The following is a 55143-nucleotide window of genomic DNA, read 5'->3' on the forward strand; positions in this document are numbered from 1 at the left end:
TCGATGCACACCTTGCTGCGCAAGATCGAGCTGGCGGGCATGGACCGCAAGACGCAAAAGGGTGGCAAGCCGATTGCCGCCGCCCTGCCCGGCACCGCGCTGGGGATCGGCCTGGAAATCCCGCTGGCCTGTCACCGGATTTTCGCCGCCGACAACGCAAAGGCGCAGATCGGCCTGCCGGAAATCAAGGTCGGCATCTTCCCCGGCGCGGGTGGCACCACCCGTCTGTCGTGGAAGCTGGGCGCGATGGCGGCGGCTCCGCTGCTGTTGGAAGGCAAGATGCTGAACCCCGCCAAAGCCAAGGCGGCGGGCCTCATTGACGAGGTGGTGCCCGCGGCCGAGTTGCAGGCGGCGGCCAAGGCCTGGGTGCTGGGTGCCAAGGACTCGGATCTGGTCAAGCCCTGGGACCAAAAGGGTTACCGGGTTCCCGGTGGCACGCCCTATTCGGCGCCGGGTTTCCCGACTTTCGTCGGCGCATCGGCGATGATCCACGCCCAGACCTGGGGTGTTTACCCGGCGGCCAAGGCGCTGTTGTCTGCGGTTTATGAAGGGCTGCAAGTGCCGTTCGACACCGCGCTGAAGATCGAAGCGCGCTGGTTCACCAGCGTGCTGATGAACCCGTCCTCCAGCGCGATGATCCGCAGCCTGTTTGTCAACAAGGGCGCCTTGGAAAAGGGCGCGAACCGCCCCGATGTGCCCGATGAGACGGTCAAGAAGGTCGGCGTGTTGGGCGCGGGCATGATGGGCGCGGGCATCGCCTATGTCAGCGCGGTTGCGGGCATCGAGGTGGTGTTGCTGGACAGCAAGATCGAAGCGGCGGAAAAGGGGAAATCCTATTCAACCGGCATTCTCGACAAGGGCATGAAGCGCGGCAAGGTCACCGAGGAGAAGAAGGCGCAGGTTCTGGGCCGGATCAAGACCACGACGGATTACGCGGACCTTGAGGGCTGCGATCTGATCGTCGAGGCGGTGTTCGAGGATCCTGCCGTCAAGGCCGACGTGACCGCCAAGGCCGAAGCGGTGATCCCGAAAACGGCGATCTTTGCCTCGAACACATCGACGCTGCCAATCACCTCGCTGGCGCAGGCCTCGAAGCGGCCCGAACAGTTCATCGGCATCCACTTCTTCAGCCCGGTGGACAAGATGCTGCTGGTCGAGATCATCAAGGGCGCACAGACCGGTGAGCGCGCGGTGGCCAAGTCGCTGGACTTCGTGCGCCAGATCCGCAAGACGCCGATCGTGGTGAACGACGCGCGGTTCTTCTATGCCAACCGCTGCATCATCCCTTATATCAACGAGGGGATGCGCATGGTCGCCGAGGGCGTCGCACCGCCGCTGGTCGACAATGCCGCGCGGCTGCTGGGCTTCCCGGTGGGTCCGCTGCAACTGGTCGATGAAACCTCATTGGATCTGGGCGCGAAAATCGCCAAGGCCACCAAAGCGGCGATGGGCAATGATTACCCCGATGACGCGGTGGATGAGGTGGTGTTCTGGATGGTCGACAAGGGGCGTCTGGGCCGCAAATCGAACGCCGGGTTCTTTGACTATGACGACAAGGGCAAGCGGCAGGGCTATTGGCCCGGTCTGGCCGAGAAATTCCCGCGCAAGGCCGTGCAGCCAGAGTTGGACGAGGTGAAAAACCGTCTGATGATGGCGCAGGTGCTGGAGGCCGTGCGGGCGCTGGATGAGGGCGTCCTGGAAGACATCCGCGAAGGCGACGTCGGCGCGATCCTGGGCTGGGGCTTTGCGCCGTGGTCGGGCGGTCCGTTCAGCTGGCTGGATATCATCGGTGCCAAGCGCGCGGTGGAAATCTGCGACGGGCTGGAGGCAGAGTTCGGGCCCCGGTTCAAGGCAACGCAGTCGATGCGTGACATGGCCGCGAGCGGCGGTCGTTACTATGGCAAGGCGGCGAAATCCGCCTGAGCCAAGCCTCTGGCATGAAACGATTTCACCCGCCTCGGAGTTTCCGGGGCGGGTGTTTTTCAAGGGCAACGGTGGCGCGGCTCAGGCCTGCATCGAGGCGACCAACAAACGACCCTGTGCATACGTCAGGCGCTGATACGCCGTGTGCGAGCCAAGCGTCACGATGTTTTGCGCGCCTTGGACGTGCTGTTGCTGCGTGGCCGGACAATGCACCAAGGTCGTGCCGTTGGCATAAACGATTTCGTCGCGGGAAAATTCCAGCGTGACTATGGTCATTTCTCGGGCCGGAGGAACGCGGGTGATGCCGTTGAAACCCTCCAACACGCCGGCGGACACCATGAGGAAAGGATCACCGAACAGCGCCTCGGCCTGATCGCTTTCGATCAACACGGTTTGGTTGGGCAGCAAAGACATGACCTCACGATTGCCAAGCGCCTTTTTCGGAATGTGCACCGGCCAAACGCTGCGCGGTGCACTGGTTTGCGCGGTCCACAGGGTGCTGATCCCCACAGCGGTGAGTTTGCGCATCCCGTTGTCGAAGGTCACGACCCGATCCCCGGCGCGAAGATCCTGAACCGGCTGCCACCCCAATTCCGTGGCGACCAGGGTTCCGGCGATCAATCCCTCGGCGACACCGCCAAAATCACTGCGGCTCAAGGTTGCCTCGTTGCTGTCAGATACGCTTCCGGACCACAGATCACTGCGCTCGGAAAATGAATACGGGAGACTACGGCTCCGATTGTTCGTGCTACCAACCCAGCTCTGCAACATTGTTCGTTCCTTCCGTGGATACGGCCTTTGAATTTCGATAGGTCCATACAACCCCGGCGGTATGGCAAAGACTTGGAAGGTTTGCGGAAAATTGAGGGTATTAATTTCCATACCCCTCTTAATCTTGCCACAGTGGGGCGCAGAATCCGGTGATCTGGCCGGGTAATGAGGCGGTTTGGCCATGATTGTGCAGCAAGGCGAAACAATACCGTTTCAAACTGCATAGCGGCGCGCGGGCAGAGCCGTGTTGTTAACGCGCAGAATTCACGCGCTGCGCGCCGTGATCATCGCGCCGGCGGCGAAAATCATCAGCATTCCGACCCCTGCCATGAGGGTGATCGGCTCGCCCCAGAGCACAAAGCTCCAGGCGGCGGATATCGGCAGAATCACATATTCGACGATCGACACCCGGCTTGCCTCGGCCAATTGGTAACCCTTGACCATCAAGCCGATGGCAATCATCGACCCCAGCGCCTGAACGAAGGTCCAGAACAGAAGGCGTTGCGAGGGCCAGACCCAACCGCGCAGCAAGAACCCGTCCGACCCGGCAAGGGGTTCGGGCCCCCAGATCGCCAAGACGATCAGGCCAACCACCCCCGCCACCCCCAGCGCCACAAAGAACCCCAGCGTCATGGCTTCGGCGGTTTCGTTGGCGCACCATTCGCGCGTCGCGATATTGCCGAGCGCATAGAAGGCACCGGCGATCACCGGCACCAGACTGGCCCAGCCCAGCGGCGATTGCGACCCCGGTTGCAGCACCAACAGCACGCCGACAAAGCCCAGCACCACCGCAATCAGGCGCACCGGGCCCAACGGGTGCCCATAGACAAAGCGCGTGATCAGCAGCACGAAGATCGGCGCGGTAAACAGCCCCGCAGCGGCCTGCGCCACGGTCAGAAACGCCAGCGCGCCAAAGTAGATCAGGATCGCAACGCCATGCAGCGCCGACCGCCCGGCCAGGGCACGCAGGTTGACCGGCCGCAGCCGCAGGCGAAATGGCACCACGGCCAACGCCATCAAGACAAAGGCCATCGCGCTGCGCAGGGCTTGGAATTGCCACAACCCGGCCTCGGCGGCGATCACGCGGACGAAATTATCCGTGAAGCCAATCAGAAGCGCATAGCCCAAAATGGCCAGCGACGCAGCCGGCAGCCGGTTCGGTGGTGCGGTTCTCATGCGAAAGACCCTTTTCGGCGGCATCATTCACCGCCACTATGGGCAATCAGAACAAGGCGCAATTTTCAAGAGGTGCTTACGATGGGTTGGCTGGCTGACGAATCTGGACTGGAGAAGAACGCAGCGAATTATGTGCCGCTCACGCCCTTGTCGCACCTTCGCCGCGCTGCGGATATTTTTGCCACCCGTGAAGCCCTGGTCTATGGCGATCAACGCTGGACCTATGCCGAGTATCACGCGCGGGTGTCACGGCTGGCCTCGGGGTTGGCGGGGCTGGGGATCAAACCGGGCGACGTGGTGGCCTCGCTTTTGCCCAACGTTCCCAGCCATGCCGAGGCGCATTTCGGCGTGCCCGCCTGCGGCGCGGTGCTGAATGCGATCAACACGCGGCTGGATCTGGATACGGTCGCCTATATCTTCGAGCATGGCGGGGCCAAGGCGGCGCTGGTTGACAGCAGCCTGATCGACCTGGCCGAGCGCGCCTGTGTGGTCATCGGCGGCGGGCCGAAGCTGATCGAGGTGCCGGACCCGCAGGCCGGGGTGCCCGCCAGCGGGCGGCATCTGACCTATGAGGAACTGCTGGCGTCCGGCGATCCGGCCTTCGACTGGATCATGCCGCAGGATGAATGGGAATCGCTGGCGCTGAATTATACCAGCGGCACGACCGGGCGGCCCAAGGGCGTGGTCTATCACCATCGCGGCGCCTATCTGAGCACGCTGGGCACGCCGATCTCCTGGCGCATGACGCTGTATCCGCGCTATCTGACCATCGTGCCGATGTTCCATTGCAATGCGTGGTGTCACCCGTGGATGATCCCGGCACTGGGCGGCGCAATCATCTGTCTGCGCGAGATAACCGCAAAAGGCGTGTATCATGCGATTGCCGTGGACGGGGCCACGCATTTCGGCGGTGCGCCGATTGTCTTGCAGACGCTGATCAACGCCAAGGACGCCGACCGGCTGCCGTTCGATCATATCGTCGAAGTGTTCACCGCCGGCTCGCCGCCACCCGCCGCGACGCTGGCCGCGATCGAGCCACTGGGCTTCAATGTAACGCAAGTCTACGGGCTGACCGAGACCTATGGCCCGGCCACCGAATGCACCTGGAACGAGGATTTCGACGCCCTGCCGCAAGACGAGCGCGCCGCGGTCAAGGCGCGCACCGGGGTGTTGATGCCCTTCATGGAGCGGATCACCGTCATGGATGAGCAGATGCAGGATGTGCCGCGCGATGCTGTCGCCCTGGGCGAGATCATGCATCGCGGCAATGGCGTGATGAAGGGCTATTTCCGCAACCCCGAGGCCACGGCCGAGGCATTCAAGGGCGGGTATTTCCACTCGGGCGACATCGCGTATGTGCACGAGGACGGCTATATCAAACTGGCCGACCGCTCGAAGGATATCATCATCTCGGGCGGCGAGAATGTCAGTTCGGTCGAGGTCGAGGGCGCGTTGATGCATCACCCGGCGGTGGCGCTGGCGGCCGTGGTGGCCAAGCCCGATGACAAGTGGGGCGAGGTGCCTTGCGCGTTTGTCGAGTTGAAAGACGGGCATCAGGCCACCGCCGAGGAGCTGATCACCTTTTGCCGCGCGCGGCTGGCCGGGTTCAAGACGCCGAAGCTGGTGGTATTCCATGAGTTGCCCAAAACCTCGACCGGAAAGATCCAGAAGTTCGAATTGCGGGTGCTGGCCAAGTCCTTGTGATCCTGCACCCACTGGCGGCACGATGCAGGTTGGACTAGCATAGGAAAAATTGCCGAGGCAAATCCGAGCGGACCTTGAAGGCATGACAGCACTGGATAAATACGCGCGCCTTGAGGGGTCCGGCGTTTGGCGCGAAGGGCCGGACGCCCAGCGTCGTGATGTCGTGGTGTCCCTGGGCGATGCCAGCCTGATGATCGCGGACGAGCGGTCCGGCGTCATGCTGAGCCATTGGTCGCTGCCCGCGGTCCAACGCCTGAACCGCGGCAGCCGACCGGCCGTTTTCGCGCCCAGTTCAGACCGCGATGGCGAAACGCTGGAAATCGACGAGGCGCTGGTGATCGAGGCGCTCGATACCATCCGCGCGGCGCTCGACCCGAAGCAGCCGTTGCGGCGCTTGCGGCTGTCCTTGGCGGCGGGGGCGGCGGTGCTGACGCTTGCCGGGCTTTACTGGTTGCCGCAGATTCTGGTGGACCGCACCGCGGTTTCGGTGCCGCCCGCGATGCGCGCGCAGATTGGCAGAACCGCGCTGGACAGCCTGTTCCTGTCGGCGGCGGGGGAGCGCATTTGCGCGGATCCCGAGGGTCGGCAGGTGATGGCCACGCTGCGCAACCGGGTCTTGGGCAATGACTGGCGGGTTAGTGTCATCGCCGGGGTGCCGGGGTTTGAGACCGCGCATCTGCCGGGGCGGTTGATGGTCCTGGGCCAAGAGCTTGTCGAGCGGCTGGACTCGGCGGAATCGCTGGCGGGCTGGATGCTGGCCGAGGCTTTGGCGGCGGACGCCCACGACCCGTTGCTGGACGCGCTGCATTACGCGGGTATCCGCGCGACCTTTACGCTGATGACCACGGGCACGATGCTGGATGGCGCGCTGTCGGGCTATGCGGCGCAGAAATTCCGCGTGCCCAGCCCGATCCCGACCGCCCAGGATATTGGGGCGCGTTTCGACGAAATCGGCCAATCCCCGACCGCCTATGCGCTGTCCTTGCCGCCGCGCGCCGCGGGGTTGGCGGCGTCCCTGGCGGCGCACACCGTGCCCGCCGACCGCCAGTCGGAACAATTGCTCAGCGATGGCGAATGGCTGACCTTGCAGGAAATCTGTTCGAACTGAACGCCCGCAGGGTGGCCAAGGAAAAAGCCCCCGGTCGCAAAACCGGAGGCTTTTTTGTGTGTCTGGCGGTCGAGTTAGCGGATGAACGCGTCCGAATAGCCCATCGCCCGGGCGCGGCCCAATGCGGCATTCAGCTCAGCCTGCGAGTGGAACGGCCCGGCCAGCACAACTTGCAACGGACGCCCGCCATTCGAGGTGCTGCCGGTCGCAACGGGCATCCCCGAGGACTGCAAGCGGCTGATCGCGGTCTGCACATTGCTGCGCTCGCGATAGGTGCCGACCTGTACATATTGGCCGTTGCTCATGCGGCCCCCATTGGCGGCGACGCTTGGCTGATGCGCGGTGACGCCCGCCGTGGTGCCCATGGTCGACACCGTGGCGCGTGGCGCGCTTGGTGCGGGCGCCGCCGGGCGCTGATGCGACGCGCCGTTCAGATAGGGTTCGGGCCAGCGCGGTGCGTAGGCCGGGGGCAGCATGTAGACGTTGTTGTTGGGCGCCGGGTACGGATTGGCACCGTTCCAAGGCTCCCACACGCCACCACGCGGCGACTGCTCACGCAGCGCATCGGCGGGGTGAACCGCCTGCGGGCCACAGCGCAGCGGCAGGTCGGGGCTCGCGGGCGATGGGACCGCGTACATCTGGCTGTGTGGGCTGTAGTGCGTGCAGGGCGACGGGCCGGTGCGGTCCGCAAAGCTCCAACGGCGATCCAAGGCACCGGCTTGGGCCTGGTACACGCGGGCCGGCGCTTGGGCGCGTACGGTCGGGCGGCTGGTTTCTGGTGGCACGGAATAGGGCGAGCCTGACGACGCGGCGGCTTGCGTCGGCGCGACGACAACACGCGGCGCGGAGGCGACGGCGCGTGCCGCCGGGGCGCGCACGGTCACAGGCGCTGGCAGAACCGGCGCGGCCTGCGCAACGGCGGCAGCACCCGACGGCAGGCTGGCGGAGAAGCCACACATCGGGCGGCGATCATCGCCATAGCGCGGCACCCAGGTCGTATTTCCGTTGAAGCCGGCGCGCACGAAAACGCAGCCATTGCTGTCGACATATTGTGACGCGGTGTAGCTGGCTGGCGGGGTCTCGGCCGGGGTCCGGCCGGACTGCGCCTGTGCCGCCACAACCGATGCGGCCAATAGGACCGCGGCGGTCGAGAAGAGCTTGGCAACCATTATAATTCCCCCTGGTGACTCTTTTCAAGAATGCAACGCCAAGTCTGTCGAGTAAAGCCTTAACTTTCGGTTACTTGGTGCCAAACATCCGGTCGCCCGCATCGCCAAGACCCGGTACAATATACCCGTGGTCGTTCAGACACTCATCCAGCGAGGCGGTGACCACCCGCACATCCGGGTGCGCCTCTTGCATCCGGGCCACGCCTTCCGGGGCCGCCAACAGGCACAGGAAAATGATTTTCTTCGCACCCGCTGCCTTGAGCAGATCAATCGCCGCAACCGAGGAATTCCCCGTCGCCAGCATCGGATCGACGACAATCGTCCAGCGATCCTCCAGCTCGGCGGGCAATTTGCAATAATATTGCACGGGTTGCAGCGTCTCGGGATCGCGGTAGAGCCCGACGAAGCCGACGCGCGCCGCCGGAACCAGCTCCAGGATGCCATCCAGCAGACCGTTGCCCGCCCGCAGGATCGAGATCAGCGCCAGCTTGCGCCCCTCGAGCACCGGCGCGTCCCATTCGCACAGCGGCGTCTGAATGCGCTCGGTGGTCATCGGCAGGTCGCGCGTCACCTCATAGGCCAGCAGCATCGAAATCTCGCGCAGCAACTGGCGGAATTTCGAGGTCGAGGTGTCCACCCGCCGCATGATGCTGAGTTTATGGCTCACCAGCGGGTGATTGACGATGGTCAGGTGGTCGGTGGTGATGTTCTCTGTCATGCGCGGCCCTCGATGATCTTCAGTTTTTGCTGTCGTGTTGCGTCGTCGCAGAAGGCGGCACGCATTGCGTCGGCGTTGATGGCGCGGAAATCGTCCTCTGTCCAGCCAAAGGTCTGGGCGAGGTCCTCGTATTCCTTGACCAGCGTGGTGTGAAAGAACGGCGGATCGTCGGTGGAGATGGTGACGATCACCTCACGGTTGCGCAGCCGGTCGATCGGATGTTTGGCAAGGCTTGGGTAGACGCCCAGCGTGACGTTGGACCCGGGGCAGACCTCGAGCGTGATGCGGTTCTCGGCGAGGCGATCCACCAGCGCCGGGTCGTCGATGGATTGCACGCCGTGGCCGATCCGTTCGACCTTGAGGTGATCGAGCGCGTCGCTGACGCTTTGCGCCCCGCCCCATTCGCCGGCATGGGCGGTCAACCGGAGCCCCGCCTCGCGCGCGCAGTCAAAGGCCCAGGTGAAATCGCGCGGGTGATATTGGTTTTCATCGCCGGCAATGCCGAAACCGGTGATGAAGTCGCCGACGGTTTCCGCCGCACACAGGGCAATGGGGCGGGCCTTTTCGGGGCCGAAATGGCGGATCGGGGTGATGATGCCGCGCAGCGTGATGCCCATGGTGCGCTCGGCCTCTAGCGCGGCGTCGTGGATCGCGTGCAGGTATTCGCGCCACGCGACCAGATCGCCACCGCCGCAGAAATCAGGCGAGACAAAGGTTTCCGCGTAGATCACGCCGTCTCTGGCGCGGTCTTCCAGCACCGCTAGCGTCAGGCGGCGGAAATCCTCGGGCGTTTGCAAAGTGGTGCAGGCGGCTTCGTAGACGTCGAGGAAATGCACGAAATCGCGAAACTTGTAGCCGCCGTTCTCGTCAAAGATCTTGGCGATGTCGATATTCTTCTCTTTCGACAATCCCCGAATAAAGGCGGGTGGGGCCGCGCCCTCAAGGTGCAGGTGCAGTTCGGCCTTGGGCAGCGCGGGGTCGATGCGTTCGCTCATCGGGTGCTCCGTTACAGTAGATTTCGGCGGGGGCCGGATTGGCGCAGGCCCAGATGCGCGGCCACGGTGGCGGCGACATCGACAAAGGCACAGTGGCCGATTTCACCGGTTCCCGCGCCATGAACAAGCACCGGCACCCGCTCGCGGGTGTGGTCGGTGCCGGTCCAGGTGGGGTCGTTGCCGTGATCGGCGGTGAAGATCGCCAGATCGCCGGGGCGCAGGCGGGACAGGAAATCGGCGCAGTGCAGATCAAAGGTTTCCAGCGCGCGGGCGTAGCCGGAGATGTCGCGCGGGTGGCCATAGAGGCTGTCGAATTCCACGAGGTTGCAGAAGATCAGCGCGCCGTCCTCGGCAGTGTCGGCCAAGCGCAAGAGGTGCTGCACCAGATCGGCGTCGCTCTTGCCTTTGTGCAGATGGTCGATCCCTTGATGCGAGAAAATGTCGCCGATTTTGCCGATGGCGTGGACGGTGTGGCCGTCGGCCTGCGCCCAGTCCATCATCGTCGGGCTGGGCGGGGCGATGGCGAAATCGCGGCGGTTGCCGGTGCGTTTGAACGCGCCCGCCTCGCCGATAAAGGGCCGCGCGATGACCCGGCCCACCTTGCGGGCGTGCAGATAGGGCGCGAGGGTTTCGCACAGCGTGATCAGGCGGTCGAGGCCAAAGGTTTCCTCATGCGCGGCGATCTGGAATACGCTGTCGGCCGAGGTGTAGCAGATCGGCCAACCGGTGCGCAGGTGTTCCGCGCCCAGCCGCTCCATGATCTCGATCCCGGCGGCGTGGCAGTTGCCGAGGATGCCGTCGCTGCCCGCGAGGTCACAGACCTTGGCGACCAGGGCGTCGTCAAAGGCGGGCTCGGTCTTGGGGAAATAGGTCCAGTCCCACGGGACGGGGACGCCCGCCAGCTCCCAATGGCCGGACGGGGTGTCCTTGCCGTTCGAGGTTTCGGTGGCCGCCGCCCAGCGCCCGGTGGGGGTGGCGGTCAGGCCTGCGGGTTTTATGCCCGAGGCCAGCGTGATCGCCCGCCCCATGCCCAGCGCGTCGAGGGTGGGGATGTTCAAGGGGCCGGTGCGCGCCGTTTTCGGCGCGGCCCTCGGCGCAGGCTTTGGCGATATGCGCCACCGTATTGGCCCCGGTATCAGGCACGCCGTTGTTGAAGAACCGGGCGGCGTCAGGCGCGCCACCGATGCCCACCGAGTCGAGGACGATGACGAAGGCGCGGTTGGTGGTCATTGCGGGCCAATCCGATCCTGCACCAAGGGTTGCGGTTTGGGCGCATCGCCCAAGTGATAGGCGGCTTGCAGCGCGGCAATGGCGCGGTCGGCGGTGGCGTCGTCCTTTGCATGCACCATGGCCAGTGGTGCGCCGGGGCCGACCTGCGCGCCAGGTTCGGCAAGCGCCGAGAAACCGACGCGCGGATCCACCGGGTCGCCGCCTTTCAGCCGACCACCGCCCAGATGCACCACGGCGGTGCCAACGGCGCGGGTGTCGATGCGGGCGATGGTGCCGGGATGCGGCGCGGGAACCTCGCGGATCACCGGGGCTTTGGGCAGGTGATCGGCGTAGCGGGTGGCGAAATCGGCGGGGCCGCCCTGGGCCGCGACCATACGCTCGAACCGCGCGGCGGCGGCCCCTGAGGTCAGCGTTTCGCGGATGCGGTCGCTGCCCGTTTCGGCGTCCATGGCAAGGCCCGCCAGCGCCAGAACCTCGCCACACAAGGCGCAGGTCAGGTCGATCAGGCGCGGCGAGACGGCTTTGCCGGTCAGGGTGTCCATGACCTCCAGAACCTCCAGCGCGTTGCCGGCGGTCAGGGCCAGCGGGCGGTCCATGTCGGTGATCAGGGCCGAGGTCTTGCAGCCCGCGCCGTTGGCGGTCTTGACCAAGGACGCGGCCAGCGCCTGTGCCTGGTCAACGCTGGGCAGGAACGCGCCCGAGCCGACCTTGACGTCAAGCACCAAAGCCCCCAGCCCCGCCGCCAGTTTCTTGGACAGGATCGAGGCGGTGATCAGATCGACGCTTTCGACGGTGCCGGTAACGTCGCGGATCGCATAGAGACGTTTGTCGGCGGGCGCGATGCGACCCGAGGCGCTGACGATGGCGCAGCCGACCTCTCGCATCAGGGCGCGCAAACGGTCCTCGGAGGTCTCGGTGAGATAGCCGGGGATCGATTCCAGTTTGTCGAGCGTGCCGCCGGTGTGGCCCAGACCGCGCCCCGAGACCATCGGCACAAAGGCCCCGCATTCGGCCAGCGCGGGGGCCAGCAGCAGCGAGATGCTGTCGCCCACCCCGCCGGTCGAGTGTTTGTCCAACACCGGGCCGGGCAGATCCCAGGCCAGCACATCGCCCGAGTCGCGCATGGCCAGCGTCAGGGCGACGCGCGCCTCCTCGCCCAGACCCTTGAGCAGGGCGGCCATGGCAAAGGCCCCGGCTTGCGCATCGGTCACCGCGCCATCGGCAAGGCCGCGCGCGAACCACGCCATGCCCGCCGGCGTCGGCTGCCCGTCGCGCACGGATTCGATGACCGCGCGGGCGTCCATCAGGCTTTCGCCATGTGGCTGGCGTTGAACGCGCCGGGCAGCAGTTGATCCATGGTCATGGTCAGGGTCTTGCCGTCGGTGGTGGCCATGGTGACCGCCACATCGCCACCGGCGAATTCGCTGAGTTTCTGGCGGCAGCCGCCGCAGGGTGGCACCGGGGCCGGGCTGTCGGCGATGACGAAAACCTCGGCGATCTGCGTGTCGCCGCCCGCCACCATCGCCGCAATCGCGCCCGCCTCGGCGCAGGTGCTTTGCGGATAGGCGACGTTTTCCACGTTGCACCCGGCATAAACCTTGCCCGAGGTGGTGCGGATCGCCGCCCCCACCTTGAAGCGCGAATAGGGCACATGAGCGTTCTCGCGCACGGCGCGGGCGGTTTCCAGCAGGGACATCGGCGGCTCGCTTTCGAATTTGACCAATTGATCCAGCTTTGCGCAGAGCGCGGCTTGATGCAAGGGGCGGCGATGTCTCAGCCGGCCAGCAGGTATGTGATCCGGTGCTCGCGGATCACCCAGGCGCAGGGGTCGTAGGGGCCGAAGGTTTCCAGATTCAAGGGCGCGCAGCCTTGTCCGGATGGGGTCAGGGCAAAGCGCAGGATCTGCGCGCTTTCATTGCCCGACCACGCGATGTTCAACTGCACGCGGCAGACATGATCCCCGGCCACTGGTGCCGGGTCACAGGTGGCGGTGAGCGTATGGAGGTCCGGGCTTTCCGGCGCATTGATGCCCAGTTCAAACAGCATTTGCGTGATCAGCGCGGTTCCGGTGCCGTCGGGCATGGGGGTGCCGGTATCGTCCAGAACCTGCGCCGTCGGGGCGACGGCGACCAGTGCCGAGAGGATCTGCGGCGTGTTGGGCGCGGTTTGCGCGGCCAAGGGAGTGGCGGCCAGCAGGGTGAGGATGGCGAGGTCAAGCGGGCGCATCCAGACCCTCCGTGACGAAATCGCCGGGCAGCGAGACTTCGAGCAGCTCCAGATCAGGCGTCGGATCGGCGTAACGCGTCGCCATGCCGGGCGGGATGACAAAGGCATCACCCGCCGTCACGGCGTGGGGTTCCTTGCCCTCGCCGTGCAGGGTCAGGCCGCCGGACATGACGAAACTGAACAGGATGTCGCCCCGATGCCGGGTCCAGGCGGTCGGCGCAGCATCGGGCCGCAGCACCATCACCGAGGCGACGCCTTTGGTATTGGCATTGATCGTCGTGTCGCGAGCGTTGAAACCGGGCAGCCGCGCCGGGTGAAACACGCCCTGCGCGCCGATGTTATGGACAAACCGCTGCCCCTGCCATTCGCGATCCGGCCGCAGGTCAGCGGTCGGCAGGGTCATCTGGTGGTCGATCTCGGTGACATGCTCGGCGGGCACGCCGATTTCGATCACTTCGATGCCCTCCGAGGCCTCGACAACCCGGTGGCGGATTTCGGGCGGCTGGATGAAGCAATCCCCGGCGCGCAGGCGACGCAACCCGCCTTGATCCTCATAGAGCACGTCAACCCAACCCTTGACGCAAAAGATCAGTTGAAACCCGACGCGGTGAAAATGCACCATGTCGGGCACCGGGCCACCGTCTGGAATGCGGATATGGCTGGCGATCATCGCCCCGCCCAGCCGCGTCGGCACCAGATCGCGGTAGTGCATCCCGGCGCGGCCAATCACCCACGGGGCCTGATCGGCCAGGCGGCGCACGACAAAGGCATGCGCTGTCGGCGGCACGATCATCGCGGGGTTCAGGTCGTCGATCAACACCCGCGTGCCATTCGGCGCGGTCAGGGCGCGTTGCCCGGCGGCAAACCCGTCTGGATCATCGGTCAGAATGCGAATCGTGCCGGGGCTTTCCTTGGCACCTTTTTCAAGCCGCAGCCTGATCCCGTGGCCCGACAGCACCACGACCTGAGGATCATCGGCGGGAAAAATCCTGTCGAGGCGCAGTTTCAGGACCTGCGTGAAAAACGCCAGATCGTCGCGCAAATCCACGGTCGGCAAACGGATCTCGGCCCGAATATCGGTCATGACAAGCCCCTCTTTGCGCCGCATAGTGCAAACCGAACCGCGCATTTGCAAGACTCACTTGAAACTGTTGCGCGGCAACGGGGCTAGCGCCGAAACTAGAATAGTTTAGTGTTGAACTAAACCTTTGGAGGACTCCATGACCGACGGTCGGCAAGACGATGTGAAGCAAGCAACCCGGCAAGCGGCACTGGATTATCACGAATTCCCGACACCGGGAAAACTGGAGATCCGCGCCACGAAACCGATGGCCAACGGTCGCGACCTGAGCCGCGCCTATTCGCCCGGCGTCGCGGAAGCCTGCCTTGAGATCAAAGCCGACCCAACCACCGCCGCCCGCTATACCACGCGCGGCAATCTGGTCGGGGTTGTGACCAATGGCACGGCGGTTCTGGGGCTGGGCAACATCGGCGCGCTGGCCTCGAAACCGGTGATGGAGGGCAAGGCCGTCCTGTTCAAGAAATTCGCCAACATCGACTGTTTCGACATCGAGCTGAACGAATCCGACCCCGAGAAACTGGCCGCAATCGTCTGCGCGCTGGAGCCGACCTTTGGTGCAATCAATCTGGAGGACATCAAGGCCCCGGATTGCTTTGTCGTCGAGCGTATCTGCCGCGAGCGGATGGGCATTCCGGTGTTCCACGACGACCAGCATGGCACGGCGATTGTTGTGGGGGCGGCGGCGACCAACGGGCTGCACCTGACGGGCCGCAACTTTGCCGATATCAAGATCGTCTCGACCGGCGGCGGGGCGGCGGGGATTGCCTGTCTGAACATGCTGCTGAAGCTGGGCGCAAAGCGCGAGAACATCTGGCTGTGCGACCTTCACGGGCTGGTCTACAAAGGCCGCGAAGCCGATATGAACCCGGAAAAGGCGGCGTTTGCGCAAGACAGCGACCTGCGCTCGCTGGATGAGGTGATTGACGGGGCCGATCTGTTTCTGGGCCTGTCGGGTCCCGGCGTGTTGAACCCCGGGCATGTCGCGCGCATGGCAAGCGACCCGGTGATCTTTGCGCTGGCGAACCCGACGCCCGAGATCATGCCCGAGGACGTGCAAGCCGTCGCACCGGGCGCGATCATGGCCACGGGCCGCAGCGATTATCCCAATCAAGTCAACAACGTGCTGTGTTTCCCGTTCATCTTTCGCGGGGCGCTGGATGTAGGCGCAACGCAGATCAACGACGCCATGCAGATCGCCTGCGTTGAAGGCATCGCCAAGCTGGCGCGCGCAACCACCAGCGCCGAAGCCGCGGCGGCCTATCAGGGCGAAACGCTCAGCTTTGGCCGTGAGTATCTGATCCCGAAACCCTTTGACCCGCGTTTGATGGGGGTGGTTGCCGGGGCGGTGGCCAAGGCCGCGATGGAAACCGGTGTCGCAACCCGGCCACTGGAGGACTTGGTGGCCTACAAGAACAAGCTGGACGAGTCGATGTTCCGCTCGGCCCTGCTGATGCGCCCGGTGTTTGCCGCCGCCAAATCGTCCGCGCGCCGGATCGTGTTCGCCGAGGGCGAGGATGAGCGCGTGCTGCGTGCATCGCTGGCCGTCATGGAGGAAACCACCGAGGTTCCGATCCTGATCGGCCGCCCGGACGTGATCGCGAAACGCTGCGAGCGGTATGGCTTGCCCATCCGGCCGGGCACCGATTTCGACGTGGTAAACCCCGAGAACGACGCGCGCTATCGGGACTATTGGGAAACCTATCATGCCTTGATGGAACGGCGCGGCGTCACGCCCGACACCGCCAAGGCCACCCTGCGCACCAACACCACCGCAATCGCGGCCATCATGGTGCATCGCGGCGACGCCGACAGCATGATCTGCGGCACATTCGGGCAGCCCTTGTGGCATCTGAACTATGTGCGGCAAATTCTGGCGCGCGACAAACTGCACGCGGTCGGGGCACTGAGCCTGATCATTCAGAATGACGGCCCGCTGTTCATTGCCGATATCCAGGTCAATGCCGAGCCAACACCCGAGCAAATCACCGCATCCGCCATTGGCGCGGCGCGCCATGCACGGCGGTTCGGGGTGACGCCCAAGGTTGCGCTGTGTTCGCACTCGCAATTCGGCACGCTGGATACGTCTTCGGGGCGGCGGATGCGCGCGGCGCTGGATATGATGGACGAGATGGGCCTCGATTTTGAATACGAGGGCGAAATGGCGGTCGATGCGGCGCTGGACCATGATTTGCGGCTGCGGATCTACCCGCGCTCGCGGCTGACCGGGTCGGCCAATATCCTGATTTTCGCCAATACCGATGCCGCGGGTGCGGCGCGCAACATCCTGAAAACCCGCGCGGGCGGGCTGGAGGTTGGCCCGATCCTGATGGGCATGGGCAACCGCGCGCATATCGTCACGCCGTCAATCACCGCGCGCGGATTGCTGAATATGGCGGCAATTGCGGGAACACCGGTGTCGCAATACGGCTGAGTCGAACTGCAAAGACGCGCGGCCGGGATTTGCAAACCTTGGCCGCGCTTGCCATTTCGGCCACGAATCAGCGTGAGTTTGCAAAGATTAGCCGCGGCGACTTGCGAATTTCTGCAAATTCTTGCCGCGCCCAAGCCCTGTCATCCGGTAACAGCGTTGCGTGATGGGCCTCACCTTGCGTAACTAACCGCATACGAGGAGGAGGTCCCCATGAGCTACGCAGACGTCTACCGGCAGTCAATCGAAGACCCGGACGGGTTCTGGCTGGAACAGGCCAAAGCCATCGACTGGGACACGCCGCCCACCCGCGCCCTGTTTCCAGAGCGCGCACCGATTTACGAGTGGTTCAAGGACGCCGAGGTCAACACCTGCTGGAACGCCGTGGATCGCCATGTCGCCGGCGGGCGCGGCAATCAGACGGCGATCATTTACGACAGCCCGATCAGCCACACCAAGCAGGAAATCACCTATGCCGAGTTGCTGGAGCGGGTCTCGATGCTGGCCGGGGCGCTGAAGGCCAAAGGCGTCGAAAAGGGCGACCGGGTGATCATTTACATGCCGATGATCCCGCAAGCTCTGGAGGCGATGCTGGCCTGCGCGCGCCTCGGGGCCATTCATTCGATGGTGTTCGGCGGCTTTGCGGCCAATGAGCTGGCCACCCGCATCAATGATGCGAAACCCAAGGCGATCATCGCCGCAAGCTGCGGGTTGGAGCCGGGCCGCGTGGTGCAGTACAAACCGCTGCTGGATGGCGCGCTGGAAATGTCCAGCCACAAGCCGGAGTTCTGCATCATTTATCAGCGGGATCAAGCGGTTGCCAAGCTGACCGCGGGTCGCGATTTTGACTGGCACACCGTGCAATCGGGTGTGGAGCCGGCAAATTGCGTGCCGGTTCGCGGCGATCATCCGGCCTATATCCTGTATACCTCGGGCACCACGGGCAACCCCAAAGGCGTGATCCGCGCCACGGGCGGGCATCTTGTGGCCTTGGCCTGGACGATGAAGAACCACTATAACGTCAACCCCGGCGAGGTCTTCTGGACAGCCTCGGATGTGGGCTGGGTCGTGGGGCATTCCTATATCGTCTACGGTCCGCTGATCCACGGCGCGACCACCGTGGTGTTCGAGGGCAAACCCGTGGGCACGCCCGATGCGGGCACCTTCTGGCGGGTGATCGAAGAGCACAAGGTGGTCAGCTTTTTCACCGCGCCAACCGCCTTCCGGGCAATCAAGCGCGAAGACCCCAAGGGCGAGTTCCTGGCGAAATACGACACCTCGTCGCTGCGCGTGCTGTATCTGGCCGGTGAGCGGGCCGACCCTGACACGATTATCTGGGCGCAAGACAAGCTGGGCGTGCCGGTGGTCGATCACTGGTGGCAAACCGAAACCGGCTGGGCCATTTGCGGCAACCCGCAGGGGCTGGACCCGCTGCCGATCAAGATCGGATCGCCCTCGGTGCCGATGCCGGGATACAAGGTCGAGGTGTTGGATGAGGCGGGCCAACCGGTGCCGCGGGGCACATTGGGCGCCATCGCGATCAAGCTGCCCTTGCCGCCCGGAACGCTGGCCAACCTGTGGAACGCCGAAGCGCGGTTCAAGAAAGCCTATCTGGAAACCTTCCCCGGCTATTATGAAACCGGCGACGCGGGTTATATCGACGCGGACGGCTATGTTTATATCATGGCGCGCACCGATGACGTGATCAACGTCGCCGGGCACCGCCTGTCAACCGGCGCGATGGAGGAGATTCTGGCCGCGCATTCGGATGTTGGTGAATGCGCCGTGATCGGCGTCACCGATCAGCTGAAGGGTCAGTTGCCGCTGGGCTTGTTGTGCCTGAACAAGGGTGTGGACCGCGACCCTGCGGAAATCATCCAGGAATGCGTGACGCTGGTGCGCAACAAGATCGGACCGGTTGCCGCGTTCAAACTGGCGGTGGTCGTGGAACGCTTGCCCAAGACTCGCTCTGGCAAGATTCTGCGGGCAACGATGGTCAAGATCGCCGATGGCGAGGCTTACACCATGCCCGCCACCATCGACGACCCGGCGATTCTGGACGAGATCGGTGACGCCCTGCGAACAATCGGCTATGCCAAGGCCTGACATTTCCAGTTTGAAAACAATAGGAAGCCCCGCTGTTGCCTGGCGGGGCTTCCTGTGTCATGGATATGCACTCACCTCTTGATTGTACGGCCAATAGATCGCAATCTCTGTTTTCAAAGGTGAGAGGTAGAGTAGCGTGATCGATACAAGTTCGTCGAACCAGACCCCGAATGCGGCATCGGGCGCCATTGATTTGGCGGTTCTCTACGCGCTGTTGAACATCGGCGGGGCGGAGATGCGGGACGAGCTTTGCGCGACGCTCATTGCCGATTTCGACCGGCTGCAAGCTGAAGTCGCGGCCAACCAAGGCCCGGCTCTGGCGCGCTCGGCGCATGAACTCAAAGGGCTGTCGGCAACGGTTGGCGCGAAACGCCTGGCGGATATGGCGCGCGCGCTCGACGCGGTGGCCGCGACGCTGCCGGATGCCGCGCGGGTGGTTATGGTCAGCGCGCTGGATCGTGAAATGACCGTGGTGCGCGCAGCACTGAACGCCGCGGCGCTGGGGACCTCATCCGAATGAAAATGCAGCCCCCGCCTTCTGACACGATACTGCTGATCGAAGACACGCCATCGTTGCAGATGATTTACAAGGCGGCCTTGAAGCGGGCCGACTATACCGTGGAAACCTGCGGCACCGGCGGCGAGGGGCTGGCGGCGTTTCGGCGGCTGCGGTCCAGCGTTGTCCTGCTGGACCTGATGTTGCCCGACCGCGCCGGTCTGGATGTCATGCACGAGATCCTGGCCAGTGCGCCGCAGACCTGCGTGATTGTCATCACCGCCAATGGCTCGATCAACAAGGCGGTCGAGATGATGCGCGCCGGGGTGCATGAATTTCTGGTCAAACCGTTTGACGATCAACGGCTGCTGGCGGCGATTGAAAACGCGCGCAGGGCCCTGCACCACCGCCCGAAACCAAACGAGTTCGAGGCCTCCATTCAGGTGCTGCCGCCGTTCATCGGGCACTCGGCGCCGATGCTGGCGGTTTACGACAAAATCCGATCCGTGGCGCGTTCGATGGCGACGGTGTTCATCACCGGCGATAGCGGCACCGGCAAGGAACTGTGCGCCGATGCCGTTCATCAGGGATCCGCCCGCGCGGGCGGCCCCTTCGTGGCGCTGAACTGCGGCGCGATCCCGGTTGATCTGCTGGAATCCGAGGTCTTCGGCCATTTGCGCGGCTCGTTCACTGGCGCGATCTCGGACAAACTGGGGGCGGCGGCGGCGGCGGACGGTGGCACGCTGTTTCTGGACGAAATCTGCGAGATGGACCTGAACCTGCAAACCAAGCTTTTGCGCTTCTTGCAGACCTCGACGATCACCCCGGTCGGTGCGACAAAACCGCGCAAGGTCAACGTGCGGATCGTCTGCGCCACCAATCGCAACCCGCTGGAGGAAGTCCGGCAGGGACGTTTTCGCGAGGATTTGTATTACCGCCTGCATGTGGTGCCGATCCATATGCCGCCACTGCGCGACCGTGGCGATGACGTCAACGAGATCGCGGAAACGCTGGTCGTGCAGATGGCCCGCGAGGAAGGCCGTGATTTCGCGGGCCTTTCGCCGCGCGTGCGCGAGTTGTTCCGCGAGTTGCCCTGGCCGGGCAATGTGCGCCAGTTGATCAACGTGCTGCGCAATGTCGTGGTGCTGAACGACGGTCCATTGGTGATGCCGACCATGCTGCCGCCGGATTTGCTGGTGGAACGAATGCGCCCGGCCGACACCAAACCCGCCGAGCCGCATCGCCCGGCCCTGGGCGATCTGGCGGGGCGGACCTTGGCGCAGATCGAGCGAATCGTGATCGAGGATACTCTGGCGCGGCACAATGGATCGGTGCCCAAGGCCGCGCGGGAACTGGATGTTTCGGCCTCGACGCTGTATCGCAAGCTGGATGCATGGTCCAAGGCTGAAGCGGCACAATGAACAGTTTGACACGCGCGATCCTGATCACCGGTTGTTCATCGGGGATCGGGTACCACTGCGCCCATGCCCTGCGCACGCGCGGCTGGCGGGTGTTTGCCTCGTGCCGCAAGCAAGCGGATTGTGACCGGCTGATCGCCGAGGGATTCGACAGCCCGCGGATCGACCAGGCGGACGCCGCCAGCCTTGAAACCGGGTTGGCGCAGGTTCTGGCGGCCACGGGTGGCACCTTGGACGCGCTGTTCAACAACGGTGCCTTCGCCTGCCCCGGCGCCGTCGAGGACCTGCCGACCGATGCCCTGCGCGAGACATTCGAGACGAATTTCTTTGGCGTCCACGAACTGACCCGGCGCGTGATCCCGGTGATGCGCGCGCAGGGTCATGGGCGGATCGTGCAGAATTCCTCGGTGCTGGGCTATACGCCCTATCGCTGGCGCGGGGCCTATGGGGCCAGCAAATTCGCGCTGGAGGGACTGACGCGCATCCTGCATCTGGAACTGTCGGACACGCCGATCAAGGTGGTGCTGATCCAGCCTGGGCCGATCCGCTCGGCGTTTCGGCGCAATGCAATCCCGCATTTTGAACGCTGGATCAATTGGCAGAACAGCGCCCGAGCCGCGCAATATCGCGACGTGCTGATCCCGCATCTTTATGACGACTCCGGCAAGAAAAACGCGTTTGAACTGGGACCGGAGGCTGTTGCCAAGGTGCTGTTCAAGGCGCTGGACCACCCCAACCCGCGCGCCCGCTATATTGTGACAACACCCGCCAAGGCCATTGCCTGGGCGCAAAGACTGCTGCCCGAACGGCTGCTGAATGCGTTTTTGGCCCGCCAATAGCGCGGCGTGGCATTTTCTCACTGGCATCACCGGGTGGACGCGCTATGTCTGAGCCAAAGCTTTGGAGGGCAGGATGCTGCTGAACGACCCCCTTTTCATCACCGCAGCCGTGGCCTCGTTGGTGGTGCTGGCAATCTTGATGTATGGAATCGGCACCTTTGCCGGGGGCAAAGACCCCTCGGGCCACAAGGCCAACAAGATCATGTGGTGGCGCATCGGCGCGCAATTCATAGTGGTGATCCTGATTGTCGGTTTCGCCTATTTACGCTCGGGGGGCTGAAAAATGGTTGTCTTGAACCGCATCTACACCCGCTCTGGTGACAAGGGCGACACCGCGTTGGGCAACGGGGTGCGCGTGCCCAAGGATTCGCTGCGCGTCGAGGCTTACGGAACGGTGGACGAAACCAACGCCTGCGTTGGCTTGGCGCGGCTTCGGGCCGAGGGCGAGATGGACGCGGCACTCGCCCGTATCCAGAACGACCTGTTCGATATGGGCGCGGACCTGTGCCGCCCCGATATGGCGAAAGACGCCGATGCCGAATACCCGCCGCTGCGCGCCACCGATTCGCAGGTTGACCGGCTGGAGGCCGAAATCGACGCGATGAACAGCGCGCTGTCGCCGTTGCGCAGTTTCGTGCTGCCGGGTGGGTCGGCGCTGGCCGCATCCCTGCACCAGTGTCGCACCGTCTGCCGCCGGGCCGAGCGGATCACCGTGTCGCTGTCGCGCGAGGAGCCCGTCAACCCGGCCGTCGTGCGCTATCTGAACCGCCTGTCGGACTGGTTCTTTGTGGCCAGCCGCGCCGCCAATGACAACGGCGCATACGATGTCCTGTGGGTGCCGGGCGCGAACCGTTGACGCTAACGGAGAGGTTGGCGCCAAAAAATCACCGCGAACGCGGCGTCGTGTCCCAGTGTTTGGTCGTTTTTTCCCTGTTTTCCGCAGCGCAGAGAGGCTAGGAATTGGGGCAGCAATTCATCTACCCGACCGACGGTTGTGTCGGGTCACGAACGAGGGAGAGTGTCGCCAATGAAGGTTTTGGTACCCGTTAAAAGGGTGATCGACTATAACGTGAAGGTTCGCGTCAAAGCGGATGGCAGCGGTGTTGATCTTGCGAACGTCAAGATGTCGATGAACCCGTTCGACGAAATCGCCGTCGAAGAGGCGATCCGTCTGCGCGAAAAAGGCGTCGCCACCGAGGTGGTCGCGGTGTCGATCGGCGTCAAGCAGGCGCAGGAAACCCTGCGCACGGCGCTGGCAATGGGTGCGGATCGGGCGATCCTGATCGTCGCCGCCGATGATGTGCACAATGACATCGAGCCTTTGGCGGTTGCCAAATTGCTGGCCGCTGTCGTCAAGGAAGAAGAGCCGGGTCTGGTTCTGGCCGGCAAGCAAGCCATCGACAACGACATGAACGCCACCGGTCAGATGCTGGCGGCGCTGTTGGGCTGGTCGCAGGGCACCTTTGCCTCGGAAATCGAGATCGTCGGTGACAAAGCCAAGGTCACGCGCGAAGTGGATGGCGGTTTGCAGACCATCGAAGTGACGATGCCGACCATCATCACCGTCGACCTGCGCCTCAACGAGCCACGCTATGCGAGCTTGCCGAACATCATGAAGGCCAAGAAAAAGCCGCTGGAGGAAAAGACGCCTGCCGATTACGGCGTCGATATTTCCCCGCGCCTGACGATTGTGAAGACCTCGGAACCTGCTGCGCGCAAGGCCGGCGTCAAGGTTGCCTCGGTTGATGAACTGATTGCGAAACTCAAAGACGAAGCGGGGGTGATCTGATGGCCGTTCTGCTACTTGCCGAAGTGAACAATGGTGCGCTGAACCGCGATGCCACCGCCAAAACCGTGACCGCAGCGGCCTCGCTGGGCGATATCACCGTGCTCTGCGCGGGGGCGTCGGCGGCTGCGGCGGCGGCCGAGGCGGCGACGATTGCGGGCGTGTCCAAGGTGCTCTGCGCCGAAGATCCCTCGCTGGGTCACCGTCTGGCCGAATCGACCGCGGCACTGATCGCCGGTCTGGCCTCGGGCTATAGCCATATCCTGGCCCCGGCGACCACTGATGCGAAAAACGTGCTGCCCCGTGTCGCGGCGCTGCTGGATGTGATGGTGATTTCGGACGTCTCGGGCGTCGTCGATGCCGACACGTTCGAGCGCCCGATCTATGCGGGCAATGCCGTGCAGACGGTCAAATCCTCGGACAACGTGAAAGTCGTCTCGATCCGGACCTCGACCTTTGATCTGGCGGGCGACGGCGGGTCGGCGGCGGTCGAAACCATCGACGTGGGTGCCTCGGATGGCCTGAGCACCTGGCTTGAGGACAAGGTCGCGGCGTCGGATCGGCCTGATCTGACCTCGGCAGGCGTTGTTGTCTCGGGCGGTCGCGGCGTCGGCTCGGAAGAAAGCTTTGCGTTGATCGAAGCGCTGGCCGACAAGCTGGGCGCGGCGGTTGGCGCATCCCGCGCGGCGGTGGATTCGGGCTACGCCCCGAACGACTGGCAGGTTGGCCAGACCGGCAAGGTCGTGGCCCCGGACCTGTATATCGCCGTCGGTATTTCTGGCGCGATTCAGCATCTGGCCGGGATGAAGGACAGCAAGGTCATTGTTGCGATCAACAAGGATGAAGAAGCGCCGATCTTCCAGGTTGCGGATTACGGGCTGGTTGCGGATCTGTTCACCGCGGTGCCGGAGCTGACCTCGAAACTCTGAGGGATGGTGCGTGCAAGCACACACCCTACGCGACTGTTGAAACGGCCCGCCAAGGATGATGGCGGGCCGTTTTTTCGTCAGGCACGACGCGTCACCAGCGCCGAACGCAGCGTTTCGGCCCCCGTCGCGCGATCATCGGTGTCGATCTGCACCCGGCGTCGCCCCTCGCTGGGGATCAGCGGGCGCTGCAACCACGACGGCGTCGGCAGATCAATCAGCGCGCCCTGCGTCGGCAGGTGTTGCAGCAGGTCCTGCATCCGTGCCACCCAGACCGCCGAGATCACGCGGCGCACCTCGGTGTAGCGCACCGAGCAGGTGGCCGCCAAGGTTCCCAGGACGTGCCCCGTGAACGACATGGTTGCAAAATCGACGTCAGGAAACAAGGACTTGAGCGCAGGTCGGGCGGTCACAAACCGATCGTTCCGGCGCGGATGCACCGAGTAAAACGGATTGCTGAGATTGCCCACTGGCGGCAGCACGAGCGCAAAGGCCAAGGCCTGCGACGCCCCCTCAAGCAGCGAAGGGTCGTTGAGATGGTAGTCCACCCCCTCGACTTGCGCGATGGGAGCCAGAAGCCGATCCAGAACGCGCCGCGACAGATGCGATGTCATGCGGCCAGCGCCGCGGTTTCCAATGAGAAGAAGCGCATGGTGGCGCCCCTCGACAGACAGTTCAGCGGGGCGCGGTGGCACCAAGTCGACGCCCCCGCCCGGCCGAATCGGCAGGCAGTGTTGCATATTCCCCATTCCCTTTCGTTCACCCACCCGCCAGTGTTGCGCCAAAAGCTTGCGATCCCCTTACCAAGCCCTGGAATATTGCCGCACTCCGGGCTTGCGCCGTCCTTGGTGGCGGGCCTATGGTCCGTGAGGAACAGCATACGGGGATCAATTATGGACATTCAAAGCGTCGGAATCGTTGGCGCGGGTCAGATGGGAAACGGCATTGCCAATGTCTTTGCAATGGCGGGCTTTGATGTTCTCCTGACCGATATTTCCGCAGACGCTCTGACGAACGCCGTGGCCCTGGTGGACAAGAATCTGGAGCGGCAGGTACAACGCGAAAAGATCACCGCCGAGCAAAAGGCCGCCGCCATGGCGCGGATCCGCACGACAACCCGGCTTGCCGATATCGGTCCGAGCGATCTGATTATCGAGGCCGCGACCGAGCGCGAGACGATCAAGCAGGCGATCTTTGAAGATCTGCTGCCGCATCTGAAACCGAACACGATTCTGACCTCGAACACCTCGTCGATTTCCATCACCCGACTGGCCAGCCGCACCGACCGGCCCGAGCGTTTCATGGGGTTCCATTTCATGAACCCGGTGCCGGTGATGCAATTGGTGGAACTGATCCGCGGCATTGCCACCGACGAGCCGACCTATCGCACGCTGCTGGCGGTGGTGGACAAGCTGGGAAAAACCGCCGCCAGTGCCGAGGATTTTCCGGCTTTTATCGTCAATCGCATCCTGATGCCGATGATCAACGAGGCGGTTTATACGCTGTATGAGGGCGTGGGCTCGGTCAAATCCATTGATGAATCGCTGAAGCTGGGCGCGAATCACCCGATGGGGCCGCTGGAGCTGGCGGATTTCATCGGGTTGGACACCTGTCTGGCGATCATGAACGTGCTGCATGAGGGTTTGGCGGATACCAAGTACCGCCCTTGCCCGCTGCTGACGAAATATGTGGAGGCCGGGTGGTTGGGCCGCAAGACCCGCCGCGGGTTCTATGATTACCAGGGCCCGGTGCCCGTGCCGACGCGGTAGAAAGAGGGAAAAAGGGGGGCGTTGCCCCCCTCTTGGCCTGCGGCCAATTCACCCCCCAGAGTATTTTGGGCAAGATGAGGGGGTCAGAATGGCTCGCCGAACTTGTCGGCGATGAGGGCGGCGAGCGCCTCCATCAAGGGCTGCGCTTGTGCGCCGGTGGTGCAAACACGGATCTGGGTGCCGCGTGAGGCCGCGAGCATCAGCAACCCCATGATGGAGTCGCCGGACACGCTCATGCCGTCTTTCTCGACCTCGGCTTTCGCGTCAAACCGTTCGACGACTTCAACGAATTTGGCGGAAGCGCGCGCATGCAGCCCTTTTTCATTGGTTATATTCAGAACCTGCTCGACGCTCAAACTCCACCCCCCTGGCTGACTTCCATTGAATTGATATATTTTCGCCCGGCCTCGAGCGCCAGAGCGGTGGCTTCGGCGACCGAACGTTTGCGAGATTTCACCAGTTTGATCAGCATCGGCAGGTTTGCACCGTAGAGGATGCGCCGGTTTGGCAAGACGCAGGCCGGCATCGACAGGTTCGACGGGGAGCCGCCAAACATATCCGTCACCAGGACAACCCCGTCGCCCGTGTCGACCTCGTTGGCGGCGTCGCGAATTTCAATCTGTTTTTCGCCGCGGTTATGGTCATATTCGATGGAAATCGCGCGAATTCCACGTTGTCTGCCGACAACATGCTCTATCGCCGCAAGATACTCGCGCGCCAAACCACCGTGCGCGACGATCACGATTCCGATCACGCCTTTACCCTTGCTTCGCCAGCGGCACTCCGGATCGGCGCCGTTCCAACTCTCTGTGCCTCTTTGACACCCGCCAGCCCTGTTCCGCAAGCGTTTGCGTCAACTTTTCCGCCAAGGCGACGGAGCGATGTTTACCCCCCGTGCACCCAAATGCAATCGTCAGACTGGTTTTTCCTTCATCCACGAAGGCGTCGAGCAGCGAGCCGATGAGATCGCGCACCCGGTTGAAGAAATCGGCGAACCGGGGATCGGCCTCGACATGGGCGCTCACCGCCGGGTCGCGGCCATCGAGGGCGCGCAGCGTTGGCTCCCAATGCGGGTTGGCGAGGAAGCGGCAATCGAACACCATATCGACGCCGCGCGGCAGGCCGCGTTTATACGAGAAGGATTGCACCGACAGGGCCATGGGTGCGCCCGAGGCGGGGGCGAACCAGCGCACGATTTCGGCGCGCAACTGGTGCGGCGACAGGTCACTGGTGTCGATCAGCACATCGGCGCGCTCGCGCACGGTGGTCAGCAGTTCCAACTCGGATTCAATGCCGATCGCGGGGGCGCCCTCGGGGCTGAGGGGGTGCCGGCGCCGGGTCTCGGAGTAGCGGCGCAGCAAGGTATCGGCGTCGCAGTCGAGGTACAGAAGATCGGCTTGGACACCGGACCGGCGGTGCAATGTATCAATCAGCTCGATCAGTGCATCCGCGGAAAAGTCGCGGTTGCGCACATCCACGCCCAGCGCCAGGGGGCGAGTCAGCGGCGGCCCATCGAGCAGACGCGGGATCAGCGACATGGGCAGGTTGTCGATACTCTCGAAGCCCAGGTCCTCGAGCGTGTTGATCGCCGAGGATCGCCCGGCGCCCGACGGGCCGGTGACCAACACCAATCTGGTTTCCATCTGGGACTCGAGCATGGCGGGCAATCCTGAAACAGTCACGGCAAGAGATAGTGCGATATTCCGCGCGCAAAAGGGGTGTCGGGGCGACCGGCCAGACACGGGAGCGTGACCCCCCTCACAAGCCGCGACAGGGGGTCGGGCAAGCGGCGGCTGGCGGGCCTGTCGAGATCGACAACCAGCACGATCTGCGCCAGTCGTCGGTACGTCATGGTCACGATGCCAAGGCCGCGGACCTCGATCATGCCGGCGATACTGTGGGGGGCGCGGGCAAAGAGGGTGCCGTTGAGAGCGGTCAGCAAGACCTGATCATCCGAGACAAGCTGCGCGCCCTCGCCGATCAGGGCCATCGCCAGTTGCGACTTTCCGCTGCCCGAGGCGCCGGTGATCAACACGCCGGCGTGTGGACCAAAGGCCACTGCCGAGGCGTGGACATTGGGCGCGGCAGTCACAGGGGCAGACCGACCACGAAACGGGCACCCAGCGGCGGTGAGTTGCGGTCGGCGTGGGTCGGGCGGATGTTTTCGGCCCAGATCACGCCGCCATGCGCCTCGACAATCTGCTTGGAGATCGCGAGGCCAAGGCCGGAATGGTTGCCGAATTGCTCGACGGAACGTTCGGAATAAAAGCGCTTGAACACTTTGCTCAGGGCTTGGTCGGGGATGCCGGGGCCGGTGTCCTCGACGACGATCAGCACGCGGTTCTCGCGTTTGCGCGCCCAGATGCGGACCGCGTCGCCCTCTTCGCAAAACGAGATCGCGTTGGTGATCAGGTTGACAAACACCTGCGCCAACCGTGCCTCGAGCCCCTGGATCAGCACCGGATCGCGCGGCAGTTCACTGATGAACTCGACGCCCTTGGCCTCGGCCTCCTGGCCCAGATGCTGGCTCAGGTTGTCCAGCGTCTTGCACAGGTTGAAGGTTTCTTCTTCTTCCTTGACCAACTCGCTGTCCAACCGCGACGCGTTCGAGGTGTCGGAGATCAGGCGATCAAGGCGACGCACGTCATGTTCGATCACGTCCAGCAGACGCGTGACCTGATCCTCGCGCTTGGCGACGCGCAACGTGCCGACCGCCGAACGCAGGCTGGCCAGCGGGTTCTTGATTTCATGCGCCACATCGGCGGCGAATTGTTCGTTGGCGTCGATCCGGTCATAGAGCGCCGAGACCATGCCGCGCATGGCCACCGACAGGCGGCCGATCTCATCGGGGCGGCCTGCAAGGTCCGGGATGCGCACCCGGCCCGGGGACAGACGCCGCGCGTTCTTGTCGCGGCCCAGTTCGGCGGCGGTGGCCAGATCGGCCAGAGGGTTGGCGATGGTCGAGGCCAGCACGAGGCTGAGGCCGACCGAGACCAGCAGCGCCACGACAAACATCTGCAGCACCTGCTCACGCTCGGCACGCAACATGCGTTCGATATTGGCGGGGATTTGCTGCATCACCACCGAGCCGACGACCGTATCCCCCTGAAAGACCGGCGCCACGGCAAGCATGCGAAATCCGCCATCCAGCCGCAGAACACGGCTGGTCGAGCGCCCCGTCATGGCCTCGGCGTGCAACTCGGCCAGCAAGGCGGCGGCGTCAGGTTGAGGCGAGCGCTCGCCCGGAACCAGCGACGACAGGACCGACCAGACCGCGTCAAGCGTGTCCGAAATGATGGTGCGTTGGAGCTCCAGATCATGCGTGGCATCGGTGGGCGACGCGCGCCCGCCTTGGCCGCGTTGCGCCAGTTCGATGCGGCCCGCGGCGTCCAGCAACAGCACTTCGGTATCCGAATTCAACGACAGCGCCGACAGCGCCCGTTCGCGTGCGGCAATCGCCGGTGGCGACGCATAGTCACCGTCCTGCGTCAGGCTGGGCAGCACCGCGAGAATATCCGCCAGACCTTCGACCTGCGCGATCAGCGAGATCTCATGCTGCCGGGCGAGGGTGTCCCGGAACGGGTTGGTGAACAAGACGCCCGCGACCAGCAGAACCAGCGCGAGCATGTTGAACAGGATGATCTTGCGCGCCAGAGGAGACTGGAAAATCGACAACAGGCCACGGCGCGCACGGTGAATGCGCACTTCGGTATCGACCGCGCTTTGCGGCCGAACCCAATCATCCCCAAGCACCACTTCGCTGTTCGCGCCATGCACTTGTGGGTCTATGTCCGCCCTTGCCGCCATATTCTTCAATGTATCATGGGCCAGACCTGTCTTCAGGCCTCGTTGTATTTGTAACCGATACCATAGAGCGTTTCGATCGACGAGAAATCGTCATCGACCGAGCGCATTTTCTTGCGCAGGCGCTTGATGTGGCTGTCGATGGTGCGGTCGTCGACGTAGACCTGATCATCATAGGCCACGTCCATCAACTGATCGCGGCTTTTGACGAAGCCGGGACGCTGCGCCAAAGCCTGCAACAGCAGGAATTCGGTGACCGTCAGCGTGACCTCCTGACCTTTCCACACGACAGCGTGGCGCAGGGGGTCCATCGACAGCGAGCCGCGAATCATGACCTTGGTTTCTTCGGTGGTGCCGACCTCGTCGTTTTCCACCGCTTGCTGACGGCGCAGAAGCGAGCGTATCCGCTCGATCAGAAGCCGCTGCGAGAAGGGTTTCTTGACGTAGTCATCCGCGCCCATCCGCAGGCCCAGAACTTCGTCGATCTCGTCGTCTTTCGACGTCAGGAAGATCACCGGCATCTGGGTTTTCTGGCGCAGGCGCTGCAACAGCTCCATCCCGTCCATGCGCGGCATCTTGATGTCGAGCACCGCCATATCCGGAAGCTTGCGGTTGAACGCTTCGAGGGCCGATTGGCCGTCATTATAGGTTTCGACCTCGAAACCTTCGGCTTCGAGGGAAATCGACACGGACGTCAGGATATTCCTGTCGTCGTCGACCAGTGCGATCTTTGACATGGGCCTGTCCTTGTGCTGCTCATTATAGTTTTTTTGTTAAGCACTCTAGATTCTCCACGCCGAGAATCAACTGAATAGTCCCTCAAATTGCCCGCAATCGGCCATAAATATGCCATAGTCGCTGACGGATTCGCGGATCGCCCCGCCAATTACAACCTGCACGATAGTTTGCGATAACAGGAAATTGTTAGCGATAAAGGGGTGAATGTGTCCTGTTCGATCCATGAAACGCCATGATATAGCCCAGATGTCGGGTGTACAGACCGCATGCTGCGTGGCAAAGGGCAATTGGGCAAATCTACTCAAAGCCAGGCAGCAAGGCTAAGGAGCGAGCAAATGACTGCAGGACGCGTCAATCCCAAACATCGTTTGGAAGATCAGGGTATCACGGGGCTGGGATCTGTGTCCTATAACCTTATCGAGCCCGCGTTGGTTCAATCCGCGATCAGTCGCGGCGAAGGGACTCTGGGACAAGGTGGCGCCTTTTTGGTGAGCACCGGCCAGTATACGGGCCGGTCACCCAAAGACAAATTTGTCGTGCGTTCCCCCGCTGTCGAGGACAGCATCTGGTGGGAAAACAACGCCGCGATGACGCCCGAGGCGTTCGATCGGCTGTATGAGGACATGACCGCCCATATGAAGGGCCGCGATTATTTCGTGCAGGACCTCTTTGGCGGGGCCGATGCAGAGCACCGTCTGGATGTGCGCATGGTCACCGAACTGGCGTGGCACGGGCTGTTCATCCGGCATTTGCTGCGGCGCCCGTCGCGCGAGGAGCTGGACAGCTTCGTGCCGGACTGGACGATCATCAACTGCCCCAGCTTCAAGGCAGACCCCAAGCGTCACGGCTGCCGCTCTGAAACGGTGATCGCGCTGAACTTTGAGCGCAAGATGATCCTGATCGGCAACACCGCCTATGCCGGTGAAAACAAGAAATCGGTGTTCTCGCTGCTCAACTACATCCTGCCCGGCAAGGGCGTGATGGCGATGCACTGCTCGGCCAACCACGCGATTGACGACCCGGATGATTCGGCGGTTTTCTTTGGCCTGTCCGGCACCGGCAAGACCACGCTGTCGGCGACCCGCCGCACCCTGATCGGCGACGACGAGCATGGCTGGTCGGACACCGGCGTGTTCAACTTCGAGGGCGGCTGCTACGCCAAGACCATCAAGCTGGACCCCAAGGCCGAGCCGGAAATCTACGCCACGACCTCGCGCTTTGGCTCTGTGGTCGAGAACATGGTGTTCGACCCCGAGACGCTGGAACTGGACTTCGAGGACAACTCGCTGACCGACAACACCCGCGTCGCCTATCCGCTCGAGGCGATCTCGAACGCGTCGGAAACCTCGCTGGGTGGACACCCCAAGCATATCATCATGCTGACCTGTGATGCCTACGGCGTGCTGCCGCCGATCGCGCGGCTGACCTCGGCGCAGGCGATGTATCACTTCCTGTCGGGCTTCACCTCCAAGGTTGCGGGCACCGAGCGCGGCGTGACCGAGCCCGAGCCAACCTTCTCGACCTGCTTTGGCGCGCCCTTCATGCCGCGTCGCCCCGAGGTTTACGGCAAGCTGTTGCAAGCCAAGATCGCCGAGCATGGCGCGACCTGCTGGCTGGTGAACACCGGCTGGACCGGCGGGGCCTATGGCACGGGGTCGCGGATGCCGATCCACGCAACCCGCGCCTTGCTGACGGCGGCGTTGAACGGCACGCTGAACGAAGGCGAATTCCGCAAGGACCCCAATTTCGGCTTTGATGTTCCGGTCTCCTGCGAGGGCGTGGCCGACGTCCTGCTGGACCCGCGCCGCACCTGGAGCGTGAACGAGGAGTATGACGCACAGGCGCAAAAGCTGGTGCAGATGTTCTCGAATAACTTTGCGCAATATCTGCCGCATATCGACGACGACGTGAAAGCCGCCGCGATTGGTTGAGCGGATCATGCCCCACGTTTCACACAGACCAAACCCCGTCCTTGTGGCGGGGTTTGTGCTATGCGGCGCGTCGCTGACGGCGGCGCAGGCGGACACCGCGATTGCGCAATCGCCACAGGTCGAAACGCTGGTCCCCGGCCTGTTCTGCGCCGCCGAGGAGCGCAATCAACGCGCCGCACCCGAGACCATCGCGGGCTTTGTCTACGAACCCGTCAACCCGGTCGCGATGGTCGCCGAGGGGCAGGTGGTGCCGGCGATGATCGGCCTTGGCTTTGGCGTGCGGTTTACCTTGGCCGACGCCGAGGACGCGGCGCTGGACTATACCGTCACCCATCCGCCGATGCCGCCCGGCATGGTGACGGTGCAACGCTGGGGCAGCACGCTGACGGGTGGCAATGTGGGGACGGTGTTTTTCCAATTCGACGTGCCCGAGGAGCTCCAGCCCGGCGACTGGAGCTTTGCCGCCACCCGCGACGGCGCGCCCGTGTTCCGCGTCGGCTTCACCGTGCGCCCGGCCTCGGAATTGCCGGCGCTGGTGGGCTTGTGTCAGGGCGGATCGCTGCTGTCGCTCAGCCAAAGAAGCCGCGCCGCAGCAGGTTGACCGCACTGATCATCAGCATGATCAGCGCATAGCGGCGGAATTTCTCGGCATCCAGCTTGTCCTGCACCACATATCCCAGAAACAGCCCCAGCGTTGACGGCACCAGCATGGCGATGGACAGCGGCAAGGTCTGCGCGTTCAGCAGCCCCGTGCGCAGATGCATGAGCAGCAACATGACGCCGCCAACCGTGAAAATCACGCTCATGATGCAGACCATTTCGCGCTTTGGCGTCTTTGCCGCGAGCAGATAGACAATCACCGGCGGCCCCCAAACGCCCGAAATCCCGCCATACAGCCCGCCGATCAGCCCGATGGCATATTGCAGCGGGTTGCGCCGGTTGGCCGGGATGTCGGGCGTCCAGCCGCTGATTTGCAGCATGCTGAACATCAGTACGGCCGAACCCAGCAACAGGAACATGATGTATTGCGGCAAAACCACCGCGAAGGGCGCCGAGATCGTGATGCCAACCAAGGTCAGCACGATGATGCGCCAGAAGGCCTTGGCCGAGACCCAGGCCGCACGGAAGCCGAATCGCACCGATTGATGCGCATTCGCCACCACAACCGGCAGGATCAACGCCGCCAGTGCGGTTTGTGCGGGCATGAAGGACGGCAACACGGCGATCATGATCAGCGGCAAGGCAAAGCCGATCGCCCCTTTGACGATGCCGGCCAACAAGGTCACGCCAAACGCCAGCGCAAAGGACCACAGCGGCAAACCGCCCAAGAAAATCTCCATGCCGTGCTCCTGATGCGATGGGGTTCATCCGGGTGATACAATGCACGCGGCATTGCTGCACGAGCAAAATATCTGCGACATATTCCTGCAAATCGCGCCTCATTGTTGAATTATTGTTGCGCTGCACCTGCGAAGGGTTTATTTGCATCCCCAGCATTTTAAAGGAGTCACCCATGCCCCATGATGGACAGGATCTGCAGCGCCCCTCCCCGTTGATGGACGATCTGCTCGCCCAGGTCGCCGGTGTCATCGCGCCCTTGGAAACGCTTCTGGCGACCGCAACCGACCGCGTGCGGGCAACGGTTTCGGAACAGGGCAAGATCAGCGCCGGATTGCTGGACGAGCATCAGCGCGCCGCGCATGGCCTTGCGTGGCTGGCTACCTATGTCGAGGCCATTCGCCAGATGCAAACCTGGGCCGCGCGTCTTGCCGAGGCTGGCAGCCTGACCGAGATGGACCAACTGTTGCTGCAAATCGGCGTCGGGGAATATCTGTGGCAAATCTGGGGTGGTATCCCGATGACGCAGGGCGAGATCCTGCGGTTGCAAGATATCGGCCTGTCGCAAGACGATCAAAAACCGCTGACGACGCCTGCAATCATGGCGCTGACCCAGCAGGGCAACAGCCCCGCTGCGCGCGCGCGTCTGGTCGAGTTGATGCGCGAAAACCATGGTCGGGCGACCTTTGGCAGCACCGGATTGGATGACGAGCTGGAAATGATCCGCGACCAGTTCCGCCGCTTTGCCGACGAACGGGTCGCGCCGTTTGCCCATGACTGGCATCTGAAAGACCAGTTGATCCCGATGGAGATCATCGAGGAACTGTCTGAAATGGGCGTGTTCGGCCTGACAATCCCCGAAGAATTCGGCGGGTTGGGCCTGTCGAAAGCCTCGATGGTGGTGGTGTCGGAAGAACTCAGCCGCGGCTATATCGGCGTCGGATCGCTGGGCACGCGCTCGGAAATCGCCGCCGAGTTGATCCTGTGTGGCGGCACGCAGGCGCAAAAGGAACAATGGTTGCCGAAACTGGCCTCGGGCGAGACCTTGCCAACGGCGGTGTTCACCGAGCCGAACACCGGGTCAGACCTTGGCAGCTTGCGCACCCGCGCGGTCAAGGACGGCGAGGATTGGGTGGTCACCGGCAACAAGACCTGGATCACCCACGCCGCGCGCACCCATGTCATGACCCTGCTGGCGCGCACCGACCCCGAGACCACGGATTACCGGGGCCTGAGCATGTTTCTGGCCGAGAAAACCCCGGGCACCGACGCCGACCCCTTCCCGACCCCCGGCATGACCGGCGGCGAGATCGAGGTTCTGGGCTACCGGGGCATGAAGGAATACGAGCTGGGCTTTGACGGGTTCAAGGTCAAGGGCGAGAACCTCTTGGGCGGCGAAACCGGTCAGGGCTTCAAGCAACTCATGCAGACCTTCGAGAGTGCGCGCATCCAGACCGCGGCCCGCGCCATCGGCGTGGCGCAGAACGCGCTGGAAGTCGGCATGCAATACGCCGAGGACCGCAAGCAATTCGGCAAGCCCTTGATCGCCTTCCCGCGGGTGGCCGACAAGCTGGCGATGATGGCGGTGGAAATCATGGTCGCCCGGCAGCTGACCTATTTCAGCGCCTGGCAGAAGGACCATGACAAACGCTGCGACGTCGAGGCGGGCATGGCAAAGCTCTTGGGCGCGCGGGTGGCCTGGGCGGCGGCGGATAACGCGCTGCAGATCCACGGCGGCAACGGCTTTGCGCTGGAATATCAGATCAGCCGCATCCTGTGCGACGCGCGGATCCTGAACATCTTCGAGGGCGCGGGCGAGATTCAGGCGCAGGTGATCGCGCGGCGTTTGCTGGGGTAAACAGGAAGGGGCCTTGCCCCTCTTCGGCTGCGCCGAATTCACCCCAGGATATTTCTGGAACAAAGAGGGGGCCCCGTTTGCCCCCTTGACCCGCATTCTGGAGCCTGTGCAGGTTGGTGAAAACCGCCAAGGAAAAGCGCGCGCATGAAGTTGTTCATCACCGGAGCCTCGGGTTTTATCGCCAAGCATATCGTGTTGCAGGCCTTGAACGCCGGGCATTTCGTGACCGGCTCGCTGCGGTCCTTGGGGCGGGTCGATGAAATCCGCGAGGCCCTCGTCCCGCATCTGACCAATTTCCGGAACCTTGAAAACCTGGCTTTTGTGCCGTTGGACCTGACGCAGGATGCCGGTTGGCCCGAGGTGATGCGCGGGCATGATGCGCTACTGCACACCGCCTCGCCGTTTCCGATTGGCGCGCCCAGGACGGCGGATGACCTGATCATTCCGGCGCGTGAGGGCACCAGGCGGGCCCTGAGTGCAGCGGCGCATGTGGGTGTCAGGCGTGTGGTCCTGACCTCGTCTTGCGCCGCTGTTTGGGAGCAGGTTCCCACCAGCCGCGACGCCACGGAGGCCGACTGGACCGATCCGGGCGCGCGGGGCGTTTCGGCCTATACGCAGTCGAAAACCATCGCCGAACGCCTCGCCTGGGAGATCGCGCAGCAGGCAGGTCTGGCGCTGACGGTGATCAACCCGTCGATGGTCATGGGGCCGCCGCTGGATCGCCATTTCGGCGCCTCGGCCGGGTTGGTGCAGCGGCTGATGTCGGGCAAGGATCCGATGAACATCGACACCGGGTTGGGCGTTGTCGATGTCCGCGACGTGGCGCGGATGCATATCGCGGCGGTCGAGGACCCCAGCACGGCGGGCGAGCGGTTCATCGCCAACGCCGGCACGCTCACCTTTCAGGAGATCGGCCTTGCCTTGAAGGCGGCATACCCGGACCGGCGCATTGCAACCACGGTGGCCCCGCATTGGCTGATCCGGGTGATGGGGCTGTTTGACGCTGATATCCGCGCCGCCGGGCCGCTGCTTGGGCGTCATTTCCGGGCCTCGCACGCCAAGGCGCAAGCCCGGCTGTGCATGTCATTCATCCCGCCCAAAGACAGCGTTTTGGCCTGTGCGGCCGCCCTGACCGAGATGGGCAGCCACTAGGCCAACCGGGTGCGCGCCTTGCCCAGCCGGGGATGCAAGCGCCCGGCCAGCACATACATGCCCAGAAGGCCGAACCCCACGGCGGCGAAAATCCCCTGGATCGGCGCGACCATCAGGATCAGCGCCCCGAGGCCCGGCGTCATGATGCCCGACACATCGCGAAAGCTGGAATAGACGGCGGCCATTTCCGTGCGTTCCGACGGTTTGACGGCCATCAAAAAGGGCAGTCCCGCCGAGATATCCAGCAGCACCAGAAACGCCGACGCCACGAACAGCAACCCCACGGTGAGGTAGGGCACCGGCGAAACCGCCGCCAGAAGAAACCCGATCGTGGCGACCAGGAACCCGGTGCGCACGGCTGTACGCACAGAATGCCTCTGCACCCAGCGCAACATGAGCGGTGTTGTGAACAAGAACCCGTTGGTCAACGACACAAGCGCGCCGCCCAAGGCGGGCGGCAGGCCGGATTCGATGGCATAGATCGGCAGATAGACGATATACCCCCACCAGCCACAACTGCGCAGGACCGCGAACAGCCAGCCGGCGATCAGCCGCGGTTGCGCGAAAAACCGGCTGATGAAGGCCAGCGGGTTGGGCGCCGTGCCGCGCGCCTTCTGGATGATCTTGCCATTCCCCAGCCGCAGCCACCAGAACACCGCCAGCTGCACCAGCGCCCCGACCGCGCCGACCAGAAATGGCGCAGGTGCCCAGATATTCAGCAGCGCGACACCGGTAACCGGCCCTGCGGTCCACGACAGGGCGCTATAGAACATGCGCAGTGTCTCGGTGCGGCCAAGGTCATGTTTCGACACATAATCCAGCACATAGGCGTTGAGGCAGATGAAGCAGGTAACCGTCGCCAAGGTGCAACACATCAGCGCCGGAACGATATACATCCCGCCCAACATGCCAAACCCGCAACCGACGAAATACAGCAGCGCCCCCAGGGAATACAGCCAGCGGCGCGGCACAAAGCGGTTGATCCATGGCAGCAACAGTCCCACGTACAAGGAAATGAGCCCGATGCCGAAATAGACCCATGAGACAGTCCCCGCGTCCCCCAAGGCCCGGTACATGGCCAGCGGAAACACCGACAGCAACATCCCGCGGATCATGGCCTCGACGCCCGACAGTGTGGCAAAGGCCTTCGCACCCGGCTTGCGCGCAGCCGCCGATGGAGGGTGGCGCAGCCACTCGGGGATGGAACGTTCAAACATGGAGCCTCCACCCTCCAGTGATCCGCAGTGGCGCGCCCCTGTCTATCCTGCAACCGACCCCCTGCATGTCGGAATTGCACCTGTTAAGTGAGTCCTTGTGATTTCATCTTGCCTTAAATACTCAAAAACGCCCGACCAGCCGCGCCCGCGCCTCAGGCAAGGGTCGGGCGCCCAAGGCCGGGGCCAGAACCGCGTGCAGGAAATGCCCGGTTGTGCGTAGACCCTGCGCCATGGCCGCGCGGGTTTCGGGTGTCGTTTCATCCAGCAACAACGGCGGCAAGGGCAGCAATCGGTCAGCGAACGCCCCCGCCCCTTTCGCGGTCACCGCGCGCCCGGTGCGCGGCGAGACATAGGCCAACCCGTCAACCGCCCCCGTCACCGCACAGCAAGTCAGATCCAGCCCATAGCCGGTCTCCTCCAGCAACAACCGCTCCCAGGCCAGATAGGCGCCGAACCATGGTTCCCCTGCGGCCAGCAGGTCGAGCAGGTGGATCGTTGCGGCATAGAACCGGGGGTGCGGGTCGCGCTCGGGCAGGGCAAAGACCGTCAGCGCCGCGATGGCATTCAGCGCCGCCAGCCGTTCGGCATCAACCATGATCGCCGCCGCACGCCCCCGGATGGGTTCCACCGTAAACGCGCCCAGATGCTCATCCAATCGCGCGCGCCACACCAGATGCAGTTGCGCGCCGGGTTGCAGGATCGGGGCCATGCGCCGCCCGGCACCACCCCGCACCACGCCTTTGTGCAGCCCATGCTCGGGCGACAAGACCTCGATGATTGCAGCACTTTCGCCATGGGGACGCGCGGTCAGCAGAACGCCCTCGCCCGTCCATTCCATCGCTTACAGCGCCCGCCAGCCGATATCGCGGCGACAGAACCCGCCCGGCCAGTCGATCTGATCGACCATCGCATAGGCCCGCGCTTGCGCCTCGGCCAGCGTTTCGCCGCGCGCCGTGACCCCCAGCACACGCCCGCCATGCGCAACCACCGCCCCAGCCTCGCGCTTGGTGCCTGCATGGAACACCATGTTGAAACTGTCCTCGGGCATACCGTCCAGGCCCTTGATTTCCGTGCCTTTCACATAATCACCCGGATATCCCTTGGCGGCCATCACCACGGTCAGGGCATGGTCATCGGCCCAATTGACCCGCGCGCCCTCCAGCCGCCCCTGCGCACAAGCCAGCATCAGATCCATCGCCTGCGCGCCCAGCCGCATCATCAAGACCTGACACTCCGGGTCGCCAAACCGCGCGTTGTATTCGACCAGCTTCGCGCGCCCGTCCTCGATCATCAACCCCGCGTACAGCACGCCTTGATACGGCGTCCCGCGCCGCACCATCTCGGCCATGCAGGGCCGGATGATCTCATCCATGGCCTGTTGCGCGATGGCCTCGGTCAGCACCGGCGCAGGCGAATACGCCCCCATGCCGCCGGTGTTGGGGCCGGTGTCGCCCTCACCCACCCGCTTGTGATCCTGCGCCGAGCCAATCGGCAAACAGGTCTCGCCATCGACCAGCACGAAGTAACTCGCCTCCTCGCCGGTCATGAAATCCTCGATCACCACCTCGGCCCCTGCTGCGCCAAAACTGCCGCCGAACATGTCGTCCACCGCATCGAGCGCCTCGGACAGCGCCATCGCGACGATCACGCCCTTGCCCGCCGCCAGACCGTCCGCCTTGACGACAATCGGTGCGCCTTTTTGGTGCAGATACGCTTTGGCCGCTTCCGCATCGGTAAACCGCGCCCAGCCCGCCGTGGGGGCCTTGGCCGCGTCGCAAATCTGCTTGGTGAAGGTTTTCGAGCTTTCCAGCCGTGATGCCGCCGCCGACGGCCCAAAGCACAAGATCCCCGCCGCGCGCAGCGTATCCGCCACACCGGCCGCCAAGGGTGCCTCCGGCCCGATCACCACGAAATCTACCGCGTTTTCCTCGCAAAATCCCACGACCTCAGCCCCGTCCTCGGCGTTCAAACTCGCACATTCGGCGATGTCCGCGATCCCCGCATTGCCCGGCGCCACAATCAACCGGTCGCATTTCGGGTTCTGCTTGATCGCCCAAGCCAGCGCATGTTCACGCCCGCCCCCTCCGAGAACCAAAATGTTCATACACTCACCCCTTGGCCGCTGTTGGCGAGCGTTCTAAGGTCTGCGCGAAAGTGATACAAGCGAGCACCATGGATCTGATTGACGACGACCCCGGCGGCGCGGGCGAAAATTCCGGCGACAACGCCCATGACTTCACCGTGTCCGAGCTGTCAGGCGCGGTCAAACGCACGCTCGAGGGCGAGTTTGGCCGGGTCCGCGTGCGTGGCGAGGTCGGACGCGTGATGATCGCGCGCACCGGGCATATGTATTTCGACCTCAAGGACGACCGCGCGGTGATTGCCTCGGTCAGCTGGAAGGGTCAGGTGGCGCGCATGGCCATCAAGCCCGAGGAAGGCATGGAGGTCATCGCCACCGGGCGCCTGACCACCTTCGCGCCGCAGTCGAAATACCAGTTGCAGGTGGAAAACATCGAACCGGCAGGGGCGGGCGCGCTGATGGCGATGCTGGACGCACGCCGCAAGAAACTGGCCGCCGAGGGGTTGTTCGATGCGGGGCGCAAACGCGCGATTCCCTTTCTGCCGCAGGTGATTGGCGTGATCACCTCGCCCTCGGGGGCGGTGATTCGCGACATCCTGCACCGCCTGGCGGATCGCTTCCCGCGCCGGGTGATCGTCTGGCCGGTCGCCGTGCAAGGCGAGCGTTGCCCGGCCGACGTGGTCCGCGCCATCGAGGGCTTCAACGCGCTGCAACCCGGCGGCCCGGTGCCGCGCCCCGATGTGCTGATCGTCGCCCGCGGCGGCGGCTCGATCGAGGATCTGTGGGGCTTCAACGACGAAGCCGTGGTGCGCGCCGCCGCCGCCAGTGACATCCCGCTGATCTCCGCGGTGGGCCATGAAACCGACACCACGCTGATCGACTACGCGTCAGACCTGCGCGCGCCAACGCCGACGGCGGCGGCGGAATTGGCGGTGCCGGTGCGCGCCGACCTGTTGGCACAGACCGCCAGCCTTGGCGCGCGCCTGCACCGCGCCGGAACCAGCGGCGTACAACAACGCACCCAACGGCTGCGCGACCTCGCCCGCGCCCTGCCCCGGCCTGACACGCTTCTGGCAACCCCGGCGCAACAGCTTGACCGCACATCCGACCGTTTCGCCGGCTCGCTGCGCGCCATGGCCGACCGCAAGACGCTGGAGCTGAACCGCGCCGCCGCCGGCCTCAGACCCGGCACCCTGCGCGGCAAACTCGACGCGCGCCGCGACCGCCTGTCCCAGATCGCCAACCGCCTGACACCGGCGCTGCAAACCGGCCTCCGGCGCAAATCCGAGGCCCTGAGCGCGCAACACCTCGCCGCCCGCGCCGCCCGCGCCATGGCCAACCGGCTGGAGCGCGCCAAAACCCGGCTCGACGGCGTCATCCGCCTCCACACGACGCTGGGCTACAAGGAAACCCTCAAACGCGGCTATGCCGTGCTGCGCTCGCCCGAAGATGCCGTGCTGACCACCGCCAAAGCCGCACAGAAATCGCCATATTTCACCATCGAACTGCACGACGACAGCTTCGATGCGGCACCCCTCGTCACCCCGCCCAAACCACGCAAGAAACCCGCAGCCCCCGAACCCGACCAGGGCACCCTCTTTTGACCCACCGGTCTTTGTTCCGCAAATATCCTGGGGTGGGTCCGGGAGGGGCAACGCCCCGCCCGGTCGGCCGCGGTCCGAAAACCGCCGGCGCGAGCGGCCCCTCGATGGGGCCCGAGCGCCGTCCCCCCCCGCGTCCCCGGTTGCAACGGCCTTGCAGGATGGGCATATAGGGCCAAGTCCATGAGGTGTTGCCGATGAATTATCTGGAATTCGAAAAACCGCTGGCCGAAATCGACGGCAAGGCGACCGAATTGCGCGCCATGGCGCGCAACAATCCGGCGATGGACATTGAAAAAGAGGCCGAGGCGCTTGACAAGAAAAGCGCGCAGATGCTGACGGACCTCTACAAGTCCTTGACACCGTGGCAGAAATGCCTTGTTGCGCGGCACCCGAACCGGCCCCATTGCCAGGATTACATCGACGCCCTGTTCACCGACTTCACCCCCCTCGCCGGCGACCGCAATTTTGCCGATGATCAGGCGATCATGGGCGGGCTGGCGCGGCTCAATGACCGCCCGGTGGTGGTGATCGGCCAGGAAAAGGGCTCCGACACCAAATCCCGGATCGAGCGCAATTTCGGCATGGCCCGCCCCGAAGGCTACCGCAAGGCGATTCGCCTGATGGATCTGGCGCATCGCTTTCATCTGCCGGTGGTGACGCTGGTCGATACCCCCGGCGCCTATCCCGGCAAGGGCGCCGAAGAACGCGGCCAGGCCGAGGCCATCGCCCGCTCGACCGAGAAATGCCTGACCATCGGCGTGCCGCTGGTGTCGATGATCATCGGCGAGGGTGGCTCTGGGGGCGCGGTGGCTTTGGCGACCGCCGACCGCATCCTGATGCTGGAGCATTCGATCTATTCGGTGATCACCCCCGAGGGCTGCGCCTCGATCCTGTGGAAGGACTCCGAGAAAATGCGCGAGGCGGCCGAGGCCATGCGCTTGACCGCGCAGGACCTGTTGAAACTGGGCGTGATCGACAAGATCATCACCGAGCCCAAAGGCGGCGCACAACGCGACGCGGCGGCGGCAATCGCGGCCGTTGGCAAAGCCATCGACGAACAACTCACCGCCTTGGTCAAGAAATCCCCGGCCGAGTTGATCGCCGGGCGTCGCCAAAAATTCCTCGACATGGGCCGCAAGGGTCTGGCGGCCTAAGCGCGCCGGGGTAGGAAATCACTCGATGCCGTTCGCGCGCTGCACTTCGCGAACATAGGCGATCACCATCGCCACATCGCCGCGCGTCAGATCGGGCACCGGGGGCATGTTGCCGAACCGCCAGTGATGCGCCCGCACGCCCTGCGCCGCGGCGATCTGGAACGATTCGTCGCCGTGGTGCGAGGGTTCGTAAATGCGATGTATCAGCGGCGGCGCAAGCCCGTCGCGCCCGACGGCATTGTCACCGTGACACGAGGCGCAGGCCGTCCGGAAAATGTTGCGCCCGGTCTGCGCCCGCTCGCTCAGGGTCGCAGGCACGGTGATCTCCACCAGCGCATCCGAGCCGTCGGTGACCAGAGGTGGCGTTTGCGACTCTGCGGGCCATTGAAAGGCAACGACAGCGCCAAGGGCAACGGCGGCAGGAACGACGCCAAGCAGGACAGGTTTCATGGGGTCTCCTTGTTTCCAGCGGGCAGTTTCGGGCTTCCAGCCCCCGGAAGGTCAAGACCGTTCACATGACAAGCCTGTGAGCCATGCGCTCAGGGTTTCTGGCGCGGTTTCTTCGGCTTTGGCGCGGGCAGGTCATCGGCAATCGCCCGGACCACAGCCTGCAACGTCTCTGGATCGTTGAGCAGCGCGTCCGCGAGGATATGCGGTTTTGCGCCGGGATACGGCGGCCCCAGATCCGGGGCCTCGACCACCGCGCGCACCACCGGGCGATCCTTGAGAAACAACGTCTCGTCGCAGATCAGCCCCACCACCTTGCCGTCGCAATAGAGCGCATATTCCCCGAACATCGCCCGCGCCGATACCGGGCGGCCACCCCCCGCAAGCGTTTCGACGATATGCGCGACCGTGCTGCGCTCTGTGGCCATCGCTCAGGCCTCGACGTGAAATCCGGCTTCGGCCATCAGTTTGGTCGAGTGATGCTCGACCACGTCTTCGACCTGCGCCAGAAACGCGCGTTTCTCAAGGCCACGGTCGATGCGCGGCAGGAACTCGATCACCGCCAGGCCGGGCTCGCGGTAGATGCGCTGCCGGGGCCAGAACACGCCCACATTCACCGCGACCGGCACAACCGGGGCGTCAAGCTCTTGATAGAGAACGGAAACGCCGACCTTGTATTCCTTCTTTACGCCGGGTGCGACGCGCGTGCCCTGCGGAAAGATGATCAACTGACCGGGATCCCGCGTGCCAGAACGCACCTGCTGGACCATCGCCTTGATCGCCTGCCCGCGCTTGCCGCGATCCACCGCCACGCAGCCAATCCGCTTGCCGTACCACCCCACCAAAGGCGCATAGGTCAGCGATTTTTTCATGATGAACTTGGGGCTGGGCAGCACGCTGCACAGAATGATGATGTCGAAAAAGCTCTGGTGTTTCGAGGCCACCATCACCTCGTCGGTGGGGACTTCGCCGCGCACTTCGGATTTCAAGCCGATCATCCAGCTTGCCGACCAGCGCACATAGCGGCACCAGGCATGCACCGCAGCAATCGCGCCGCGGCGGTCGAACGCGGCCCAGGGCGCGTAGAAAATCGCCATGATCAACATCACCAGATAGGATTGGAACGCGAACACAAGCGAGCGCACCCATTGGATTCCGTAGGCCATCATCTTTCCTTTTGCAGGACGCGGGTCGCCGCGGCTTTGGTCGCGACAAGGGCAATCAGCGCGGCCAGGGGTGGAATCGCCAAGGGCGTGGCCCAGCCCCAACCGTGAAAGCCAAGCCCGGTCAGAAAGCCAGTATCCCCGGAAACCGGCAGCAACGCAAAGGCCAAAACCCCCACCGCCGTGCCGGCCAGCGCGCCGATCAGCGCGCCCAGCGTGAAACGTTGCACAAAGGCGCGGGCGATCACCCGATCACGCGCGCCGACCAGCCGCAGCACGCGGATCACCTGCGCGTTTGCCGCCAGCGAGAACCCGGCGGCCAGCGTGATCATGGCGGCCATTGCGGCGGCGATCAGCAGCACCGACACCCAGGCCAGACCGCGCAGGCTGGCGGCGGCTTGCACCAGGGGGCGACGCCAGCGCGTGTGATCGTCCAGGATCGCGCCCGGCGCCTCGGAGGCCAGCCGCAACCGCAGCCCGCTGGCGTCAAACCCCTGCGGGGCCTCGATGATTTCGATCAACCGCGGCAAGGCCAGTTGTTCCACCGGCAGATCGGGGCCGAACCACGGCTCCAGCAACGCGCGCTGCTCGTCGATATCCAGTACCCGTGTCGAGACAACGCCCGGCGTGGTGCGCAGGATTTCCACCGCCACCGCCGTTTGCGCCGCGATTTCCGAGGGCGGAGCCGACACGCGCAACGTGGCACTTTGCGCCAGCGTGTCGGACCACCGCTGCGCCAACTGCCCCGAGGACAGCGACAAGGCCAGCGCGAACACCGCCAGAAACGCCATCGCGCCCGCCGTCACCATGGTCAGCGTCGTGGTATAGCCCGACGCCGGAACAATCTGGCCCGAGTCGCGCAGGAACGAGGGGAGACGGACCATCACAACTCGCTCCCCGCCGCTTGCAGCGTGCGATCGGCGATCCGCAGATTGCGCGCCGACACTTGCGTTTTGGCGGTGCGGATCAGGTTCAGGTCATGCGTGGCGATCATCACGGCGGTGCCCATGCGGTTCAACTCGACCAGCAAGGACAGCAACCGCTGCGACATCTCCCAATCGACGTTGCCGGTCGGCTCATCGGCCAGCACAACCTCGGGCGACATGATCACGGCGCGCGCCAAGGCGGCGCGCTGGCGTTCGCCGCCCGACAGGGTTGGTGGCCGCGAATCGGCTTGATGCTCCAGCCCGACCCAAGACAGCAACTCCCGCAGATCGTCCTGCGGCACCGGGCGACCGGTGGCGACAAACGGCAGCGCCACATTTTCCGCCAGTGTCAGGTGATCGAGAAACTGGCAATCCTGATGAATGACTCCAATCCGGCGGCGCGTATCGGCCAGCGCATCCCGCGACAGGGTTCGCGTGTCCTGCCCAAAAATCTGGATATCGCCCGAGCGCGGCTGCAAATCGCCGTAGCACAGCTTGAGCAGCGTGCTCTTTCCCGCCCCCGAAGGTCCGGTCAGGAAGTAAAACGCACCCGGTGCGATATGCAGGTCAACACCCATCAGCAGGCCGCGCCCGCCATAATCGTGTGACACATTCGCCAGCCTGATCACTGATAACCCCTTTGCGCCCATTCAAGGAACAGGCTGCGCTCTTGGAAGTTGACTTGGTGCTTGCTACAACAGCCTTGCACCTTAGCCAATGGCCGAGGCGGGCAACGGGCCAAAAACCCCCGTTGGGCCGGAAATTCCGAGCGTGATCGTCCGATGAAGAGGTACCAATGCGACTGACCTGTCCGAACTGCAACGCGCAGTACGAAGTGGATGAAAGGGTCATTCCCCAGAATGGGCGTGATGTGCAATGTTCGGCCTGTGGCAATACTTGGTATCAGTATCCGATGGAGGTGGCGTTGCGCATGCGCGCCGCCGAGTTGGACGAGGATGACGACGACGACGATTTGCCACCCCCGACCTCGGATGGAACCAGTCGCCCGCAAGCACCGCGCATCGACAAGACCGTTCTGGATGTGCTGCGCGAGGAGGCCGAGTTGGAGATGTCCGCGCGCAACCGGCCCAAATCCGCGCTGGAAACCCAGGGCGATCTGGGCCTGACCCGGCCGACGCGCTCCAAGGCCGCCCCGCCGAAGGTCTATGGCGAGGATGACGAAACCCCGCCGCCGCTGCCCAACGTGCCGCCGCCGCTGCCACCCTCCGAGACCACCGACACCGCAGAGCCGATGCGTCGGCGGAACCTGTTGCCCGATATCGAGGAACTGACATCGACGCTGGAACCGGGCACCGATGCCCGGCGCAGCACCGAGGATCACGAGGATCACGAGGCCAGCAGCAGCCAGAACAGCTTTCGCAACGGGTTGTCGCTGGTGGTCTTGATCGCGATGTTCCTGATTGCGATCTACTTGCTGTCGCCGCTGATCGCCACCTATGTACCCGCCCTCGACGGTGTGCTGACCACCTATGTCGGCCTTGTCGACTCATTGCGGGCAACGGTGTCAGGCCAACTGCGGGGCCTCATCGGCGGTTAACCCGCCCAAAGCCCCCAAAGCACCACGGCCCAGGCAACCCCGGCTGCCAGCGCCGTCAGCGCAACCGCCGCGCTGCCGCAGTCCTTGGCTTTGCCCGCCATCGGGTGTTGCTCCATCGAGATATAATCCACCACCACCTCGATCGCCGTGTTCGCCAGCTCGACCGCCAGAATCAAGATCCCCAGCGCCAGGATCAAGGCGCGTTCCGCGGGGCTGAGGGGCAACCAGAACACAAACCCGGCCGAGATCACATTGGCCAGCGTCCATTGTCGCAGGGTTTTCTCGCTTGCCCATGCCGCCGCGAACCCCTGCCACGACCACACGCATGTCTTTCCGAATCGCCGCGCTTCCGCCGTGAGCCAAGACAGCATCCCTTCCTCCTCACCCTGTCGGACAAGATTAGGACGAGTCCGGGCAAAGGGAAAGCACGGCGCTGAACCGTTGCGCTTAACTGTTGTGTTTGGCTTCCAGCGCCTCGATGCGGGCCTTGAGCGCCGCGTTTTCTTCGCGCGCCTTTTGCGCCATGCCGCGCACCGCGTCGAATTCCTCGCGGGTCACAAAATCGCGATCCGCCAGCCAGCGATCCATCAGGCTTTTCAGCGCCGTTTCCGCCTCGGTCCGCGCCCCTTGGGCCACGCCCATGGCGTTGGTCATCAATTTGGACAGATCATCAAAGATTTTATTGCCGGGCTGCATCGGGCGCTCCTGTGCTGGGTTGGGGCACTATATGGGACTGACAGCCGCCAATCGCAAGGTTGACTTCGTCGCCCGTGCGCAGGAAGACCTGAGCGACCAGCCCAAAGGTATCCCATGCACGCCCTCATCGAGTTTCCGTCTTTCCTGCGCCCAGAGATTTTCGCCGTCGATATCGGCGACTTCACACTGGCGCTGCGCTGGTATGCACTGGCCTATATCGCCGGCTTCGTGATCGGCTGGCGATTGATCGTTCTGGCGATGCGGCGGCCGCAATGGTGGCCCGGCGGCGTGGCCCCGATGAGCGCCGAGCAGGTCGAGCAACTGCTGACCTGGATCATCGTCGGCGTGATCCTGGGCGGGCGGCTGGGGTTCGTGCTGTTCTATCAGCCGGGCTACTATCTGGCGCACCCGCTGCAAATCCTGCGGGTGTGGGAGGGCGGCATGTCCTTCCACGGCGGCCTGGGCGGCGCGACGCTGGCCGGGTTCCTGTTCGCGCGGCGCAACGGCATTGCGCCCTCGGCCCTCGGGGATTCCATGGCGCTGGTGATCCCGGTCGGCCTGTTTCTGGGCCGCATCGCCAATTTCATCAACGCCGAGCTTTGGGGCCATCCGACAACCCAGCCCTGGGGCGTGCTGTTCCCCGGCTCTGGTGGCCTGTGCCCCAGCGATTGGCCTCATGAATGCGCGCGCCACCCGACGCAGCTTTATGAGGCCGGGTTGGAGGGGCTGCTGCTGGGCGTGATCATGTGGTTCCTCGCCACCCGCACCAGCGCCCTGCGGCGCCCGTGGCTGGTCACCGGCGTGTTTCTGACGGTCTACGGGCTGGCGCGGATGCTGGTCGAGATCTGGCGGATGCCCGACGATCAGTTTCTGGCCACCGACCCGGCTGGCTATGTGATCCGGCTGGGCGATTTCGGCCTGACGATGGGCCAGACCCTCAGCCTGCCGATGGTGGTGATCGGCGTGGCGCTGGCGCTGATTGCGGGGCGCAAACCGGCATGACGGCGCTGGCGAAACTCTTGATGCAGCGCATCGCGCTGGCCGGACCGATGAGCCTGGCGGAATACATGACCGACTGCCTGCTGCATTCCGAGCACGGCTATTACGCCACGCGCGACCCTTTGGGCACGGCGGGCGATTTCACCACCGCGCCGGAAATCAGCCAGATGTTCGGCGAAATGCTGGGCCTGTGTCTGGCGCAGGCCTGGCTGGATCAAGGCGCGCCCGCACGTTTCGCGCTGGCAGAACCCGGACCGGGGCGCGGCACGCTGATGGCCGATATCTGGCGGGCGACGCGCGGCGTTCCCGGTTTTCACGCCGCCGCGACCCTCCATCTGATCGAGGGCTCGCCGGTTCTGCGCGATCTTCAGGCCAAAACGCTGGCCGGGTTGCCGGTGTCCTGGTGCGACGGGTTTGACGCCCTGCCCGATGACCGGCCGCTGTTCCTGATCGCCAACGAATTCTTTGACGCGCTGCCCATTCGCCAATTCCAGCGCGCCCCGCATGGCTGGCGCGAGATGGTCGTGGGCCTCAAGGACGGGGCGCTGAGGCCGGGGTTGACCGAAGCCGTGCCGCTGGCCGATCTCGATCACCGGCTCGACGATACGCAAGACGGCGACGTTGTGGAAACCAGCGCCGCTGCCGCCGCCGCGATGCAGCCGATCGCCGAGCGGATCGCCGCGCAGGGCGGCGTGGCGCTTGTCATCGACTATGGCCATTGGCGCAGCCGGGGCGATACGTTTCAGGCGCTGGAAAACCACGCCTACGCCGACCCTTTCGCGCATCCCGGCCTTGCCGATCTCACCGCGCATGTCGATTTCGAGGCCCTCGCCCGCGCCGCGCCGCAACTGGTACACAGCGCGCTGACGCCGCAAGGCGACTTGCTGAAAGCCCTCGGAATCGAGGCCCGCGCCGCCCGTCTGGCCCAAAGCCTGACCGGATCGGCACTGGATTCGCATCTGGCCGCATATCACCGCTTGACCGATGCCACAGAAATGGGAACGCTGTTCAAGGCGCTGGCATTCGTCGCGCCCGACACACCGTTGCCGCCCGGGTTCGCGCCTTGGTCCGCTCCGCCCAACGAGGCCTGGAATGACGCTTGAGATCCTGACCGCCGACGCGCTGGCCCCTGTGCACCACGGGTTCTTCACCCGGCGCGGCGGGGCCTCGTCGGGGATTTTCGCGGGTCTCAACTGCGGCACGGGGTCGTCGGACCAAAGCGATATCGTCGCAATCAATCGCGCCCGCGTTGCCCATGCGATGGCGGTCGACCCCGGCGCCTTGGTCAGCGTTCACCAGATCCATTCCGCGCAGGTCGCCACCGTCACTGAACCCGGCCCCCAGGGGCGCGCCGATGCGATGGTCTGCAACACGCCGGGTCTGGGGCTGGCGATCCTGACCGCCGATTGCATGCCGGTCTTGCTGGCAGACCCAGAGGCCGGCGTGATCGGTGCCGCCCATGCCGGCTGGCGCGGTGCCCTGGATGGCGTGCTAGAGGCAACAGTTGACGCAATGGTCGCGCTTGGCGCAGAACGGCAGTCCATCACCGCTGTGATCGGCCCCTGCATCAGCCAGGCCGCCTATGAGGTCGGTCCTGAATTTCTGGAGGAATTTCAAGCCGAAGACCCGGAATTCATGCGGTTTTTCGCCAACGGCCAGGGCGACCGCTATCAGTTTGATCTGCCCGGTTTCGGCCTCATGCGGCTGCGCGAGGCCGGGATCGCACAGGCCGACTGGACCCGCCATTGCACCTATGCCGACCCGCGCCTGTTCTATTCCTACCGCCGTTCCGTGCATGGGTCCGAGGCGGATTACGGGCGGCTGATCTCGGTGATCCGCCTGTAACCGTCGTGGTTAAGATTTTCCCATTAAGCGTGCGATTTTCGCGGCCAGCGCCCCTTTCTGGCCGCATTTTCCCGTCATTCTGATCGCAAGTGAGGGGCAAACCCGTGCCTCTGTTCAGAAAGGACGAATCAATGGCAAAATCATCCCGCTGGAGCCAATGGGTCATCTCGGAAAGCGCGGATCCCGGCATTCCACTGCCGTGGACCTTGGTTGAACGCGTTCGCGAAAAGGCGCGTGACACGGTGCATTCTGCCATCTCGATCAACAATTCCTCGCCGCAATCGCAGGCGTTGCGCTGATCTACAGACGCCGCCGCGCCGCCAACGCGGCCGAGATCGTGCCGTCGTCCAGATAATCCAGCTCACCCCCCATCGGCACGCCCTGCGCCAGCGCCGACAGTTGCACGCCCGTGGGCGCCAATGCCTCGGCGATATAATGCGCGGTGGTCTGCCCTTCGACGGTGGCATTCAGCGCCAGGATCACCTCGCGCACGCCCTCTTGGCCAACGCGCGCCACCAGATGCGGGATGCGCAATGCCTCGGGGCCAATCGACTCAAGCGCTGACAATGTGCCGCCCAGCACATGATAACGCCCGGTAAAACCACCCGCGCGCTCCATCGCCCACAGGTCCGACACATCCTCGACGACGCACAACACGCCGGTTTCCCGCTTGGCACTGGCGCAAATCGGGCAGGTGTCATGGTCCGAGATATTGCCGCAAATCCGGCAATCGCGCGCCGAGGCCGAAACCTTGGCCAGCGCCAGCGCCAAAGGCTCCATCACCCCCGACCGCTTGCGCAACAGGTGCAACACCGCCCGACGCGCCGACCGCGGCCCAAGCCCCGGCAACCGCGCCATCAGCGCGATCAAAGCCTCGATATCGCCGGGCGCATCGGCCATCGGTTACATCCCCGGCAGGTTCATATCCGCCGGCAGCCCCATGCTTTGCGCCAGCTTGCCCATCTCGGCCTTGCTGCGCGCCTGCGCGCGGCTCTGCACATCCTTGATCGCCGCCAGAATCAGATCCTCGACGATTTCTTTATCCTCGGCAGAGAAAATCGACGGATCAATCGTCAGCGCCGTCAGCACGCCCTTGGCATTCGCCTTGGCCTTGACCAGACCCGCGCCGCTTTCCCCCTCGACAATGATGCTGTCCAGCTCGCTTTGCAGCGCCTCCATCTTGCCCTGCATCTCTTGCGCGGCCTTCATCATCTTGCCCATGTCGCCCAGTCCACCAAGACCCTTCAGCATTGCATCATCTCCTGTATTCATGCGTTGTTCGTCAAATAAGGGTGCCGAGCGAAGGCTGCAAGGCACACTGCCGGGACATCAGTCCTCGAACGGGTCCCATTCATCCTCGACCTCGGGCAGGGCGGCCTCGGCAATGTCGATGGCGGTCTCGACCGGGTCATGGAACCGCAGCTCTGATTTCGGAAACGCCGCAAGGATCGCCTGCACCAACGGCAGTTCTCGCGCCTTGGCCTTGCGCGCTTCCAGATCGGCGTCCTGCACCTCGGCGATGGTCTTGCCGCCGCCCTGCGCAATCGTCACGCCCCAGCGCGCGCCGGTCCAGCTTTGCAACCGCGCCGACAGCCGCGAGGCCAGATCGACGGGGGCCTGTTCTGTCGGCTCGAACTCGATGCGGCCGGGCGAATAGCGCACCAACCTGAGGCAGGTTTCCACCTCGGTGCGCAGCACCATGTCGCGGCGCTCGCGGATCAGGTCCAGCACATGCTCGAACGTGGCATAGTGCGCCAGCGGCGACAGGTCGCCCGCCAGCGCCGCCTGCGCACCGCCGCCGCCCGAGGGCCCCATGCCGCGCCCCATCGCATTGGTCGCCCCGCCGCCCTGCCCCGGCTGCGGCATCGGCGCCCCACCCCCACCACCACCCGAAGGCGGCGGCGGCGGCGGGCTGTCTTGCAACCGGCGGATCAAGTCATCTGGCGTCGGCAGGTCGGCCACATGCGTCATGCGGATCACCGCCATTTCCGCGGCCATCATCGCATTCGGTGCGTTCGACACTTCCTCCAGCGATTTCAGCAACATCTGCCACATCCGCGCGAGAATGCGCAGATCCAACCGCCCGGCCAGATCCGCGCCCCGCGCGCGTTCCTCGGGGCCAACCGTCGGGTCCTCCGCCGAGGCCGGCGTGATCTTGATCACCGACACCCAATGCGTGATCTCCGCCAGATCGCGCAGCACCGCCACCGGGTCCGCACCATCGGCGTATTGCGAGGCCAGTTCCTCCAAAGCACCTGCCGCATCACCGCGCATGATCGCCTCGAACAGGTCCATCACCCGGCCACGATCCGCCAACCCCAGCATGGCGCGCACCTGATCGGCCCCGGTTTCCCCGGCTCCATGGCTGATCGCCTGATCCAACAGGCTCATTGCATCACGCACGGACCCTTCCGCCGCCCGCGTGATCAACGCCAAAGCCTCAAGAGTGATCTGCGCGCCCTCCTTACCCGCAATCATCTCCAGATGCGCGATCATCACCTCGGGCTCGATGCGCCGCAGATCGAACCGCTGACAGCGCGACAGAACCGTCACCGGAACCTTGCGAATCTCGGTCGTGGCAAAGATGAATTTCACATGCGGCGGCGGCTCTTCCAGCGTCTTCAACAGCGCGTTGAACGCGTTGTTCGACAACATGTGCACTTCGTCGATGATGTAAATCTTGTAGCGCGCACTGGCCGCCCGATACGCCACCGAGTCAATGATCTCGCGAATGTCGCCCACACCAGTGCGGCTGGCGGCGTCCATCTCCATCACATCGACATGCCGCCCACCGGTGATCGCCACGCAATGCTCGCAGACGCCACACGGCTCGGTGGTCGGTCCGCCCTGCCCGTCCACGCCAATACAGTTCAACCCCTTGGCAATGATCCGCGCGGTGGTGGTTTTCCCCGTCCCGCGAATGCCGGTCATGATGAAGCCGTGATGAATCCGATCCGCCGCAAACGCGTTTTTCAGCGTGCGCACCATCGCCTCTTGCCCGATCAGATCGGCAAAAGTCTCGGGCCGGTATTTCCGGGCCAGAACCTGATAAACGTCGCTCATCTGCATCCTCTCGGCTCAGACACTAGGCACCCGCGCCCGCACCGTCCAGCGCCTCAATTTCATCTTGCCCCAAATACTCACGGGGTTCCCCAAGGGGCGCGTGCGTCCCTTGGGTCGGGTGCGGGTGGACACCCGCGCGGGCCGAGGGGGCTCGATGCCCCCGAGGCACGCCCCCCCTCACCCCGCAACCGTCAACACGATCTTGCCGATATGCTGCGAGGTTTCCAGATAGGCATGGGCCGCCGCCGCCTCACCCAGAGCGAACTCGCGATCCATCACCGGGGCGATGCGCCCGGCCTCCAGCAACGGCCAGACCTCGCGCTCCAGCGCCGCGGCGATCCGCGCCTTGGCCTCGAGGGATTGCGGGCGCAGGGTTGATCCGGTGATCGTCAGCCGCCGCATCATCACCTGCGCCAGGTTCAATTCCACCTTCGCCCCGGTCATCAGCGCGATCTGCACCAACCGCCCCTCCAACGCCAGGGCGCTGAGGTTGCGCGCCACATAGGACCCGCCAACCATATCGAGGATCAGATTGGCCCCACCCTCGGCCTTGAGGATCTCGACAAAATCCTCGTCCCGATAATTGATCGCCCGCGCGGCACCCAACCGCGTGCAGGCGTCACATTTTTCTGCCGATCCCGCCGTGGCGAACACCCGCGCGCCGCGCGCATTGGCCAGTTGAATCGCCGTCGTGCCGATCCCGGAACTGCCGCCATGCACCAGAAACCGCTCGCCGGCCTGCAAGCCGCCGCGCTCGAACACATTGGTCCAGACGGTGAAATAGGTCTCCGGCAAGCAAGCCGCCGCGCGCAGATCCATCCCCTTGGGCACCGGCAAGGCATGAACCGCCGGGGTCGCCACATATTCGGCATAGCCACCACCCGGCAGCAGCGCGCAGACCTGATCGCCGACCTTCCAGCGGGTCACACCCGGCCCGACCTCGGCCACCGTGCCGGACGCCTCAAGCCCCGGCAGGTCCGAGGCATCCGGCGGCGGCGCATAGGTGCCAGCGCGCTGCGCCGCGTCGGGGCGGTTGACCCCGGCATAGGCCACGCGGATCACGATCTCGCCATGACCGGCGACCGGAACCGCCCGGCTGGCGGGTTTCAGCACCTCTGGCCCGCCCGGTTTGCTGATTTCGACAACGCGCATTGTGTGGCTCATGGGGCTCTCCGCTGGTTTCGCCGCAGCATATCCATCGCAGCCCCCTGCGCAACCGTCCCTTACCGGGAAAGCGCCCAATCCCAATAGAGGTCGCGCGCGCGGGTGGCGATCGTGCCCTGCCCCAGATCGCGATCCTCGAACCGCGCAACCGGCATCACCTTGGCGATATTGCCGGTGACGAAAATCTCCTCGGCGCGGTGGAAATCTTCAACCGCCAGCGTGCATTCGACCACCTCGATCCCGTCGTCGCGCATCAGCCCCATGATGCGCTGACGGGTCAAGCCGTTCAGGAAGGTGCCGTTGGGCACCGGGGTGAACACCACGCCATCGCGCACCATGAACACGTTGGTCGAGGCGGTTTCGGCGATATTGCCTTCGAAATCCTTGGACAGCGCGTTCGAGAAGCCGCGTTTGCGCGCCTCGGCCATGATGCGCCCATTGTTGGCATAAAGCGACGCGGCCTTGGCCTCGGTCAGCGCCATGTCGGGGCGTGGCCGGCAATAGGGCGAGACGGTCAGCGAAAACGCGCCCGGCTGC

56 protein-coding genes and 1 pseudogene (1 of these 57 only partly in view) are annotated in these 55143 nt (G+C 64.2%); 24 read left to right on the forward strand and 33 right to left on the reverse strand.

Going from position 1 to position 55143, the window contains the following annotated elements:
- Positions 1-1923: 3-hydroxyacyl-CoA dehydrogenase NAD-binding domain-containing protein (locus VDQ28_RS03350; RefSeq protein ID WP_323034587.1), on the forward strand; the 1923-nt coding region annotated here is incomplete at its 5' end.
- A gap of 81 nt (positions 1924-2004) precedes the next feature.
- On the opposite strand, the gene VDQ28_RS03355 is transcribed toward VDQ28_RS03350, so the two are convergent.
- A complete protein-coding gene (locus VDQ28_RS03355) occupies positions 2005-2580 on the reverse strand; it encodes a Hint domain-containing protein (RefSeq protein WP_323034588.1) in 576 nt (191 codons plus the stop codon).
- Positions 2581-2958: 378 nt separating this feature from the next.
- Complete coding sequence (locus VDQ28_RS03360; protein ID WP_323034589.1) at positions 2959-3870, reverse strand: DMT family transporter; 912 nt, start codon at positions 3868-3870, stop codon at positions 2959-2961.
- Between the two features lie 81 nt (positions 3871-3951).
- On the opposite strand from VDQ28_RS03360, the gene VDQ28_RS03365 reads away from it, so the two are divergent.
- Positions 3952-5574: an AMP-binding protein gene (locus tag VDQ28_RS03365; RefSeq protein ID WP_323034590.1), complete on the forward strand. Its 1623-nt coding sequence runs from the start codon at positions 3952-3954 to the stop codon at positions 5572-5574.
- A gap of 82 nt (positions 5575-5656) precedes the next feature.
- Positions 5657-6682, forward strand: a complete 1026-nt coding sequence (locus VDQ28_RS03370; RefSeq protein ID WP_323034591.1) for a hypothetical protein — start codon at positions 5657-5659, stop codon at positions 6680-6682.
- 74 nt (positions 6683-6756) lie between these two features.
- Here VDQ28_RS03370 and VDQ28_RS03375 read toward each other — a convergent pair whose 3' ends face one another.
- From VDQ28_RS03375 to VDQ28_RS03410, 8 genes and pseudogenes are all read right to left on the reverse strand, one after another.
- Positions 6757-7851, reverse strand: coding sequence for an SPOR domain-containing protein (locus VDQ28_RS03375; RefSeq protein ID WP_323034592.1), 1095 nt, complete (start codon positions 7849-7851; stop codon positions 6757-6759).
- Positions 7852-7921: 70 nt separating this feature from the next.
- Positions 7922-8557: a uracil phosphoribosyltransferase gene (gene upp, locus VDQ28_RS03380; protein WP_323038056.1), complete on the reverse strand. Its 636-nt coding sequence runs from the start codon at positions 8555-8557 to the stop codon at positions 7922-7924.
- A gap of 8 nt (positions 8558-8565) precedes the next feature.
- Positions 8566-9564: an adenosine deaminase gene (locus VDQ28_RS03385; protein WP_323034593.1), complete on the reverse strand. Its 999-nt coding sequence runs from the start codon at positions 9562-9564 to the stop codon at positions 8566-8568.
- 11 nt (positions 9565-9575) lie between these two features.
- Positions 9576-10794: pseudogene (locus VDQ28_RS03390) on the reverse strand (phosphopentomutase).
- Positions 10791-12098 carry a thymidine phosphorylase gene (locus tag VDQ28_RS03395; RefSeq protein ID WP_323034594.1) on the reverse strand — a complete coding sequence of 436 codons (1308 nt, stop codon included), beginning with the start codon at positions 12096-12098 and terminating at the stop codon, positions 10791-10793. The pseudogene VDQ28_RS03390 and the gene VDQ28_RS03395 overlap by 4 nt, the downstream one beginning before the upstream one ends.
- Positions 12098-12490, reverse strand: coding sequence for a cytidine deaminase (locus tag VDQ28_RS03400; protein ID WP_416349416.1), 393 nt, complete (start codon positions 12488-12490; stop codon positions 12098-12100). The genes VDQ28_RS03395 and VDQ28_RS03400 overlap by 1 nt, the downstream gene beginning before the upstream one ends.
- A 77-nt stretch (positions 12491-12567) precedes the next feature.
- On the reverse strand, positions 12568-13020 hold the full coding sequence (locus VDQ28_RS03405) for a hypothetical protein (protein ID WP_323034595.1): 453 nt from the start codon (positions 13018-13020) through the stop codon (positions 12568-12570).
- Positions 13007-14104 carry a cupin domain-containing protein gene (locus VDQ28_RS03410; RefSeq protein ID WP_323034596.1) on the reverse strand — a complete coding sequence of 366 codons (1098 nt, stop codon included), beginning with the start codon at positions 14102-14104 and terminating at the stop codon, positions 13007-13009. The genes VDQ28_RS03405 and VDQ28_RS03410 overlap by 14 nt, the downstream gene beginning before the upstream one ends.
- 136 nt (positions 14105-14240) lie before the next feature.
- On the opposite strand from VDQ28_RS03410, the gene VDQ28_RS03415 reads away from it, so the two are divergent.
- The 9 genes from VDQ28_RS03415 (at position 14241) to VDQ28_RS03455 (ending at position 24103) form a co-directional block, all read left to right on the forward strand.
- The gene (locus VDQ28_RS03415; protein ID WP_323034597.1) at positions 14241-16532 is read left to right on the forward strand and encodes an NADP-dependent malic enzyme; all 2292 of its coding nucleotides are present in this window, start codon (positions 14241-14243) and stop codon (positions 16530-16532) included.
- 210 nt (positions 16533-16742) lie between these two features.
- Entirely contained in the window at positions 16743-18635 is a 1893-nt protein-coding gene (locus VDQ28_RS03420; RefSeq protein WP_323034598.1) for a propionyl-CoA synthetase, read from the forward strand.
- A 136-nt stretch (positions 18636-18771) separates the two neighbouring features.
- Entirely contained in the window at positions 18772-19155 is a 384-nt protein-coding gene (locus VDQ28_RS03425; RefSeq protein ID WP_323034599.1) for an Hpt domain-containing protein, read from the forward strand.
- A 2-nt stretch (positions 19156-19157) separates the two neighbouring features.
- A complete protein-coding gene (locus tag VDQ28_RS03430; RefSeq protein WP_323038058.1) occupies positions 19158-20552 on the forward strand; it encodes a sigma-54 dependent transcriptional regulator in 1395 nt (464 codons plus the stop codon).
- Positions 20549-21388 carry an SDR family NAD(P)-dependent oxidoreductase gene (locus VDQ28_RS03435; protein ID WP_323034600.1) on the forward strand — a complete coding sequence of 280 codons (840 nt, stop codon included), beginning with the start codon at positions 20549-20551 and terminating at the stop codon, positions 21386-21388. Before VDQ28_RS03430 ends, VDQ28_RS03435 begins: the two co-directional genes overlap by 4 nt.
- Before the next feature lie 73 nt (positions 21389-21461).
- Positions 21462-21668 (forward strand): twin transmembrane helix small protein, encoded by a 207-nt coding sequence (locus tag VDQ28_RS03440; protein WP_323034601.1) that lies wholly within the window; start codon positions 21462-21464, stop codon positions 21666-21668.
- A gap of 3 nt (positions 21669-21671) precedes the next feature.
- Entirely contained in the window at positions 21672-22244 is a 573-nt protein-coding gene (locus VDQ28_RS03445; RefSeq protein ID WP_323034602.1) for a cob(I)yrinic acid a,c-diamide adenosyltransferase, read from the forward strand.
- Positions 22245-22415: 171 nt separating this feature from the next.
- A complete protein-coding gene (locus tag VDQ28_RS03450; RefSeq protein WP_323034603.1) occupies positions 22416-23177 on the forward strand; it encodes an electron transfer flavoprotein subunit beta/FixA family protein in 762 nt (253 codons plus the stop codon).
- Positions 23177-24103, forward strand: coding sequence for an electron transfer flavoprotein subunit alpha/FixB family protein (locus VDQ28_RS03455; protein WP_323034604.1), 927 nt, complete (start codon positions 23177-23179; stop codon positions 24101-24103). The genes VDQ28_RS03450 and VDQ28_RS03455 overlap by 1 nt, the downstream gene beginning before the upstream one ends.
- A gap of 77 nt (positions 24104-24180) precedes the next feature.
- Here VDQ28_RS03455 and VDQ28_RS03460 read toward each other — a convergent pair whose 3' ends face one another.
- Positions 24181-24714, reverse strand: a complete 534-nt coding sequence (locus VDQ28_RS03460) for a DUF6473 family protein (protein ID WP_323034605.1) — start codon at positions 24712-24714, stop codon at positions 24181-24183.
- A gap of 279 nt (positions 24715-24993) precedes the next feature.
- Here VDQ28_RS03460 and VDQ28_RS03465 point away from each other — a divergent pair, with 279 nt between their 5' ends.
- Positions 24994-25869, forward strand: a complete 876-nt coding sequence (locus VDQ28_RS03465; protein ID WP_323034606.1) for a 3-hydroxybutyryl-CoA dehydrogenase — start codon at positions 24994-24996, stop codon at positions 25867-25869.
- Between the two features lie 83 nt (positions 25870-25952).
- On the opposite strand, the gene VDQ28_RS03470 is transcribed toward VDQ28_RS03465, so the two are convergent.
- From VDQ28_RS03470 to VDQ28_RS03495, 6 genes are read right to left on the reverse strand one after another with little or no spacing between them, the layout of a single operon-like run.
- Entirely contained in the window at positions 25953-26225 is a 273-nt protein-coding gene (locus VDQ28_RS03470) for an HPr family phosphocarrier protein (RefSeq protein ID WP_323034607.1), read from the reverse strand.
- Positions 26222-26623, reverse strand: a complete 402-nt coding sequence (locus tag VDQ28_RS03475; RefSeq protein WP_323034608.1) for a PTS fructose transporter subunit IIA — start codon at positions 26621-26623, stop codon at positions 26222-26224. Before VDQ28_RS03475 ends, VDQ28_RS03470 begins: the two co-directional genes overlap by 4 nt.
- A gap of 4 nt (positions 26624-26627) precedes the next feature.
- Positions 26628-27527: an RNase adapter RapZ gene (gene rapZ / locus VDQ28_RS03480; RefSeq protein WP_323034609.1), complete on the reverse strand. Its 900-nt coding sequence runs from the start codon at positions 27525-27527 to the stop codon at positions 26628-26630.
- A gap of 20 nt (positions 27528-27547) precedes the next feature.
- Complete coding sequence (locus tag VDQ28_RS03485) at positions 27548-27961, reverse strand: serine kinase (protein WP_323034610.1); 414 nt, start codon at positions 27959-27961, stop codon at positions 27548-27550.
- A complete protein-coding gene (locus VDQ28_RS03490; protein ID WP_323034611.1) occupies positions 27958-29676 on the reverse strand; it encodes a sensor histidine kinase in 1719 nt (572 codons plus the stop codon). Before VDQ28_RS03490 ends, VDQ28_RS03485 begins: the two co-directional genes overlap by 4 nt.
- Positions 29677-29708: 32 nt before the next feature.
- Positions 29709-30410 carry a response regulator transcription factor gene (locus tag VDQ28_RS03495; RefSeq protein WP_323034612.1) on the reverse strand — a complete coding sequence of 234 codons (702 nt, stop codon included), beginning with the start codon at positions 30408-30410 and terminating at the stop codon, positions 29709-29711.
- A 336-nt stretch (positions 30411-30746) separates the two neighbouring features.
- Between VDQ28_RS03495 and VDQ28_RS03500 the strand changes: the two genes are divergently transcribed.
- Positions 30747-32342 carry a phosphoenolpyruvate carboxykinase gene (locus tag VDQ28_RS03500; RefSeq protein WP_323034613.1) on the forward strand — a complete coding sequence of 532 codons (1596 nt, stop codon included), beginning with the start codon at positions 30747-30749 and terminating at the stop codon, positions 32340-32342.
- Positions 32343-32349: 7 nt separating this feature from the next.
- Positions 32350-32943 (forward strand): DUF3859 domain-containing protein, encoded by a 594-nt coding sequence (locus VDQ28_RS03505; protein ID WP_323034614.1) that lies wholly within the window; start codon positions 32350-32352, stop codon positions 32941-32943.
- On the opposite strand, the gene VDQ28_RS03510 is transcribed toward VDQ28_RS03505, so the two are convergent.
- A complete protein-coding gene (locus VDQ28_RS03510) occupies positions 32912-33682 on the reverse strand; it encodes a sulfite exporter TauE/SafE family protein (RefSeq protein WP_323034615.1) in 771 nt (256 codons plus the stop codon). The genes VDQ28_RS03505 and VDQ28_RS03510 overlap by 32 nt on opposite strands.
- Before the next feature lie 173 nt (positions 33683-33855).
- Here VDQ28_RS03510 and VDQ28_RS03515 point away from each other — a divergent pair, with 173 nt between their 5' ends.
- Both VDQ28_RS03515 and VDQ28_RS03520 read left to right on the forward strand, forming a co-directional pair.
- A complete protein-coding gene (locus VDQ28_RS03515) occupies positions 33856-35538 on the forward strand; it encodes an acyl-CoA dehydrogenase family protein (RefSeq protein ID WP_323034616.1) in 1683 nt (560 codons plus the stop codon).
- Between the two features lie 144 nt (positions 35539-35682).
- Positions 35683-36690: an NAD-dependent epimerase/dehydratase family protein gene (locus VDQ28_RS03520; RefSeq protein WP_323034617.1), complete on the forward strand. Its 1008-nt coding sequence runs from the start codon at positions 35683-35685 to the stop codon at positions 36688-36690.
- Here VDQ28_RS03520 and VDQ28_RS03525 read toward each other — a convergent pair.
- The 3 genes from VDQ28_RS03525 to purD all read right to left on the reverse strand — a co-directional run bounded on the left by VDQ28_RS03525 (position 36687) and on the right by purD (position 40011).
- The gene (locus VDQ28_RS03525; protein WP_323034618.1) at positions 36687-37907 is read right to left on the reverse strand and encodes an MFS transporter; all 1221 of its coding nucleotides are present in this window, start codon (positions 37905-37907) and stop codon (positions 36687-36689) included. The genes VDQ28_RS03520 and VDQ28_RS03525 overlap by 4 nt on opposite strands.
- Positions 37908-38028: 121 nt before the next feature.
- Entirely contained in the window at positions 38029-38745 is a 717-nt protein-coding gene (gene recO, locus VDQ28_RS03530) for a DNA repair protein RecO (RefSeq protein ID WP_323034619.1), read from the reverse strand.
- Between the two features lie 3 nt (positions 38746-38748).
- Positions 38749-40011, reverse strand: coding sequence for a phosphoribosylamine--glycine ligase (gene purD, locus VDQ28_RS03535; RefSeq protein ID WP_323034620.1), 1263 nt, complete (start codon positions 40009-40011; stop codon positions 38749-38751).
- 68 nt (positions 40012-40079) lie between these two features.
- Between purD and xseA the strand changes: the two genes are divergently transcribed.
- Complete coding sequence (gene xseA / locus VDQ28_RS03540) at positions 40080-41591, forward strand: exodeoxyribonuclease VII large subunit (RefSeq protein WP_323034621.1); 1512 nt, start codon at positions 40080-40082, stop codon at positions 41589-41591.
- 194 nt (positions 41592-41785) lie between these two features.
- Positions 41786-42745 (forward strand): acetyl-CoA carboxylase carboxyltransferase subunit alpha, encoded by a 960-nt coding sequence (locus tag VDQ28_RS03545; protein ID WP_323034622.1) that lies wholly within the window; start codon positions 41786-41788, stop codon positions 42743-42745.
- 18 nt (positions 42746-42763) lie between these two features.
- Here VDQ28_RS03545 and VDQ28_RS03550 read toward each other — a convergent pair whose 3' ends face one another.
- The 5 genes from VDQ28_RS03550 to VDQ28_RS03570 all read right to left on the reverse strand — a co-directional run bounded on the left by VDQ28_RS03550 (position 42764) and on the right by VDQ28_RS03570 (position 45910).
- Positions 42764-43195 carry a cytochrome c gene (locus VDQ28_RS03550; protein ID WP_323034623.1) on the reverse strand — a complete coding sequence of 144 codons (432 nt, stop codon included), beginning with the start codon at positions 43193-43195 and terminating at the stop codon, positions 42764-42766.
- An 89-nt stretch (positions 43196-43284) separates the two neighbouring features.
- A complete protein-coding gene (locus tag VDQ28_RS03555) occupies positions 43285-43620 on the reverse strand; it encodes a TfoX/Sxy family protein (protein WP_323034624.1) in 336 nt (111 codons plus the stop codon).
- Positions 43621-43623: 3 nt separating this feature from the next.
- Positions 43624-44358: a 1-acyl-sn-glycerol-3-phosphate acyltransferase gene (locus tag VDQ28_RS03560; protein ID WP_323034625.1), complete on the reverse strand. Its 735-nt coding sequence runs from the start codon at positions 44356-44358 to the stop codon at positions 43624-43626.
- Positions 44358-45239: a cell division protein FtsX gene (locus VDQ28_RS03565; protein ID WP_323034626.1), complete on the reverse strand. Its 882-nt coding sequence runs from the start codon at positions 45237-45239 to the stop codon at positions 44358-44360. The genes VDQ28_RS03560 and VDQ28_RS03565 overlap by 1 nt, the downstream gene beginning before the upstream one ends.
- Positions 45239-45910: a cell division ATP-binding protein FtsE gene (locus VDQ28_RS03570; RefSeq protein WP_323034627.1), complete on the reverse strand. Its 672-nt coding sequence runs from the start codon at positions 45908-45910 to the stop codon at positions 45239-45241. Before VDQ28_RS03570 ends, VDQ28_RS03565 begins: the two co-directional genes overlap by 1 nt.
- A 167-nt stretch (positions 45911-46077) precedes the next feature.
- Between VDQ28_RS03570 and VDQ28_RS03575 the strand changes: the two genes are divergently transcribed.
- Positions 46078-46839 carry a zinc-ribbon domain-containing protein gene (locus VDQ28_RS03575; protein WP_323034628.1) on the forward strand — a complete coding sequence of 254 codons (762 nt, stop codon included), beginning with the start codon at positions 46078-46080 and terminating at the stop codon, positions 46837-46839.
- On the opposite strand, the gene VDQ28_RS03580 is transcribed toward VDQ28_RS03575, so the two are convergent.
- Positions 46836-47210: a diacylglycerol kinase gene (locus VDQ28_RS03580; RefSeq protein WP_323034629.1), complete on the reverse strand. Its 375-nt coding sequence runs from the start codon at positions 47208-47210 to the stop codon at positions 46836-46838. The genes VDQ28_RS03575 and VDQ28_RS03580 overlap by 4 nt on opposite strands.
- Before the next feature lie 76 nt (positions 47211-47286).
- On the reverse strand, positions 47287-47535 hold the full coding sequence (locus tag VDQ28_RS03585; protein WP_323034630.1) for an accessory factor UbiK family protein: 249 nt from the start codon (positions 47533-47535) through the stop codon (positions 47287-47289).
- A 114-nt stretch (positions 47536-47649) separates the two neighbouring features.
- Between VDQ28_RS03585 and lgt the strand changes: the two genes are divergently transcribed.
- The 4 genes from lgt (at position 47650) to VDQ28_RS03605 (ending at position 50678) form a co-directional block, all read left to right on the forward strand.
- Positions 47650-48537 (forward strand): prolipoprotein diacylglyceryl transferase, encoded by an 888-nt coding sequence (gene lgt / locus VDQ28_RS03590; protein ID WP_323034631.1) that lies wholly within the window; start codon positions 47650-47652, stop codon positions 48535-48537.
- On the forward strand, positions 48534-49637 hold the full coding sequence (locus VDQ28_RS03595; RefSeq protein WP_323034632.1) for a class I SAM-dependent methyltransferase: 1104 nt from the start codon (positions 48534-48536) through the stop codon (positions 49635-49637). The genes lgt and VDQ28_RS03595 overlap by 4 nt, the downstream gene beginning before the upstream one ends.
- Positions 49627-50379, forward strand: a complete 753-nt coding sequence (gene pgeF / locus VDQ28_RS03600; RefSeq protein ID WP_323034633.1) for a peptidoglycan editing factor PgeF — start codon at positions 49627-49629, stop codon at positions 50377-50379. The genes VDQ28_RS03595 and pgeF overlap by 11 nt, the downstream gene beginning before the upstream one ends.
- A gap of 131 nt (positions 50380-50510) precedes the next feature.
- A complete protein-coding gene (locus VDQ28_RS03605; RefSeq protein WP_323034634.1) occupies positions 50511-50678 on the forward strand; it encodes a hypothetical protein in 168 nt (55 codons plus the stop codon).
- Position 50679: 1 nt separating this feature from the next.
- Here the strand turns inward: VDQ28_RS03605 and recR are convergent, their stop codons facing one another.
- The 5 genes from recR to VDQ28_RS03630 all read right to left on the reverse strand — a co-directional run.
- A complete protein-coding gene (gene recR / locus VDQ28_RS03610; RefSeq protein WP_323034635.1) occupies positions 50680-51279 on the reverse strand; it encodes a recombination mediator RecR in 600 nt (199 codons plus the stop codon).
- 3 nt (positions 51280-51282) lie between these two features.
- Entirely contained in the window at positions 51283-51630 is a 348-nt protein-coding gene (locus VDQ28_RS03615) for a YbaB/EbfC family nucleoid-associated protein (protein ID WP_323034636.1), read from the reverse strand.
- Positions 51631-51708: 78 nt separating this feature from the next.
- Positions 51709-53448: a DNA polymerase III subunit gamma/tau gene (locus VDQ28_RS03620; RefSeq protein ID WP_416349348.1), complete on the reverse strand. Its 1740-nt coding sequence runs from the start codon at positions 53446-53448 to the stop codon at positions 51709-51711.
- A 171-nt stretch (positions 53449-53619) separates the two neighbouring features.
- Positions 53620-54606, reverse strand: a complete 987-nt coding sequence (locus tag VDQ28_RS03625) for an NAD(P)H-quinone oxidoreductase (protein WP_323034638.1) — start codon at positions 54604-54606, stop codon at positions 53620-53622.
- 59 nt (positions 54607-54665) lie between these two features.
- On the reverse strand, positions 54666-55143 hold the 3' portion of the coding sequence (locus tag VDQ28_RS03630; RefSeq protein WP_323034639.1) for a branched-chain amino acid aminotransferase. The gene runs 380 nt beyond the window's last position; 478 of the gene's 858 nt are visible here — the last part of the coding sequence; the start codon falls outside the window, past its right edge; its stop codon occupies positions 54666-54668.

The sequence above is a fragment of the Pararhodobacter sp. genome, from assembly GCF_034676545.1.
GTDB lineage: Bacteria > Pseudomonadota > Alphaproteobacteria > Rhodobacterales > Rhodobacteraceae > Pararhodobacter.

Excerpts from the sequence above, each read along its gene's own strand:
- VDQ28_RS03360 (WP_323034589.1), bottom strand. The coding sequence starts at position 3,870 with ATGAGAACCGCACCACCGAACCGGCTGCCGGCTGCGTCGCTGGCCATT.
- VDQ28_RS03365 (WP_323034590.1), top strand. The coding sequence starts at position 3,952 with ATGGGTTGGCTGGCTGACGAATCTGGACTGGAGAAGAACGCAGCGAAT.
- VDQ28_RS03370 (WP_323034591.1), top strand. The coding sequence starts at position 5,657 with ATGACAGCACTGGATAAATACGCGCGCCTTGAGGGGTCCGGCGTTTGG.
- VDQ28_RS03375 (WP_323034592.1), bottom strand. The coding sequence starts at position 7,851 with ATGGTTGCCAAGCTCTTCTCGACCGCCGCGGTCCTATTGGCCGCATCG.
- VDQ28_RS03385 (WP_323034593.1), bottom strand. The coding sequence starts at position 9,564 with ATGAGCGAACGCATCGACCCCGCGCTGCCCAAGGCCGAACTGCACCTG.
- VDQ28_RS03395 (WP_323034594.1), bottom strand. The coding sequence starts at position 12,098 with ATGGACGCCCGCGCGGTCATCGAATCCGTGCGCGACGGGCAGCCGACG.
- VDQ28_RS03400 (WP_416349416.1), bottom strand. The coding sequence starts at position 12,490 with ATGTCCCTGCTGGAAACCGCCCGCGCCGTGCGCGAGAACGCTCATGTG.
- VDQ28_RS03405 (WP_323034595.1), bottom strand. The coding sequence starts at position 13,020 with ATGCGCCCGCTTGACCTCGCCATCCTCACCCTGCTGGCCGCCACTCCC.
- VDQ28_RS03410 (WP_323034596.1), bottom strand. The coding sequence starts at position 14,104 with ATGACCGATATTCGGGCCGAGATCCGTTTGCCGACCGTGGATTTGCGC.
- VDQ28_RS03415 (WP_323034597.1), top strand. The coding sequence starts at position 14,241 with ATGACCGACGGTCGGCAAGACGATGTGAAGCAAGCAACCCGGCAAGCG.
- VDQ28_RS03420 (WP_323034598.1), top strand. The coding sequence starts at position 16,743 with ATGAGCTACGCAGACGTCTACCGGCAGTCAATCGAAGACCCGGACGGG.
- VDQ28_RS03430 (WP_323038058.1), top strand. The coding sequence starts at position 19,158 with ATGCAGCCCCCGCCTTCTGACACGATACTGCTGATCGAAGACACGCCA.
- VDQ28_RS03435 (WP_323034600.1), top strand. The coding sequence starts at position 20,549 with ATGAACAGTTTGACACGCGCGATCCTGATCACCGGTTGTTCATCGGGG.
- VDQ28_RS03440 (WP_323034601.1), top strand. The coding sequence starts at position 21,462 with ATGCTGCTGAACGACCCCCTTTTCATCACCGCAGCCGTGGCCTCGTTG.
- VDQ28_RS03445 (WP_323034602.1), top strand. The coding sequence starts at position 21,672 with ATGGTTGTCTTGAACCGCATCTACACCCGCTCTGGTGACAAGGGCGAC.
- VDQ28_RS03450 (WP_323034603.1), top strand. The coding sequence starts at position 22,416 with ATGAAGGTTTTGGTACCCGTTAAAAGGGTGATCGACTATAACGTGAAG.
- VDQ28_RS03455 (WP_323034604.1), top strand. The coding sequence starts at position 23,177 with ATGGCCGTTCTGCTACTTGCCGAAGTGAACAATGGTGCGCTGAACCGC.
- VDQ28_RS03460 (WP_323034605.1), bottom strand. The coding sequence starts at position 24,714 with ATGACATCGCATCTGTCGCGGCGCGTTCTGGATCGGCTTCTGGCTCCC.
- VDQ28_RS03465 (WP_323034606.1), top strand. The coding sequence starts at position 24,994 with ATGGACATTCAAAGCGTCGGAATCGTTGGCGCGGGTCAGATGGGAAAC.
- rapZ (WP_323034609.1), bottom strand. The coding sequence starts at position 27,527 with ATGCTCGAGTCCCAGATGGAAACCAGATTGGTGTTGGTCACCGGCCCG.
- VDQ28_RS03490 (WP_323034611.1), bottom strand. The coding sequence starts at position 29,676 with ATGGCGGCAAGGGCGGACATAGACCCACAAGTGCATGGCGCGAACAGC.
- VDQ28_RS03495 (WP_323034612.1), bottom strand. The coding sequence starts at position 30,410 with ATGTCAAAGATCGCACTGGTCGACGACGACAGGAATATCCTGACGTCC.
- VDQ28_RS03500 (WP_323034613.1), top strand. The coding sequence starts at position 30,747 with ATGACTGCAGGACGCGTCAATCCCAAACATCGTTTGGAAGATCAGGGT.
- VDQ28_RS03505 (WP_323034614.1), top strand. The coding sequence starts at position 32,350 with ATGCCCCACGTTTCACACAGACCAAACCCCGTCCTTGTGGCGGGGTTT.
- VDQ28_RS03510 (WP_323034615.1), bottom strand. The coding sequence starts at position 33,682 with ATGGAGATTTTCTTGGGCGGTTTGCCGCTGTGGTCCTTTGCGCTGGCG.
- VDQ28_RS03515 (WP_323034616.1), top strand. The coding sequence starts at position 33,856 with ATGCCCCATGATGGACAGGATCTGCAGCGCCCCTCCCCGTTGATGGAC.
- VDQ28_RS03520 (WP_323034617.1), top strand. The coding sequence starts at position 35,683 with ATGAAGTTGTTCATCACCGGAGCCTCGGGTTTTATCGCCAAGCATATC.
- VDQ28_RS03525 (WP_323034618.1), bottom strand. The coding sequence starts at position 37,907 with ATGTTTGAACGTTCCATCCCCGAGTGGCTGCGCCACCCTCCATCGGCG.
- recO (WP_323034619.1), bottom strand. The coding sequence starts at position 38,745 with ATGGAATGGACGGGCGAGGGCGTTCTGCTGACCGCGCGTCCCCATGGC.
- purD (WP_323034620.1), bottom strand. The coding sequence starts at position 40,011 with ATGAACATTTTGGTTCTCGGAGGGGGCGGGCGTGAACATGCGCTGGCT.
- xseA (WP_323034621.1), top strand. The coding sequence starts at position 40,080 with ATGGATCTGATTGACGACGACCCCGGCGGCGCGGGCGAAAATTCCGGC.
- VDQ28_RS03545 (WP_323034622.1), top strand. The coding sequence starts at position 41,786 with ATGAATTATCTGGAATTCGAAAAACCGCTGGCCGAAATCGACGGCAAG.
- VDQ28_RS03550 (WP_323034623.1), bottom strand. The coding sequence starts at position 43,195 with ATGAAACCTGTCCTGCTTGGCGTCGTTCCTGCCGCCGTTGCCCTTGGC.
- VDQ28_RS03555 (WP_323034624.1), bottom strand. The coding sequence starts at position 43,620 with ATGGCCACAGAGCGCAGCACGGTCGCGCATATCGTCGAAACGCTTGCG.
- VDQ28_RS03560 (WP_323034625.1), bottom strand. The coding sequence starts at position 44,358 with ATGGCCTACGGAATCCAATGGGTGCGCTCGCTTGTGTTCGCGTTCCAA.
- VDQ28_RS03565 (WP_323034626.1), bottom strand. The coding sequence starts at position 45,239 with ATGGTCCGTCTCCCCTCGTTCCTGCGCGACTCGGGCCAGATTGTTCCG.
- VDQ28_RS03575 (WP_323034628.1), top strand. The coding sequence starts at position 46,078 with ATGCGACTGACCTGTCCGAACTGCAACGCGCAGTACGAAGTGGATGAA.
- VDQ28_RS03580 (WP_323034629.1), bottom strand. The coding sequence starts at position 47,210 with ATGCTGTCTTGGCTCACGGCGGAAGCGCGGCGATTCGGAAAGACATGC.
- VDQ28_RS03585 (WP_323034630.1), bottom strand. The coding sequence starts at position 47,535 with ATGCAGCCCGGCAATAAAATCTTTGATGATCTGTCCAAATTGATGACC.
- lgt (WP_323034631.1), top strand. The coding sequence starts at position 47,650 with ATGCACGCCCTCATCGAGTTTCCGTCTTTCCTGCGCCCAGAGATTTTC.
- VDQ28_RS03595 (WP_323034632.1), top strand. The coding sequence starts at position 48,534 with ATGACGGCGCTGGCGAAACTCTTGATGCAGCGCATCGCGCTGGCCGGA.
- pgeF (WP_323034633.1), top strand. The coding sequence starts at position 49,627 with ATGACGCTTGAGATCCTGACCGCCGACGCGCTGGCCCCTGTGCACCAC.
- VDQ28_RS03605 (WP_323034634.1), top strand. The coding sequence starts at position 50,511 with ATGGCAAAATCATCCCGCTGGAGCCAATGGGTCATCTCGGAAAGCGCG.
- recR (WP_323034635.1), bottom strand. The coding sequence starts at position 51,279 with ATGGCCGATGCGCCCGGCGATATCGAGGCTTTGATCGCGCTGATGGCG.
- VDQ28_RS03615 (WP_323034636.1), bottom strand. The coding sequence starts at position 51,630 with ATGCTGAAGGGTCTTGGTGGACTGGGCGACATGGGCAAGATGATGAAG.
- VDQ28_RS03620 (WP_416349348.1), bottom strand. The coding sequence starts at position 53,448 with ATGCAGATGAGCGACGTTTATCAGGTTCTGGCCCGGAAATACCGGCCC.
- VDQ28_RS03625 (WP_323034638.1), bottom strand. The coding sequence starts at position 54,606 with ATGAGCCACACAATGCGCGTTGTCGAAATCAGCAAACCGGGCGGGCCA.